Annotated in this window: 57 protein-coding genes and 1 riboswitch (1 of these 58 running past the window's edge); of the genes, 33 read left to right on the top strand and 24 right to left on the bottom strand. The window is 61.8% G+C overall.

What is annotated here, in order from left to right:
- Nucleotides 1–744 carry the 3' portion of a M23 family metallopeptidase gene (locus FBT96_RS09100; RefSeq protein ID WP_169583337.1) on the top strand. The gene continues 420 nt to the left of window position 1, outside the view, so only the last 744 of its 1,164 coding nucleotides appear in the window; its start codon lies beyond the left edge, outside the window; its stop codon occupies nt 742–744.
- Nucleotides 741–1,217: a DUF411 domain-containing protein gene (locus FBT96_RS09095; RefSeq protein ID WP_125327810.1), complete on the top strand. Its 477-nt coding sequence runs from the start codon at nt 741–743 to the stop codon at nt 1,215–1,217. The genes FBT96_RS09100 and FBT96_RS09095 overlap by 4 nt, the downstream gene beginning before the upstream one ends.
- Before the next feature lie 60 nt (nt 1,218–1,277).
- Here the strand turns inward: FBT96_RS09095 and FBT96_RS09090 are convergent, their stop codons facing one another.
- From FBT96_RS09090 to FBT96_RS09080, 3 genes are all read right to left on the bottom strand, one after another.
- On the bottom strand, nt 1,278–1,787 hold the full coding sequence (locus FBT96_RS09090) for a TlpA family protein disulfide reductase (RefSeq protein WP_136906028.1): 510 nt from the start codon (nt 1,785–1,787) through the stop codon (nt 1,278–1,280).
- Between the two features lie 71 nt (nt 1,788–1,858).
- Nucleotides 1,859–3,334 (bottom strand): multicopper oxidase family protein, encoded by a 1,476-nt coding sequence (locus tag FBT96_RS09085; RefSeq protein ID WP_136905974.1) that lies wholly within the window; start codon nt 3,332–3,334, stop codon nt 1,859–1,861.
- A gap of 62 nt (nt 3,335–3,396) precedes the next feature.
- Entirely contained in the window at nt 3,397–3,753 is a 357-nt protein-coding gene (locus FBT96_RS09080) for a hypothetical protein (RefSeq protein WP_136905973.1), read from the bottom strand.
- A gap of 182 nt (nt 3,754–3,935) precedes the next feature.
- On the opposite strand from FBT96_RS09080, the gene FBT96_RS09075 reads away from it, so the two are divergent.
- On the top strand, nt 3,936–4,547 hold the full coding sequence (locus FBT96_RS09075; RefSeq protein ID WP_136905972.1) for a membrane lipoprotein lipid attachment site-containing protein: 612 nt from the start codon (nt 3,936–3,938) through the stop codon (nt 4,545–4,547).
- 94 nt (nt 4,548–4,641) lie between these two features.
- A complete protein-coding gene (locus FBT96_RS09070) occupies nt 4,642–5,109 on the top strand; it encodes a DUF411 domain-containing protein (RefSeq protein WP_136905971.1) in 468 nt (155 codons plus the stop codon).
- Nucleotides 5,110–5,178: 69 nt separating this feature from the next.
- Here the strand turns inward: FBT96_RS09070 and FBT96_RS09065 are convergent, their stop codons facing one another.
- From FBT96_RS09065 to FBT96_RS09020, 11 genes are all read right to left on the bottom strand, one after another.
- Nucleotides 5,179–5,796, bottom strand: a complete 618-nt coding sequence (locus FBT96_RS09065) for a hypothetical protein (RefSeq protein ID WP_136905970.1) — start codon at nt 5,794–5,796, stop codon at nt 5,179–5,181.
- Complete coding sequence (locus FBT96_RS09060) at nt 5,793–6,515, bottom strand: DsbA family protein (protein WP_169583335.1); 723 nt, start codon at nt 6,513–6,515, stop codon at nt 5,793–5,795. Before FBT96_RS09060 ends, FBT96_RS09065 begins: the two co-directional genes overlap by 4 nt.
- A gap of 112 nt (nt 6,516–6,627) precedes the next feature.
- Entirely contained in the window at nt 6,628–7,104 is a 477-nt protein-coding gene (locus tag FBT96_RS09055) for a c-type cytochrome (protein ID WP_136905968.1), read from the bottom strand.
- On the bottom strand, nt 7,101–9,056 hold the full coding sequence (gene mrdA, locus FBT96_RS09050; RefSeq protein WP_136905967.1) for a penicillin-binding protein 2: 1,956 nt from the start codon (nt 9,054–9,056) through the stop codon (nt 7,101–7,103). Before mrdA ends, FBT96_RS09055 begins: the two co-directional genes overlap by 4 nt.
- A complete protein-coding gene (locus FBT96_RS09045; RefSeq protein ID WP_249306398.1) occupies nt 9,043–9,786 on the bottom strand; it encodes a ferric reductase-like transmembrane domain-containing protein in 744 nt (247 codons plus the stop codon). Before FBT96_RS09045 ends, mrdA begins: the two co-directional genes overlap by 14 nt.
- Nucleotides 9,783–10,274: a hypothetical protein gene (locus tag FBT96_RS09040; protein ID WP_136905966.1), complete on the bottom strand. Its 492-nt coding sequence runs from the start codon at nt 10,272–10,274 to the stop codon at nt 9,783–9,785. Before FBT96_RS09040 ends, FBT96_RS09045 begins: the two co-directional genes overlap by 4 nt.
- On the bottom strand, nt 10,264–10,692 hold the full coding sequence (locus FBT96_RS09035; RefSeq protein WP_136905965.1) for a hypothetical protein: 429 nt from the start codon (nt 10,690–10,692) through the stop codon (nt 10,264–10,266). The genes FBT96_RS09040 and FBT96_RS09035 overlap by 11 nt, the downstream gene beginning before the upstream one ends.
- Complete coding sequence (locus FBT96_RS09030) at nt 10,682–11,665, bottom strand: c-type cytochrome (RefSeq protein WP_212635373.1); 984 nt, start codon at nt 11,663–11,665, stop codon at nt 10,682–10,684. The genes FBT96_RS09035 and FBT96_RS09030 overlap by 11 nt, the downstream gene beginning before the upstream one ends.
- 2 nt (nt 11,666–11,667) lie before the next feature.
- Entirely contained in the window at nt 11,668–12,348 is a 681-nt protein-coding gene (locus tag FBT96_RS09025) for a cytochrome c (protein ID WP_136905964.1), read from the bottom strand.
- Between the two features lie 131 nt (nt 12,349–12,479).
- A complete protein-coding gene (locus tag FBT96_RS20655; RefSeq protein ID WP_169583333.1) occupies nt 12,480–12,854 on the bottom strand; it encodes a hypothetical protein in 375 nt (124 codons plus the stop codon).
- 4 nt (nt 12,855–12,858) lie between these two features.
- The gene (locus FBT96_RS09020) at nt 12,859–13,419 is read right to left on the bottom strand and encodes a L,D-transpeptidase (RefSeq protein WP_136905963.1); all 561 of its coding nucleotides are present in this window, start codon (nt 13,417–13,419) and stop codon (nt 12,859–12,861) included.
- A 523-nt stretch (nt 13,420–13,942) separates the two neighbouring features.
- Between FBT96_RS09020 and FBT96_RS09015 the strand changes: the two genes are divergently transcribed.
- The 3 genes from FBT96_RS09015 to FBT96_RS09005 are packed head-to-tail and all read left to right on the top strand — an operon-like array spanning nt 13,943 to nt 15,862.
- Nucleotides 13,943–14,506 carry a L,D-transpeptidase gene (locus tag FBT96_RS09015; RefSeq protein WP_136905962.1) on the top strand — a complete coding sequence of 188 codons (564 nt, stop codon included), beginning with the start codon at nt 13,943–13,945 and terminating at the stop codon, nt 14,504–14,506.
- Entirely contained in the window at nt 14,503–15,270 is a 768-nt protein-coding gene (locus tag FBT96_RS09010; RefSeq protein ID WP_136905961.1) for a DsbA family protein, read from the top strand. Before FBT96_RS09015 ends, FBT96_RS09010 begins: the two co-directional genes overlap by 4 nt.
- A gap of 4 nt (nt 15,271–15,274) precedes the next feature.
- The gene (locus FBT96_RS09005) at nt 15,275–15,862 is read left to right on the top strand and encodes a cobalamin biosynthesis protein CobQ (RefSeq protein ID WP_126976240.1); all 588 of its coding nucleotides are present in this window, start codon (nt 15,275–15,277) and stop codon (nt 15,860–15,862) included.
- A 128-nt stretch (nt 15,863–15,990) separates the two neighbouring features.
- On the opposite strand, the gene FBT96_RS09000 is transcribed toward FBT96_RS09005, so the two are convergent.
- The 3 genes from FBT96_RS09000 to FBT96_RS08990 form a co-directional block, all read right to left on the bottom strand.
- Nucleotides 15,991–18,090 carry a copper-translocating P-type ATPase gene (locus FBT96_RS09000; RefSeq protein ID WP_212635372.1) on the bottom strand — a complete coding sequence of 700 codons (2,100 nt, stop codon included), beginning with the start codon at nt 18,088–18,090 and terminating at the stop codon, nt 15,991–15,993.
- A gap of 77 nt (nt 18,091–18,167) precedes the next feature.
- Entirely contained in the window at nt 18,168–18,593 is a 426-nt protein-coding gene (copM, locus tag FBT96_RS08995; RefSeq protein WP_125327782.1) for a CopM family metallochaperone, read from the bottom strand.
- A gap of 29 nt (nt 18,594–18,622) precedes the next feature.
- Nucleotides 18,623–18,811 carry a heavy-metal-associated domain-containing protein gene (locus FBT96_RS08990; RefSeq protein WP_136905960.1) on the bottom strand — a complete coding sequence of 63 codons (189 nt, stop codon included), beginning with the start codon at nt 18,809–18,811 and terminating at the stop codon, nt 18,623–18,625.
- Between the two features lie 170 nt (nt 18,812–18,981).
- Between FBT96_RS08990 and FBT96_RS08985 the strand changes: the two genes are divergently transcribed.
- The 4 genes from FBT96_RS08985 to FBT96_RS08970 all read left to right on the top strand — a co-directional run bounded on the left by FBT96_RS08985 (nt 18,982) and on the right by FBT96_RS08970 (nt 23,161).
- On the top strand, nt 18,982–21,459 hold the full coding sequence (locus FBT96_RS08985) for a heavy metal translocating P-type ATPase (RefSeq protein ID WP_136905959.1): 2,478 nt from the start codon (nt 18,982–18,984) through the stop codon (nt 21,457–21,459).
- Nucleotides 21,460–21,471: 12 nt separating this feature from the next.
- Nucleotides 21,472–21,942 (top strand): Cu(I)-responsive transcriptional regulator, encoded by a 471-nt coding sequence (cueR, locus tag FBT96_RS08980; protein WP_136905958.1) that lies wholly within the window; start codon nt 21,472–21,474, stop codon nt 21,940–21,942.
- Nucleotides 21,943–21,959: 17 nt separating this feature from the next.
- A riboswitch (cobalamin riboswitch) is annotated at nt 21,960–22,175 on the top strand.
- A gap of 35 nt (nt 22,176–22,210) precedes the next feature.
- Nucleotides 22,211–22,387 (top strand): CbtB domain-containing protein, encoded by a 177-nt coding sequence (locus tag FBT96_RS08975; RefSeq protein WP_126976236.1) that lies wholly within the window; start codon nt 22,211–22,213, stop codon nt 22,385–22,387.
- A gap of 18 nt (nt 22,388–22,405) precedes the next feature.
- Nucleotides 22,406–23,161 carry a CbtA family protein gene (locus FBT96_RS08970; protein WP_126976235.1) on the top strand — a complete coding sequence of 252 codons (756 nt, stop codon included), beginning with the start codon at nt 22,406–22,408 and terminating at the stop codon, nt 23,159–23,161.
- Nucleotides 23,162–23,296: 135 nt separating this feature from the next.
- Here FBT96_RS08970 and FBT96_RS08965 read toward each other — a convergent pair whose 3' ends face one another.
- Nucleotides 23,297–24,364: a hypothetical protein gene (locus tag FBT96_RS08965; protein WP_136905957.1), complete on the bottom strand. Its 1,068-nt coding sequence runs from the start codon at nt 24,362–24,364 to the stop codon at nt 23,297–23,299.
- A gap of 226 nt (nt 24,365–24,590) precedes the next feature.
- Here FBT96_RS08965 and FBT96_RS08960 point away from each other — a divergent pair, with 226 nt between their 5' ends.
- The 9 genes from FBT96_RS08960 to FBT96_RS08920 all read left to right on the top strand — a co-directional run bounded on the left by FBT96_RS08960 (nt 24,591) and on the right by FBT96_RS08920 (nt 37,244).
- The gene (locus tag FBT96_RS08960) at nt 24,591–25,484 is read left to right on the top strand and encodes a recombinase family protein (protein WP_136905956.1); all 894 of its coding nucleotides are present in this window, start codon (nt 24,591–24,593) and stop codon (nt 25,482–25,484) included.
- Between the two features lie 319 nt (nt 25,485–25,803).
- On the top strand, nt 25,804–26,988 hold the full coding sequence (repA, locus tag FBT96_RS08955; protein WP_249306396.1) for a plasmid partitioning protein RepA: 1,185 nt from the start codon (nt 25,804–25,806) through the stop codon (nt 26,986–26,988).
- Nucleotides 26,973–27,944 (top strand): plasmid partitioning protein RepB, encoded by a 972-nt coding sequence (gene repB / locus FBT96_RS08950; RefSeq protein ID WP_136905954.1) that lies wholly within the window; start codon nt 26,973–26,975, stop codon nt 27,942–27,944. Before repA ends, repB begins: the two co-directional genes overlap by 16 nt.
- Nucleotides 27,945–28,184: 240 nt before the next feature.
- On the top strand, nt 28,185–29,240 hold the full coding sequence (repC, locus tag FBT96_RS08945) for a plasmid replication protein RepC (protein WP_136906025.1): 1,056 nt from the start codon (nt 28,185–28,187) through the stop codon (nt 29,238–29,240).
- 138 nt (nt 29,241–29,378) lie between these two features.
- Nucleotides 29,379–31,643, top strand: a complete 2,265-nt coding sequence (locus tag FBT96_RS08940; protein WP_136905953.1) for a hypothetical protein — start codon at nt 29,379–29,381, stop codon at nt 31,641–31,643.
- A 165-nt stretch (nt 31,644–31,808) separates the two neighbouring features.
- Entirely contained in the window at nt 31,809–33,011 is a 1,203-nt protein-coding gene (locus tag FBT96_RS08935; RefSeq protein WP_212635371.1) for a Fic family protein, read from the top strand.
- A gap of 138 nt (nt 33,012–33,149) precedes the next feature.
- Nucleotides 33,150–34,349 carry a DUF932 domain-containing protein gene (locus FBT96_RS08930; RefSeq protein ID WP_136905952.1) on the top strand — a complete coding sequence of 400 codons (1,200 nt, stop codon included), beginning with the start codon at nt 33,150–33,152 and terminating at the stop codon, nt 34,347–34,349.
- Nucleotides 34,350–34,500: 151 nt separating this feature from the next.
- Nucleotides 34,501–35,007 (top strand): JAB domain-containing protein, encoded by a 507-nt coding sequence (locus FBT96_RS08925; protein WP_394347665.1) that lies wholly within the window; start codon nt 34,501–34,503, stop codon nt 35,005–35,007.
- Nucleotides 35,008–35,105: 98 nt separating this feature from the next.
- On the top strand, nt 35,106–37,244 hold the full coding sequence (locus FBT96_RS08920; RefSeq protein ID WP_136905951.1) for a ParB/RepB/Spo0J family partition protein: 2,139 nt from the start codon (nt 35,106–35,108) through the stop codon (nt 37,242–37,244).
- A gap of 63 nt (nt 37,245–37,307) precedes the next feature.
- On the opposite strand, the gene FBT96_RS08915 is transcribed toward FBT96_RS08920, so the two are convergent.
- Nucleotides 37,308–37,535: a hypothetical protein gene (locus tag FBT96_RS08915; RefSeq protein WP_136905950.1), complete on the bottom strand. Its 228-nt coding sequence runs from the start codon at nt 37,533–37,535 to the stop codon at nt 37,308–37,310.
- Between the two features lie 673 nt (nt 37,536–38,208).
- On the opposite strand from FBT96_RS08915, the gene FBT96_RS08910 reads away from it, so the two are divergent.
- The 3 genes from FBT96_RS08910 (at nt 38,209) to FBT96_RS08895 (ending at nt 45,183) form a co-directional block, all read left to right on the top strand.
- Complete coding sequence (locus FBT96_RS08910; RefSeq protein ID WP_136905949.1) at nt 38,209–40,878, top strand: PD-(D/E)XK nuclease family protein; 2,670 nt, start codon at nt 38,209–38,211, stop codon at nt 40,876–40,878.
- Entirely contained in the window at nt 40,875–44,030 is a 3,156-nt protein-coding gene (locus FBT96_RS08905) for a UvrD-helicase domain-containing protein (RefSeq protein ID WP_136905948.1), read from the top strand. Before FBT96_RS08910 ends, FBT96_RS08905 begins: the two co-directional genes overlap by 4 nt.
- Nucleotides 44,031–44,859: 829 nt before the next feature.
- Entirely contained in the window at nt 44,860–45,183 is a 324-nt protein-coding gene (locus tag FBT96_RS08895) for a DUF736 domain-containing protein (protein WP_136905947.1), read from the top strand.
- A gap of 87 nt (nt 45,184–45,270) precedes the next feature.
- Here FBT96_RS08895 and FBT96_RS08890 read toward each other — a convergent pair whose 3' ends face one another.
- Together FBT96_RS08890 and FBT96_RS08885 are read right to left on the bottom strand one after the other, a co-directional pair.
- Nucleotides 45,271–46,308 (bottom strand): nucleotidyl transferase AbiEii/AbiGii toxin family protein, encoded by a 1,038-nt coding sequence (locus FBT96_RS08890; protein WP_136905946.1) that lies wholly within the window; start codon nt 46,306–46,308, stop codon nt 45,271–45,273.
- On the bottom strand, nt 46,301–46,930 hold the full coding sequence (locus FBT96_RS08885; RefSeq protein WP_212635370.1) for a DUF6088 family protein: 630 nt from the start codon (nt 46,928–46,930) through the stop codon (nt 46,301–46,303). Before FBT96_RS08885 ends, FBT96_RS08890 begins: the two co-directional genes overlap by 8 nt.
- 623 nt (nt 46,931–47,553) lie before the next feature.
- Between FBT96_RS08885 and FBT96_RS08880 the strand changes: the two genes are divergently transcribed.
- The 8 genes from FBT96_RS08880 (at nt 47,554) to FBT96_RS08845 (ending at nt 51,776) form a co-directional block, all read left to right on the top strand.
- A complete protein-coding gene (locus tag FBT96_RS08880; RefSeq protein WP_136905945.1) occupies nt 47,554–47,718 on the top strand; it encodes a hypothetical protein in 165 nt (54 codons plus the stop codon).
- A 185-nt stretch (nt 47,719–47,903) separates the two neighbouring features.
- Nucleotides 47,904–48,398 carry a DUF6878 family protein gene (locus tag FBT96_RS08875; RefSeq protein ID WP_136905944.1) on the top strand — a complete coding sequence of 165 codons (495 nt, stop codon included), beginning with the start codon at nt 47,904–47,906 and terminating at the stop codon, nt 48,396–48,398.
- Nucleotides 48,399–48,407: 9 nt separating this feature from the next.
- On the top strand, nt 48,408–48,785 hold the full coding sequence (locus FBT96_RS08870; RefSeq protein WP_136905943.1) for a DUF6915 family protein: 378 nt from the start codon (nt 48,408–48,410) through the stop codon (nt 48,783–48,785).
- A 1-nt stretch (nt 48,786) separates the two neighbouring features.
- The gene (locus FBT96_RS08865; protein WP_136905942.1) at nt 48,787–49,071 is read left to right on the top strand and encodes a hypothetical protein; all 285 of its coding nucleotides are present in this window, start codon (nt 48,787–48,789) and stop codon (nt 49,069–49,071) included.
- Nucleotides 49,064–49,501: a hypothetical protein gene (locus FBT96_RS08860; protein WP_136905941.1), complete on the top strand. Its 438-nt coding sequence runs from the start codon at nt 49,064–49,066 to the stop codon at nt 49,499–49,501. Before FBT96_RS08865 ends, FBT96_RS08860 begins: the two co-directional genes overlap by 8 nt.
- The gene (locus FBT96_RS08855; protein WP_136905940.1) at nt 49,498–50,376 is read left to right on the top strand and encodes a DUF7007 domain-containing protein; all 879 of its coding nucleotides are present in this window, start codon (nt 49,498–49,500) and stop codon (nt 50,374–50,376) included. The genes FBT96_RS08860 and FBT96_RS08855 overlap by 4 nt, the downstream gene beginning before the upstream one ends.
- Nucleotides 50,377–50,501: 125 nt before the next feature.
- Nucleotides 50,502–51,065: a hypothetical protein gene (locus FBT96_RS08850; protein WP_136905939.1), complete on the top strand. Its 564-nt coding sequence runs from the start codon at nt 50,502–50,504 to the stop codon at nt 51,063–51,065.
- A gap of 66 nt (nt 51,066–51,131) precedes the next feature.
- Entirely contained in the window at nt 51,132–51,776 is a 645-nt protein-coding gene (locus FBT96_RS08845; protein WP_136905938.1) for an antitoxin of toxin-antitoxin stability system, read from the top strand.
- A gap of 45 nt (nt 51,777–51,821) precedes the next feature.
- Here the strand turns inward: FBT96_RS08845 and FBT96_RS08840 are convergent, their stop codons facing one another.
- Nucleotides 51,822–52,112 (bottom strand): hypothetical protein, encoded by a 291-nt coding sequence (locus FBT96_RS08840; protein WP_136905937.1) that lies wholly within the window; start codon nt 52,110–52,112, stop codon nt 51,822–51,824.
- Between the two features lie 166 nt (nt 52,113–52,278).
- Here FBT96_RS08840 and FBT96_RS08835 point away from each other — a divergent pair, with 166 nt between their 5' ends.
- Together FBT96_RS08835 and FBT96_RS08825 are read left to right on the top strand one after the other, a co-directional pair.
- On the top strand, nt 52,279–52,701 hold the full coding sequence (locus FBT96_RS08835; protein ID WP_136905936.1) for an antirestriction protein: 423 nt from the start codon (nt 52,279–52,281) through the stop codon (nt 52,699–52,701).
- Nucleotides 52,702–53,475: 774 nt separating this feature from the next.
- On the top strand, nt 53,476–53,799 hold the full coding sequence (locus FBT96_RS08825) for a DUF736 domain-containing protein (RefSeq protein ID WP_136905935.1): 324 nt from the start codon (nt 53,476–53,478) through the stop codon (nt 53,797–53,799).
- A gap of 139 nt (nt 53,800–53,938) precedes the next feature.
- On the opposite strand, the gene FBT96_RS21625 is transcribed toward FBT96_RS08825, so the two are convergent.
- Nucleotides 53,939–54,322 (bottom strand): HNH endonuclease, encoded by a 384-nt coding sequence (locus FBT96_RS21625; RefSeq protein ID WP_136905934.1) that lies wholly within the window; start codon nt 54,320–54,322, stop codon nt 53,939–53,941.
- 99 nt (nt 54,323–54,421) lie between these two features.
- Nucleotides 54,422–54,785 (bottom strand): methyltransferase domain-containing protein (locus tag FBT96_RS20650; RefSeq protein ID WP_212635369.1); only part of this gene is annotated, 364 nt, incomplete at its 5' end.

Raw genomic sequence — 54,785 nt, 5'->3', positions numbered from 1 at the left:
GCGCGAAATGCACCGGAACGCTTCGCAGTTGACCTTACTGCACTTCTTGCGGGCCAGGTCGATTTCAGGCGCGACCTCAAAGGTGGAGAGACCTTCGCGCTGGTCTGGCAGGAAGATCAGCTTCCCGATGGCACCATCGCGGGAGAGCCGCGCCTGAGTTACGCTCGGCTGGAGCTTACTGATCGCGTCCTCGAACTCGTTGCGACCGAAGCCGCCGGCCCGGTCATCGTCTTTGAAGATGGCGAAGCCGTGCAGCGTTCAGCGGCACCCATCCTTGGTGCACGACTGTCGTCCGTCTTTGGGCGCCGGGACCATCCCGTGTTGGGTGGGGTTCGCATGCATACCGGGATTGATTACGCGGCACCCGTGGGAACCGAAGTCTCGGCGACCGGCGCCGGGCGGGTGACCTTTGCGGGTACGATCCGTGGCTACGGCACCACGATCGACATCGATCACGGCGGTGGGGTGGTCACGCGATATGCACATCTGTCCGAAATTGCCGAAGAAGTTCGCGTGGGGTCGCGGGTCAAGGCGGGAGACAAGATTGGCGCGGTCGGCGCGACAGGGCTCGTGAGCGGCCCCAACCTTCACTACGAAGTTCGTGTCGACGGCAGACCGGTCGATCCTAAAGACCAGGACGCCTTGCCGGAACAGGAGATTGCTTCGGCAGATGATCTTAATGCGCTCGCCACTTGGCGCAGCGAAACTGGCTTCATTTCAGGAACTGACGGAGAACGCGGATGACTGAATTTCGTATCGGCCGCCGCGAGGTCATCCTTGCAGCAACAGCCTTTGCCGTAACCCCTGCCGCCAAAGCTCAGGCAGAGGAAGAACCGCCAATCCATGTCGTCAAGGGGCGTGGCTGCGAGTGCTGTGAAGCATGGGTCGACTATCTGCGGGAGCAAGGCTTCACGGTTACGGATGAGGTGTCGATGGGAACGTTGCTGATCCGCTTCAAGATGGACCAGGGCATTCCAGCAAAGGCATTTTCCTGCCACACGGGGACCGTTGACGGCTATGCTCTCGAAGGCCATGTCCCGGCTGCCGATATCCGCAGGCTGCTCGACGAGCGTCCTGATGCAGTTGGTCTTGCCGTGCCCGGCATGCCTTACGGCTCCCCCGGCATGGGATCAGAAGACAGTCGGGACGCCTATGACGTCCTGCTGGTTGGCCGGGATGGAAGTCTCGAAATCTTCACCAGCTATCAGGCAGCCTGATCTGTCCATTTCCGAACTCAACGGGCTAGGCAGGGATTTAATCAAGGGAATGGCGACCGATCAAAGCAGATCCGATATCTGACGGACAGCCTCGTCGCTTCCCCAGTCGAAGGGGCCCTGAAGCCGCCCGATTTCACGCGTTTCGCGGTCGATCAGAAGCGTCGTTGGCAGTCCGATGAAGGCGAGTGCCAGTTGAACCCGCAACGGTTCCGCCCAGTAAAGCGGCAGGTTTACAAGTCCGACTTCATCATAGAAACGTCGGCCCCTTTCGATCCCGCCTTCGTCGATGCAAAGGGGTAGTACGGCAAAATCCGGGCCTCCAAGCAGCCCTTCCAAACGGTCGAGTGCTGGCATCTCTTCCCGGCATGGCGGGCACCAAGTCGCCCAGATGTTCAGAAGGATCACACGCCCGGCAAAGTCCCCAAGAACCCTGGTGGTTCCTGCTTCATCCTGGATAGGCGGGGAAAGCAGAGGCTGCGGGTCCTTTCGCAGCCGGAAAGGCGGCCGCGCCTGGGCGGGCCCCGCAATGAAGCCCGCTACAAGACCGACAAGGAGAGGTCGACGACCCATCTGAACAGGCATTTGGCTTTTCCCTTCGCGGAAGGTCGGACCCGCAGGCAATCTGCGGGCCCGGATCGTCGTCAGGCCGAAACCGCGAACTCAGTCATCATGCCTGTCGAGAGATGCGGCATGTGATGGCAATGCAGCATCCACCGCGCTGCTTCACCCGCATCCACCGCGACCGTCACCATCCCCATCGAAGGCACATGAACGGTATCGCGCACTGCGCCTGCAATCCGGTTCTGGCCCACGCCGACCACCTGGAAAGCGTGGCCATGCAGATGCATGGGATGCGCCATCATTGACATGTTGTGGAACATGATCTCGACACGCTCGCCGGTTTTCGCGGTCACCGGGGAATGTTTGCCCCAGGTCTGCCCGTTGATGGTCCATACGTAGGGCATCATCGAGCCGCCCAGCATCAACATCGGCTGGGACGATGCCGCGCGCTCCGGCAGTGGGGTGACGGCGCGCAGGGCCGCTTCCTGCGTCAGATCGGAGCTGAAGGCAGGATGGTCGGCATCGGACATGTCGGCGATCTTCGTCACCGTGGCCCCTGGCGTCGCAAGGACGAGACCCGTCCGTTCTCTTGCACCCTCGCGCAAGGCGAGGACCGGGAAGGCCCCGCCTTCGGCAGGAACATCAAGCTCGATGTCCAGCCGCTGGCCCATCGCGATTCCGAAACGGCTGCCAGGAAGAGGCTGCACCGGCTCGCCGTCCACGGCGACCAGCCGCCCGGTCAAGGCGCCGGTGTCGATCCAGAACACCGTCGCGGCGGCCGCGTTGATCACCCGAACAAGGACTTTGCTGCCCTTGTCCACCTGGACGACTTCGGGGTCGTCCAGTGTCCGGTCATTGGCAAGGTAGGCATCAAAGTTGTAGTCGTTCAGGTCCATCGCCATGCCGTCCATGCCCGGCATGGCCATCATGTCCCCCTGACCCATTGCGCCCATGTCCATGCCAGAGTGGTCCATTCCTCCTTGCGCCATCTGGCCATGGTCCATGCCGGCCATTGACGCGCCACCCGTAATCTGTGCCAGCACCTCCGCAGGCGGCTTGAACGAAAAGTCGTGCAGGAACAGCGTCACGCCCTGCCGATCGGCCGCAACATCCTCGGGTCGCCGCACGACCAGGGGGGCGGCGAGCAGCAGCATCTCGTGCGCGGGGATATGGGCATGCATCCAGTGCGTGCCCGGGCGCGCGGCAAAGTCATAGGCGCGGCTTTCGCCGGGTTGCAGCGTGGCCATGGGCATGTCCGGCACGCCGTCTTGCGCGTTCGGCGGGATCTGTCCGTGCCAGTGGATGATGGTCGGCTCGGTCAGGGTATTCGTCAGATCGACGGCAAATGCCTGACCCGGGTCGAGGACCAATCCAGACCGGCCGTTGCCGTCCACCAGCCCCCAGACGGTGGCGGCCCTGCCCCGGACATCGAGCGTCCGGGTCGTCGCCGTCAGCGACATACGGGCTGATTGGGCTCGAGCGCGGGCAGGCAGGATAAGTGAGGCGGCAGTAGCCGCAGAAGCGGCCAGAAAGCCGCGGCGAGAGAGCGTGATCATGCGAATTCTCCTGTATCGCAACGTGAAAAGACTGAAGGTCCCGACAAAGCGGAACCATAGTGTCAGATCAACGTGCGTTTCGGAGGTGGGCCGGGTGGCGGGAGCGCCAGCGATGCGGCCAGCAGGTCATTGTTCAGTCTGATTTCAACCGAACGCGCGATGACGACGACGCCCGGGCTTGGTGCGGGAAGAGCCGCGGCTGCAAAAAGACAATGTTGCTGGCAAAGCAGACGTTGTGCATCGTCAATCGGGCTGCCGCTGGATGACATATGCGCGACATGGCCAGCCATCGCCATCATCTGCTCATGGTCTGCCTGAGTCTGTTGCCGACCATCGGCGGAGGCAAGCATCGGCAGGATCGCCGCCAGAAGATAGGCGGCGAGGATCAATGCACGCATAGGAAACGTCGAATGGGTCATGCTCTCGCTTGTATCAGCGTGGTCTGGTCCCGTCATCTGACAGTTTGGTGTCTGGACCACATGGCCATAGCATCGACTGCAGCAGAATTGCCGCGTTTTCCCTCGTCTTGACTTGATAGCGCAGAGTTTACTGGCAACTGAACGAAGGTCGCGAAAACGTCATTCATCTGACGGGACACGCCATGAAACGATTGTTCTTCGCCCTTTTCGCAACTCTGTTTCTGTCCGCCTGCGGCGCCGAACCGATTTGGGCGCCTGATGAGGCCGTGGCCGAGGCGCGCTATGAACATGTCGGCCCGACCTCGGTCACGCTCTATACCGTCCTGTCGACCCGCAGCGGCACCGGTGCGCATGCCGGGCTTTTGATCAATGGCTCAGAGCGTGTCCTCTTCGATCCGGCGGGAACCTGGCGACATCCGAAGCTTCCGGAGCGCAACGATGTCCATTTCGGGATCACGCCGAAGATGGTCGACTTCTACATCGACTACCATGCCCGCGAAACTTACGACGTTGTTGAGCAGACGATCATGGTTTCGCCAGAAGTTGCGGACCTGATCATGGCGCGTGCCAAAGCGTACGGCGCGGTGCCCAAGGCGAACTGCACAATTGCAATATCGCGCGTACTTGACGGCGTTCCCGGCTTCGAAAGCCTGCCAATGACCTGGTTTCCGAAACGGATGATGGAAGGTTTCGCAGATTTGCAGGGCGTTCAGACCCGCCGGGTTACGGACGATGACGCAGATGAGAATCATGGCGTCCTTCTGGTGCAGGCCGGGGACGCGCGTCTTCGGTAGTTTCTTGGTGATCAGGCCTATTGGGAGCCATACTACGCTCGCCACGCCCGGCCTTTGGCAGTATTTTGCGGTGACACATAGACTGGGGCTTTTGATGAACCTTGCGCGCCGTACTCTTCTTCTTACCGGATCGACCATCCTTGCCATGAGCGCTGTGCCTTTGCTGGCCGAAGGGGACGAGCGGATCCATGTGGTAAAGGACCCTGGCTGCCCCTGTTGCAACGCTTGGATCGGCCACCTGCGCGAAAACGGCTTTAACGTCAGCTTTGAAGAGCGCAGTGTCGAAGACCTCGCGACCTACAAGCGGGAGCGCGGCATCCCGGAGAACCTGTCGTCCTGCCACACGGCGACCATCGGCGACTACACCATCGAAGGGCACGTTCCAGCAGCGGATATCCGCAGGCTGATGGCCGAACGCCCCTTGGCGGTAGGACTTTCCGTTCCGGGCATGCCATTCGGCTCACCGGGAATGGGTCCAGAGACAGAGCGTCAGGCATATGACGTGGTCCTGGTCGGTCAGGACGGAAGCAGTACGGTCTTCACCAGCTATCCGGCGGCGTGAGATCCCCACCCGGTGCGCGCCGCGCGAGACACCACAGGATCATCTTGGCAAGCCGACCTCGGATTCTTGCTAGGCTTCCAGAAGCTCATCCCGCGGCCCCGCCCCGTCAAGCGGTCTGATCGCGACATCCAACCTGCGCGCCGCATGGTAGGCTGACGCGGCCAAAGGATCGGGCTCTTTGCCGTAGGCGAGCCGGTAGCGTGTGATGAAACCTTCCATGCGGTCATCACCATTCCAGCCCTCCGCAAGGAGTGCTTGCACCAGAACGATGCTCGCACGGCTGTACTTGCTCGCCGCGTCGTCGTCGGCAGGCTTCGGTCCAAGGACGATGACGACATCAGCCGCCTCGTCTGGTGAGCCAGTCAACTCCTGGACCAGTCTGGTGGCTTCGGCCGGAAGCGGAAGAACATGCACGTCAACGCCGCCCAGATGCCCGTCGGAGGTTTCGTTTGGGTGCCCGTCCCGCTCGTCGGCAGCCAGCAGGAATCCTCGGACAGCCTCGGCAAGGTCTTGCTCAACATTCTCTCCGACGACGAGAATTGCTGCGGTGAACGAATGCGCTGCCGCAATTCCAGACAGAGCGGTCCATAGTACCGCCGCGAGGGCCGGGACGGCCGGGATCGTCCTGCGAGCAGGGAAGGCGGTGCAACGGGAGCATTCCAAAGCGACTCGTTTCGAACCACTCATTCTGATGCCCGAACAGAAGCCACGATTTCGGAAAGCTGGGCCTTTTCAACAAAACCGGGGACCAGCTGATCGCCTACGACAAAGGACGGCGTCCCGTTGAAACCGAGCGCCTCGGCCAGACGCATCGAGGTTGCGATGTGCTCGTCGATCTCAGGCGCCTGCATGTCTGTTTTGAGCCTGTCCAAGTCCAGGCCGATTTCGCCGGCGACACGCAGCACCGTGTCGGCTTCTACCTTGCCACGCATGCCCATCAGAGCATTGTGGAGCTCAGCATATTTGCCCTGCTTTCGGGATGCGAGCGCGGCGCGTGCGGCAAAGGCAGATCCCTCGCTGAGGATTGGCCATTCGCGCATCACCAACCGGATGTTGCCGTCTTCGGCCAGAAGAGCGTCGACTTCCGGCATGGCGCGCTTGCAGTAGGGGCAGTTGTAGTCAAAGAACTCGACCACCGTGATATCGCCCTCCAGATTGCCTAGAACCGGTGCGTTGGGGTCACGTTCCAATGTGTCGCGCTCGTTGGCCAATACTGCGGTTGCGGCGGCTGCCTGTGCTTCCGCCTGCCGTTCTTCGAGGGCCTGGAGCGCTTCGAGGATCAGTTCGGGGTTTTCGCGCAGGGCCTCGGCCACGAGAGCCTTGATGCGTTCATCCGAGACCTCCTCCGCGAAGGACGGCATAGCGACCTGGAAACAGAAGACACTGGCAAGCAGCAGGGATTTCATTCGCATCAGGCGGACCTTTCATTTCGTACATTCTTTGAGGGTTGATGCTTCCTCAAGTAACTCGAGGGGCAAGTCCAAACTTGGACCGATAGCCTATTGTTCGGGCCAGGCGTCATGGAGCGAGGGCCTCGGTGGCGCTGCGCTCTACTTGCGTGGCGCGGATGCCGTCGGGCCAAGTCGATTTGATGTAATCGAGAACAGCTTCGATATCCTCGTCCGTCAGACGGTCGCCGAAAGCCGGCATGCCGGAGGTGAAGGCAACGCCCATTTCGTCAAGGACCGCCTGCCCGCCGCGTTTGATGTAGTCGCGCAGCATGATGTCGCCGTGATGCCAGGTGTGGCCGCTCGCGTCATGCGGCGGGGCGGGATAGGTCCCGTCCTCATTCGCCGACCGCCAGTCGGGATGTCCTTCCAGATCGGCGCCGTGGCACGACGCGCATTCCGCCTCATAGATGGCGCGACCTTGTTCGAGATCGGGGCTATTGTGGAAGAATGCGTTTGCTTGCGGCGCAAACAGCAGAAAGATTGCCGCGCGCGCAACAACCGCAGCGCCTCGCAACTTGCCATTTCTTGGCTTGGTGGCCTTCATGTCCGGCTCACGGTGATCGGTGTCACCCCATCCGGCGGGAGAATCCGTTCGGACAGTTGAGCCAGATCCTCCCGAATTCGGGCCCGCTGAGCAGTAGGATAGGCATCTTCGGGCGGCAGGCCGCCGTGTTGGGCAAAGAGCATGATGTCGCGCGCGATCGGTGCCGCCGCCGTTGAGCCGCCGCCGCCATGCTCCACAACAACGGTCACGGCAAATCGAGGCGCATCAAAGGGTGCGAAGGCCACGAACAGCCCATGGTCCCGCCTGTTCCATGGGAGTTCGTCCTGCGATCGGACACCGGCTGCGCGCTCAGCCGCCGTGATCGAAAACACCTGGCTCGTTCCGGTCTTCCCGGCCATCGCCTTGGTCACATCCGCGATCCGCGAGGCATAGGCCGTGCCGCGCTCGTGGTTCGAGACCTCAAACATCCCTTGTCGTACGATCGCCAGCGCTTCTGCCGATAGACCAAGGGAGGCAGGCGCAGGCTCACCCGGGCTGGCCCCACCGAGCGGGCGCACGAGACGCGGGAGGACTGCCGTTCCTGAGGCCAAGCGCGCGGTCATCGTGGCAAGCTGAATTGGCGAGGTCAACGTGAAGCCCTGGCCAATGGACGCGTTGATCGTGTCGCCAATCAACCAATCCTGACCGTAGCGCTCTTGCTTCCAGGCGCGCGAGGGATTGTTGCCGTGAACCATTCCCGACAGCGGAAGGTCGTATTTCTGGCCTAGTCCGAGACGGTCGTTCATCGCAAAGATGCCGTCGATCCCGATCCGTTGCGCGACTTCGTAGAAGTAGACGTCGCAGGACTGCCGCAACGCACCGACCATGTCGACCCGCCCATGGCCGCCGCTTTTCCAGCAATGGAACCTGCGTCCGGAAATTTCGACATAGCCATTGCAGGTCACGGTTTCTGTCGGGTCCATGACTCCGCTCTCCAGAGCCGCGAGCGCATTCGACATCTTGATCGTGGATCCCGGCGGATAGGCCCCTTGAACGGTCTTGTCGGCAAGCGGGCGAAACTCGCTGTCGCGCAGACCGCTGTAGTCCTTGCTCGAGATCCCCCGCACGAAGAGGTTCGGGTCAAATGCAGGCGCAGACGTGCAGCCAAGAAGATCACCGTTTGTCACATCCATTACGATTGCTGCCGCGCTTTGTCCTTCGAGGCGCACACGCATGAAGTTCTGCAAATGATGATCCAGTGTGATCTGCATGTCCGAGCCGGGGGTCGGCGGATCAAGTGCCAGCTCGCGCATGGTCCTGCCGCCGGCGTTGACCTCCACCCGCTGAGCTCCCGGCTCACCGCGCAACGCACGCTCGTGGATCCGCTCAAGCGCCGTCTTGCCGATCTGGTAGTCCGGCGAGCGCAAAAGCGGATCGGGTTCCCCGTCCTTGGCTGTGAGATCGCTGTCGCTGACGGGTCCCACATAGCCGACCTGATGGGCAAAGTCCGGCCCGAAGGGATAGACCCGGGACAGGACCATCTCCGGGTGGACACCCGGAAGAGCCGGGGTGTTCAAGGCGATGATTGACAACTCTTCCCAGGTGACCCTGTCCTTAACGGTCACCGGGACAAAGCCCCGAACGCGGTCAAGTTGCTCCCGAATCCGGTCGATATCCTCGCTCGTCAGACCAAGAAGCCGCTGCAGTTTCGCAAGGACGTCATTGACGTCCCGGGCCTCCTCCTTCACGAGCGTGATCCGGTAGGTGTGTTCGTTGTCCGCGACGATCTTGCCTGCGCGGTCGAAGATGCGGCCCCGGTCGGGGCGCACCAACCGCAAATTGATTCGGTTTTCCTCGGCCAGGAGGTAATACTCCTCAGCATCGCGTACGCCCAGTTGCCACATCCGGAAACCAAGCACACCGACCACCGAGGTCATCACGCCGCCCAGCATCAGCGACCGACGCGTCGTTACCCGTGAGGCCCGGGCAAGATCCCGTTCAGATCGGCGCATGCTTGGCCCCCTCGTCCTGAGACTCCGGCATGCGTCTGCCGCCAATGGTTTTCAGGTAAGCGGCAAGTCGCAGTCCTAGGACCAAGACCACCAGTCCGACGAACCAATACTGCAGGGGGTTCGGCTCGGGCGTCGCCCGGTGAAAGCTGAGGAAGTGCATGAACAGGAAGTAGGCGACATGCGCTACAGACAGCCACCAGAGCGGCAGGACACCCATCTGCAGGAATTTCCAGCCGGAAACGCCCAGGCGGCGCATCGCGACATCGCTTGAGGTTGTGGCCAGGAGGACCGCCAGGAGCAAGGCGGCGATCCCGATCGCATTGGCCAGACCAAAGCCATGCTGAAACATCACATAGCTGAGGAGTTCGGGATGCCATTCGAAGCCGAAGAGCCGCATCAGGTCCCATTCGACCCAGCCAACAAGGATGATTGCAGCATGCGCAAGCGCCAGAAGGCAGCCGTAGATGCCCGACTCGCGGCGGTAGGGCAGCACCAACACTGCGGGTCTGAGGAGCCGGGCCAGAGGACCCAGACCCATCGAAAGCGCAACCAGCACCAGCGAGGCGTCGGCAAGTGCCCGGTTCCAGCGGTGCATCGGACTCCACTCGCCATGGATAGCCGCAAAGATCAGAACGATGCCAGCAGAGAGGAGGGCCATCAGCCCGTGCCGCAAAAGTACATTCCGGCTCAGCCGTCGGAACATTGGGTCATGGACCGTGACTGTCTTCATTTCACGTCACCCCGATCAAGGCCCCGCGGTCCCTGCACCTCCCTGTTGGCAGTGCGGACAGCGCGAAACCGGCGCCATGTTGCCAACGCGGCGATACCCATGATGACGAGCCCGGCGGTCGCAAGCCACGGCCGGAGCGGGTCAAACCAGGCAAGAAGCGCAGGTCCACCGAAGACCAGCATGAGCAACTTGTTGCAGGTTGGGCAGGCGATTCCGAGAAAGCTGGCAAGCCCACCCGTCCCGGAAGCGCGCAAGTTGCACTGAGGGACCCACATCGCCGCTGTCACACCTCCGAGGAAGGCCGTCAGAACGGTCGCGACGAACTCCCAAGGCCCGACTGGAGTCATCCGGACAAAAAGGGGGTTCGCCCATACGGCAGTGACCGTGCCGAGGACCACAAACAGGGTGGTGCCAACAGCCAGGCCGCGCAGGTTGCGGCGAAGGCTGTCATCATTCAGAAAAGTTGCCGGACTTGGGTTATCGCGCATCAAACTCGACCTCTGCAAACTCTTCACCAAAGCCCACGCTGACGACCCAACGACCGGCCATCGGCAGCTTCACGTCGGCGCGCCAGACGCCTGCCTCGACCAGCTGAAGCGGCGGCGCTATGCCGTCCATGTGCATGTCGACCATCGCAAAGTTCACATCTGGCCGCATGCCGGCAGCTGCGCCGGCGTCGGTATCGGGCATGAACTGGATTTCGAGGCGAACGTCACGACCACCGAGCGCATCGACCTGGACGTCCATCCGTCCGTCCGAAAGCGCTTCGGACACTTTGGCTGTCACCGATGGATCAGCGGAGGTCGTGTCGCGCGGATCGAGGGTCCAGGCGGTTGTCCAGATGAAGACGCCGACGAAGACGGCAACGCCCAAAGCCAGAATGACGGCAAGCGCTCTAGTTCCCATTTCCCATATCCATCTGTGAATGATCCATTCCAGCCATCGGGGTCTCGACCGGCGTCGGTGCGGGCGCAGGAATGTCGCCCGTGCCTTCGGGGTCGAGGAGATAGGTGGCAATGGCCTCGCGGTCGGCAGCGCTCAGAAACGACGTACCCTCTGCCACGACCTCGGCCATGCTGCCGCCGAAAGCATCACCGTTAGGCAGAATCCCGGACTGAAGCGCGTAAGCCAGGTTCGCAACGCCCCAACCTTTTGCGAGGAGAACGTCACTCAGAATTGGCGGTGCTTTGCTGCCCCCTGGAAGGCTGTCGTTCCCGGCAAAGCGGGCGCCGTCATCAAGGCCCCCTGCCAGGGTTCGGCCCGTGTGGCAGGCGGCGCAATGTGCAGCCCCCTCGACCAGTTGCCGTCCGCGGTTCCATGGGGAGGACGTGCCCATAAGTGCGTCCGTCTTGGGCGTATCAAGGTAGGCCGCGCGCCAGAACTTCAATCCCGATCTGAAATTGAAGGGCAGGCCGACGTCGTGGGGTGGGGCTGCATCGCCAACAGCCGGGACGGTGCGGAACGCCTCCCAGAGGTCGGCAATGTCCTGATCGGTAAAGCCGGCATAGAAGGAGTAGGTGAAAACCGGGTAGTAGGGCTCGCCGTCGGGCGACACCCCTTGGCGCACCGCCTTGGCGAAATCCTGCACAGTCCAGCGCCCGATCCCGGCCTCCCGATGTGGTGTGATGTTCGGTGGCACAAAGGTGCCGAAAGGTGTGTCAAGAGGTGCACCTCCCGCGAGCGCCAGTCCTTTGGCGGCCGAGTTGGTATGGCAGGACACGCAGCCACTTGCGCGCGCGAGATAGGCCCCACGTTCGGCATCGCCGGGAGGAAAGCTCGCGGGCTCGACCTCCCCGATCGGCCAAAGTGCCAACACACCGGCACCTATACCTGCCACAATGGCTGGGAAGACAAAGGAAAGCCGGATCAAACCTCGCATGGTCAGTTCCGGCCCGCTCGAAACTGCGCATGACAGGAAGAGCAGGTCGCGCTGATCCGGTTGAAGAGGTCGTCCGCCGCCAGTGTCGTCAGATCAAGCTCCAAAACTGTCGGGTCCGATGTCCCTCGTGCCACCGCGATCTCTTCCGGAGCCGCTCCGTATCCCATCAATTCCGCGATCGTGAAGCCTTGCGCCGGTTGCGGTGTTCCGGTCATGCCCATGGCCGAGTGATCCATGCCAGCCATCTCGCCATCTGGCGAACTCGCAGGCTCGAGACCGTTCGGGGCTGCTTCGGCCAAGGCGTCAGCATAGGCCTTCAGTTCTTCGGAGAGAGCCGCGAACTCCTGCCAATTGGCCCAGATTTCCGGCTTGGCATAGGTGACGCCTTCAAGGCTGTTTTCAGGGAAGAGCGACAGCATCGTCCCGCCCGCATGACTTGCAATGACGCTGGCGCCTTCAGACACAATAAAGGTGTCGTAGGGCACGGTGCCCTGCATCATCGGTGCCAATTCCGCGATGGTGTCGCGCATTGCCGTCATTCCGTTCATTCGGTCCAGGACGACGCCCGTCGCCCCCGTATGTGCCAGTGCCACTGCCGCGACGGCGGAAGCGGCAAGCGCGATCGCGCCCGTCCATTGAGATTTCATCGGCCTGACTGCCCTTGGTTTCTTGTTGTTGATCATTGGCTGCGCCCTGCCGGTCAGGCGGGCCACGCCTTGGGACGAATTCTGGAGTCAGGCTGAGAAAGGGTCGAACCTGAGCCAGTCTTTCAAACCGGCTCTTCTGGTCATCGAACAATCGTTCGGCCTGACTGTCAGGTCACTGTTCGCGGGGGAGGAAGTGTGATGGCCGGACCGCCAAAACGGCGTTGCGACTGCTCAGCGCCGGGCTGAAGCACAGCCGGAACGACCGTGGGCTGTATCGATGACAGAGCATCTGGCAAAACGAACGCCGTGCAAATCACGCCGGGGTGGCAGGCAGGCGTTGCGGAAGATTGCTGGTCGGGTGTATCGGCAGCCTCGACGGTGAGGTCGGAATGATGCTCGTTGCCAGACGCTGCTTCTGCAGACTGTCCCAACACCAAGCCCATGACCAGAGCGACAGTCAGAAGCCACATCGACACGAAGCGCGAGAACCTGCGGACAAGCAGGTTTTGCGGGAGGGCCAAAGGGGTTGCTGTCGATTTCATCTGTTCAGATCAGCTTGACTTTCGTTCCGACCGGCGTGCGATCGAACACCTCTTCGATGTGCTCATTGTAAAGCCCGATACAGCCGTTCGACGAGCGGCGACCGATCTTGCGCGTGTCGTGGGTACCATGAATCCGGTAGTACTGCCACGATAGATACAGGGCGCGGGTGCCGAGCGGATTGGTCGGATTGCCTCCTGGCACAAAGGCTGGCCATTCCGGGTTGCGCTCCCGCATCGAGGGCGTCGGAGCCCAGCTCGGGTTTTCCCGCTTCTCGACGACCTCGGTATATCCCCGCCGGGTCAATTCATCCGACAGCGGAACCGAAGTGGGGTAGAGAAACATCTGACCATCGCTCGTCCAGTGCTGGAGAACCTTGGCTGTGGTGTCAGAGATGATAACCCCCACCCCAAGCGAGTCGAAGTGGTCCTGCCACTCATGGGTACGGAACGCCGAGATGTTGTTTCGGACGGGCCCTTGGTTATCCTCGGTTGCGAAGGCTGCCCGGCCCGTCAAGAAAGGCGCGGCAAGGGCTCCGGCAACGAAAAGTCGTCGACTGAATCGCATGGTCTGCTCCTCCTTTTTTTAACCTCTGCCGGGTTCCAACGTGGGAAGGTCAAATCGCTTCCCGTCTCACAGGGGTAACAAAGAGGTGAAGCCGTGACGCTTTCGCCGATTTTGTTTGGAAATTCTCTGCTCACTTCGATGTGAACACCTCTCCCATACACCAAGAGCGCTATTCTGCTCCCATGCGTAAGCTCGCGAACATTCTGTGTGGTCTGTGCTTGCTCGTCGCCCTTCTCTGGGCGGCGCTTCCTGATCACTCATCCCACGGCGCGCATGTCGATCATGCTCAAACCGCAGCTGTGGACCAGGAGGCCCTTTGCAGCGACGGCTCAGGCCATGCCTCCTGCCAGCTTGTTGCAACTGCCACCTTGTCATTTTTCGAGGTGGCACCGTCTGCCAAGTCAGCGCAGTTCGTGATCACGCCGGTCTCGGCTTCGAGCCGAGCCTTTGCCCCCCAACGTCCTCCTCCGCGAACCTTCTTCTGAGCAAACCCTCGTCCTTAACGTTCCCCTCAGGAGTTCGCATGATTTTCCGTCGATCCTTTCTCACCGGCGCAGCCGCCGCAGCCCTGTCGATGCCAACCGTCCTTCGTGCCCATACCGAAGAAACCTTTGTCCTGGCCGACGAATTTCAACCTCGCGAGGTCCGAGTCCGAGAGCAACATGCCCCCGGTCAGATCCTCGTCTTCCCGCGAAGCTTCTTTCTCTATTATGTTTTCGATTCCGAGCGGGCCGTCAGGTACGGTGTCGGCGTCGGCAAGGCCGGTCTGGCATTCAAGGGTTCGGCAATCATCGAACGTAAGGCCGAATGGCCGTCATGGCGCCCGACAAACGACATGATCCGCCGGAATCCCGATCGGTATGCCCAATTTGCTGATGGGGTGCCGGGGGGACCTGGAAACCCTCTAGGCGCTCGAGCCCTCTACCTTTACCGCGACGGGCGCGACACCTACTACCGGATTCACGGCACGACAGAGCCCTGGTCGATTGGACAATCTGTGTCGAACGGCTGCATCAGGATGCTGAACGACCATGTGATCCAACTCTACGAGCAGGTACCCGTCGGAACGCCGGTGACAGTCCTGTGACGATCCGCCGTCGCGATCTCTTTGTAGTGGGGGGCATCATTGCCGTGATCTATGGACTGCGGGCCTTGCCTTGGGACCGGCTTGGCGGACGCGAGCTCTCCTATGTCGACATCGAGGATGTGCCGCCATTTCGTCGACTGGAGCTGGCCGGTCAGACCTCCACGGCAAACATCGCCCTTGTCGGTCTCGATGGGCCACTACCTGATGCGGGAGCACGCAGGGCGCGCATGGAGACCCTGCGCACTGACCCATGCCCAGCCCTGTTCGGAAATAACTCCCCGGATGCTGTGGTTCCGATCGCCTACTTCAGTGAGTTTCGTTGCCCCTTCTGCCGTGCACTCGAGCGGGATCTTGAGACCCTGCTGGCCGAAGATCCGGCTGCGTACCGGCTCGTGCAACACGAACTTCCAATCTTCGGGCCGCCGTCTGAACTGGCCGCCCGGGCATCTGTTGCCGCCGCACGTCAGGGCAAGCAACAGGAGCTTCGCCGCCGCTTCATGCGGACACCGATGGTTGCCGAAGAGGCCTCGGTGCGGCGTGTGGCGGAAACCCTTGATCTGGATGTCGAGCGGCTCTTGATTGACATGTCCTCCGCTGCGGTTCAGGTCGAGCTCGAACGAACACGCGCACTTGCCGATCTCTTCGGGTTCATCGGCACCCCAGGTCTGGTGATCGGCCGGACCGTGCTCACCGGTGCGGTTCCTCTCTCCCTCCTCCGAGAGATTGCGCAAGAGGAGAAGGCCGAACCAGTTCCGGTCTGTTGATACGATGAACACACCAACCCATATGCTGATCGGGGCTGCCGTCTTTGCGCGTCCCATCGTGCCGGCCACTCTGGTAGCGGCCATGCTGGGCGGCCTCGCCCCTGATGTCCCGATGTTTGCATTGGTCCTATTTTCGACACGCCTGGTCGGAATTCCGCAGCATGAAGTCTTCGGAGACCTCTTCTACTCGGACTCATGGCAGGCCATCTTTGCCGTTGATCACAGTTTTTTCGTCTGGGGCCTGCTTCTTGCTCTTGGACACTGGCGACGTCACCTCATTCTTACCGCCTTTGCAGGAGCCGGCCTTTTGCATGCGGCCACCGACTTCGTCACCCATCATGACGATGCCCGCCGCCAATTCTGGCCCGTGTCGGACTGGGTATTCCGCAGTCCGGTCAGCTACTGGGACCCGAACTATTACGGCGGTATCATCGGCGTGGTGGAACTTGGGCTGGTTCTGTTCGCCACTGTCTTTCTCTGCTGGCGGCACCAAAAACTCTGGCAGCGCGTCGTGATCGTCATTTTGGCTGCTGTGTTCGTCGTACCCGTGATTGTCACAGGTGGCTTCCACGGACTTCACGGCATGGGCTGAAAGAGCGCAACGCAACCTGCTCCAGGTTCCCGCTCGGCATGGCTTGAATGGCCATTCTGGATTGATCGCGCCGCCCCTCGCAGCTTACCGAAAAGCCCGCTTGGTCGTCCTAAGCGCTCAATGTTTCCTTAGCTCGATCTGTATCGCCGCAACAGTTGCGCGTTGATGGCAACAATGATCGTGGAGGCCGACATGAATACGGCACCGACTGCAGGCGTCATCAGGAAGCCGGTGCCGAAAGTGATGCCAGCCGCCATTGGAATGGCAAAGGCGTTGTATCCTGTCGCCCAGATCAGGTTCTGAACCATCTTCGAATAGGTCGCTCGTGACAAACCAAGAATGGCCTCGACGTCCCGTGGGTCAGAACGCACCAAGACCACGTCAGCGGATTCCACGGCGACATCCGTTCCCGCACCAATTGCAATCCCAAGATCGGCTTCGACGAGCGCTGGCGCGTCGTTCACCCCGTCTCCGACCATGGCGACTTTCAAACCCCGGGCGCGAAGTTCTTTCACGCGGGCCGCTTTCTGATCCGGGAGCACCTGTGCGAAATATTCATCGAGGCCGAGTTCTGCGGCGACCGACTTCGCGACACCCTCTGCGTCTCCTGTCATCATGATTGACCTGACGCCCTTTGCCTTGAGACGCGCTACGACATCACGCGATTCCGTGCGCACGATGTCTGCCAAAGCAAGCAACGCATAGGGCTGGCCGCCGACCTCCAGCACCACGACGGTCTTGCCGGCCGCCTCCAGCAGGGCGAGTCGGGGGTCGGTTACAGGTCTGTCCTGCCGCAGGAGATGACTGGGGCTGACAATCGCGATTTCCTGCCCTTCAACGCGCGCCGTTACGCCAGCACCAGTGATGCTCTGCAATCCTTCCGGGGCCGGAAATCCGATGCCACGGGTTTTCGCGGCGGCGACGACTCCCATGGCGATCGGATGCTGCGACTGGCTTTCAACCGATGCCGCAAGGCGCAAGGCGGTTGTCTCGTCGCCATCTTGCAGCAAAACCAGATCGCTGACGCCGAACCTGCCCTCGGTCAGTGTGCCTGTCTTGTCAAAGACCACGGCATTCAGATCCCGCGCACGCTCGAAGGCCGCACGGTCGCGAATCAGCAGTCCGTTGCGCGCTGCCAGCGATGTCGAGACGGCCACGACGAGCGGCACGGCAAGGCCAAGCGCATGCGGGCAGGCGATGACCATGACCGTCACCATCCGCTCAAGCGCAAAAGTGGCCCCCGCCCCGACCGCATACCAGTAGCCGAACGATCCGAGGCCGACGGTGATGGCAATCCAAGTCAGGACAGTCGCTGCGCGCGAAGCCAGATCCTGTGTGCGCGAGCGGCTGTCCTGCGCCACTTTCACCATGGCGATGACCTGTGACAGGTAGGTCGCCTCGCCCGTCGCCTTCACCTCGATGGTAACAGCACCTTCGCCATTTACCGCACCGCCGATGACAACCTCGCCCGCAGACCGCGTGACAGGTTTCGATTCCCCGGTCAGCATGGCCTCGTTGAAGGATGATGTGCCTTCGATGATCGTTCCATCGACCGGCACTTTGGCGCCGGGGCGGATCACGACCCGGTCGCCGGCAATCAAGGCCGCGACGGGCACGTCCTCCGTTCCACCGTCCGCAGTAACGCGCAGTGCGGTATCGGGCAGCAGGCGGACCAGTTCCTCCAAAGCGCGAGAAGCGCCGAGGACGGACCGCATTTCAAGCCAATGGCCCAAAAGCATGATCGTGACGAGCGTGGCCAGTTCCCAATAGAACGGCTCTCCGCCGGGCAGTCCCAGCGTGACGGCAGCCGAGTAGAAATAGGCTGTAGAAATGGCAAGCGCGACCAGCGTCATCATGCCCGGACGACCACTGCGAATTTCCGGAAGTGCCCCTTTCAGGAAGGGCCAGCCGCCCCAGAAATAGATGATCGAAGAGAGGGCCAGCGCGACCCACTCTTCGCCAGCAAACAGGGGTGCCATCCCTTGCCCCGTAAAGTCCCGCACCATCGGCGACAGCACCAAGACTGGGACGGTCAACATGAGGCATACCCAGAACCGGCGGCGGAAATCGGCCACCATGTCGCCGTGTCCTGCGTGGTCACTACCCCCCTGTGGCGCATGCCCCATCGCGGTGTGATCAACGGCGGGCCTAGCACCATGGCCCATCCCGGAATGGTCCATTCCGGCCATCGGCGGGTGGGTGTCCGGTTTCTGCGCGTTGCTGGCCATCAAACCGAACTCCTTTGCGTCCCGGATTGCACGCGGCGCGGCCGATCCCGACCGCGCCGCCCAAGGTCATCCCGGGCTTACATGCCCTTGGTGGCGAGAAAGGCCTTGAGCGTGGCGATCTCGGATTCTTGCGCCGCAATGATCGCTTCGGCCAGCTTGCGCATTTCGGGGTCCTTGCCGAATTCAAGCTGAATCTTCGCCATGTCGATGGCGGCCTGGTGGTGCGGGATCATGCCCCGGGCGAAATCGATATCCGGGTCGCCGGTATAGGGGACCATCATGTCGGCCATCATCTTGTCCATCGCGGCAGCGCTGGCGACGGTAGCCGGGTCATTGGCGAGTTCCGGGGGTATCAGGGTCGCATGGCTCATCATGCCCATATCCCCCATGCCCATGCCGCCCATGTTGGAGTGGTCCATGCCCTCCATGGTTTGCTGGGCAAATGCGATCCCGCCGACAACAGCAACAGCCGCAATAGACAGCGCTAGAGTACGTTTGTTCATTCAGATTTTCCTTCGATGGTTATGTTTTGTCAGGCAGGCGCGTAGCCTACCTCGCTCAGCGCAGCGACCAATCGGTCGCGAGAAGCCGCTGATTTCACTTCGACCTTGTGCGAGGCCGGATCTGCGCTCACCTCAGCGGTGGGGTCCACCGCCTGGATCGCCTTGGTCACACTGCGTGCGCAGCCGCCGCAGGTCATGTTCTCGATATGGAACTGCATGAGTGTCTCCTTTTGGACAATCGCCTCATGCAACTCGATATGGGCCTTCCCACCGTTGTAAGGTCAAGGGAACAAATCCGTGAACAGACAAATTGAAATCAGGGCTTGACCTTACCATCATGGGAAGCCTTATCTCAGTCAGCGGAGTAACTCGCCACTGGAGTGCCGCGATGAACATACAAGTCCCTCAGAACGCCACGGCAGACCTCGGCCGGATCGTGATCGACGTCGAGGGCATGACCTGCGCATCATGTGTCGGGCGCGTTGAGCGCGCACTGCAGGCGGTCTCCGGGGTAAAAACCGCAGCCGTCAACCTCGCGACGGAACGGGCAGAAATCATCGGGCCAGACCTCGACCGGTCGGCGCTTGTTAAGGCAATCGAGGACGCGGGATATGATGTTCCAACGCGTCCGATTGATATCGTCATTGAGGGTATGACCTGCGCCTCCTGCGTCGCGCGGGTAGAGCGGGCCTTGAAAACGGTACCCGGTGTGACCGCAGCCAATGTCAATCTGGCCACGGAACGCGCAACGGTCACCGGAACGGCGGACCTTGCCTCCCTCATCGGCGCAATCGCGGATGCGGGTTACGAGGCACGGGCAGCAGCCGAAACCGCCATCATGTCAGAAGAGTCCGCCGCGAAGAAAACGGCCGAGGAAGCCGCATTGAGGCGCGATGTGCTTTTTGCTGCGGCTCTGACTCTGCCGGTTTTTGTCCTCGAGATGGGATCGCATCTGTTCATGTGGGTCCACATGGCGGTGATGAACAGCATTGGCATGCAGAACAGCTGGTACATTCAGTTCGCCTTGACGACCGTGGTCCTCCTTGGCCCTGGCCTCAGGTTTTACCGCAAGGGGTTTCCGGCCTTGGCGCGTCTGGCGCCTGATATGAACAGCCTAGTCGCGGTCGGAACGTTGGCTGCCTTCGGCTATTCCCTGGTGGCAACCTTTGCCCCCGGAATCCTTCCCCCAGGCACCCAGAATGTCTATTTCGAGGCGGCGGCAGTCATCGTCACATTGATCCTCCTTGGTCGTCTGCTTGAAGCTCGCGCAAAAGGCCGGACCTCAGAGGCGATCAAGCGGCTGGTCGGACTTCAGGCCAAGACTGCGCGTGTCCTTCGCAATGGCGGCTTGGTCGAAGTGCCGGTCGCCGAAGTCCGCCCGGGCGATGTCGTCGAGGTCCGCCCCGGCGAGCGGGTGCCGGTCGACGGAGAGGTCACGACGGGCGCAAGCTGGATCGACGAAAGCATGATCTCTGGCGAGCCCGTGCCGGTCGAGAAGGCACCGGGCAGCACCGTGACCGGCGGCACAGTAAACCAGACCGGCGCCTTCAGTTTCCGGGCGACGGCGGTGGGCGAGGCTACGATGTTGGCTCAGATCATCCGCATGGTCGAAGCCGCGCAAGGCGGCAAGCTGCCGATCCAGGCGTTGGTCGACCGCGTGACGATGTGGTTCGTTCCCGTCGTCATGGCGCTTGCCGTCCTGACTTTCGCCGTCTGGCTGATCTTCGGGCCTGATCCGGCCCTGACCTTTGGCCTGGTCAACGCCGTCGCCGTCCTCATCATTGCCTGCCCCTGCGCCATGGGTTTGGCCACACCAACGTCGATCATGGTCGGCACCGGGCGTGGTGCCGAAATGGGCGTGCTCTTCCGCAAGGGCGAGGCCCTCCAAGCCTTGCAGAGCGTCAAGGTGGTCGCGTTCGACAAGACCGGTACCCTGACCGAGGGCAAGCCGCGCCTGACCGACATGGCGCTGGCGCCGGGCTTCGACCGGGCCGCAGTGCTGGCAGTGGTGGCGGCTGTCGAAGCGAAGTCCGAGCATCCGATCGCCCGCGCCATCGTCGCCGCGGCCGAAGCCGAGGGCCTGATCCTTCCCGAGGTCACTGCCTTCGATTCCGTCACCGGTTTCGGTGTGACGGCGGCGGCGGGCGGACAGCGAGTCGACGTCGGCGCCGACCGCTACATGGTCAAGCTCGGCCTCGATGTCTCGGGCTTCGGCGATACCGCGACCCGGCTCGGCGACGAGGGCAAGTCACCGCTCTATGCCGCCATCGACGGCAAGCTTGCTGCAATCATCGCCGTTGCGGATCCGATCAAGGAAACCACGCCGCAGGCGATCCAGGCATTGCACCTGCTGGGGCTGAAGGTTGCCATGATCACCGGCGACAATAGCCGCACGGCGAACGCCATCGCCCGCCAGCTTGGCATCGACGAAGTTGTGGCCGAGGTGCTGCCCGACGGCAAGGTCGCTGCTGTGAAACGTCTGAAGGCGCAAGGCCCGCTTGCCTATGTTGGCGACGGGATCAACGATGCGCCCGCCCTGGCTGAAGCGGATGTGGGCCTTGCCGTCGGCACCGGCACCGACATCGCCATCGAGGCGGCGGACGTCGTACTGATGTCGGGCAGGCTGACTGCGGTCTCGGATGCCATCGCGCTGTCCAAGGCCACGATGCGAAACATTCGCCAGAACCTGTTCTGGGCCTTCATCTACAATGCCCTGCTGATCCCGGTTGCGGCAGGCGCGCTGTGGCCCGCCTTCGGTCTTCTGCTGTCGCCGATCTTCGCCGCCGCTGCGATGGCGCTGTCGTCAGTCTTCGTTCTTGGCAATGCGCTACGGCTGCGGCGCTTTGCACCTTCAAGCGCCGTGTAAGGAGGCCCTGAGATGAACATCGGTGAAGCTTCAAAATCTTCGGGCGTTTCTGCCAAAATGATCCGCTACTATGAGTCAATCGGACTCATTCCGGCAGCAGGAAGGACGGTTGCAGGATATCGCGTCTATACGATGACCGATGTTCAGCTTCTGCGCTTCATCCGAAGGGCGCGGGATCTGGGCTTCTCCGTCGAGAAGATCGAGGAGTTGCTGGCGCTCTGGCAGGATCGTGCACGGCAGAGCGCTGATGTGAAACAGATTGCGCTTGAGCAGATCGCCGGTCTTGAAGTTCGAATTCGTGAAATGCAGGCAATGATGGACACGCTTCGCCATCTGGCGGATGCGTGCTGCGGCGATCACCGCCCGGACTGTCCGATCCTAGCAGACCTCGTGAATGGCCCCGATCAAGGCAGTAATGGGGGCCAGGATGAACGAACTCCCGCGTCCCGCTCCGAAAAGGCTGCCGGGCTTCAAGCGCATTGACTTTCTACGGCCTGCGCATGATCGTGATCTTGTTTGGTGTTCATGGGATGCAGAGTCCCCGAACTCAATCGGGAATGAGGAAGGGTGGACCCAATAGCGGCACCCGACGCCTCAGCCGCCCCCGCGACTGTATGCGGTAGTGGCCCTTCGACACGCCACTGGGCAACTGCCCGGGAAGGCGAAGGGTTGCAGTGACCGTGAGCCAGGAGACCGGCCAGACAGGAGGCTTAACCCAAATCCCGTCGGGTGTGACGGGCGGAGAAACATCATGTCTGCCACCACTCTTTCCACCGCGTCCGTACAGCACGCAGGACTGGTTCGGCCCATCCTGACCAGTGCTGTCCTTGGTACGTTTCTCATCTTTGCGGCAGGTTTTGCCTCTTCAGATGCGCTGCATGCCGCAACACATGATACCCGCCACGCCACTGGCTTTCCCTGCCACTGACAGATCGAGTTAGCTGACATGACGAGGTCCCTGCTGTCCGGCGGGGTGATTGCGGGTGCTATTACAGGTCTCGCGGTTGCCTTTCTGCAGTTTTTTCTGATCCAGCCACTCATCATCGAAGCCGAGCGATACGAGACCGGCGAACTTGTCCTGATGGGGGTGGCGCAAGATGACCCCTCGGGATCGAGTGGCGATCCTGTCCTGCCTGCGCACGATGCCGACGACGCTGACGAAGAGGTTGGTATCGTCGTGCGAAACGGCCTGACGGTCCTGACTTTGGTCTTGACCTGGTCAGGCTTTGGCCTGGTCGCGGGAGCTGCTCTTGCAACACACCGTGCCCTGTGGGGTCCACACAGCATTTCTGCACCCGCGCTCGCCCTTTCCGGCTTCGCTGCTTTCGCCCTGTCACCCAGCTTGGGACTGCCACCGGAGTTGCCAGGCATGCTGGCCGCTGATCTGTCGGACAGGCAAATGTGGTGGGTCATGTCGGCGGCGGCGACGGTGGCGGGGCTTTTCCTCGCCAGTGGGGTCAAGTCCTGGCCTGGGCGTCTCGCAGGGCTTGCCTTGATGGTGGCCCCCCACCTTCTCGGGGCACCGCAGCCACCTGCTTCCGTCCCGGTCATTCCTCCGGATTTGGCCGCGCTCTACAGTGCCCGGGTACTCGGCCTGAGCCTGATCGGTTGGCTTGCTCTCGCATCCCTTCTCTTCAGATTGATGCCGGAAGACGGGCGGGAGCAACCTACTGCTGTCGCAGAAGCTGTTGATACCCGTTGACAGAGCAGTCGGAACGACGCATGCGCTCCATTCTTGCGGTGATCCGATCATCGTCCTTCACATCCTGAACCGCACGATGCATGTCGAGGAGAACTTTTTTCCGGACGGCTGACACCCCACGCCTGTGAAGGGCTGTCAATTCGCAGCGCGCCACATCCGATACCGCCCCTGCCCCGTCACCTCGCGGATTAGACCCCGCTTCTCCATCCAGGCGAGGTTGCGCTGGACGGCGGCGCGGCTGGCGCCGGTCAGCACCTCAGCCATTGGGGCGGATACAAGAGGCCATTCGGTCAGCACGGCGCGCAAGGCTGGGGGTGTTCTGCCCGACAGCGTGGCCATCTCGGTTTCGGACCGCGCTGACCAAGCCTCGATGTCGTCGAGGTGCCGCATCGCGGTCCGGCTTGCCGACTCCATCCCGTCGAGCCATCGCACCAGTCGGTCAGCGGCTGTACCACCGGCGCGCAGCCCCCCTGCCCCGCCCATGGCGAGAGGGACAAATATCGCTCCCCTGCCCTCGCTGGTCGCAATCCGCGCGGCCGTTACAGCCGCTTCCACACGGTCTCCGTGCTGCCCGAGACCCGCCAAACTCCAAAGGTGGAACCCCATGCAGGCGCGGCTGATCGGGTGGAGATCAGCAGCTTGCGCCATCACGTCCAGCCAACCCCCCGCACGATCCGCGAAGGACTCCGCCTCATTCGCCAAGTTTTCAGGGTCACGGCGATCCACAAAAGCGGCCAGGTCCACCTCCGGCCTTGGCCCTCCCGTCAGGCGTCGCACCGCCCATCCGACGCGTGCCAAGGCGGCCGTGTCGTCTTGAACTCCAGACAGGCGCAGGGCGATCCAGAGCGCCAGTCGATCCGGCCCGATGCGGTCGCCTGCGAACCAGCTTAGGTCGGCCGCTTCGATCAGGGCGAGCCTGTGGCGCCAGCCCTCCGGCCCCCTCCGCAATCGCTCGTCCAGCCCACCGAGCCGACCTGCGACACGGGCGAGCCCCGCGGCATTGTCCGCCTCGGCTTTGCGCCAGTCATAAACGATCGCTGTCTCGCGGTGTTCGGCCCTGGGGCCTGGCGGCGGATCGTCTGGCACGTCTTCGATTGGACCGGGCAGGAACCACAAATCGTCTTCCGATCTTTCCTCGGCCTCTTCCACCCCGGTCAGAGGGTCATCAAAACTATCATGTAGAGCAGATGCTTGAGGCTTCATATGTGCAAAATACGCGCGTTTTGCACATTACCCAAGGGTTTTCTCGGGGTGCGTCTGCACTCCTTATATAGCACGCGCGCGCGACTGCCTGCGAGATCTCTCTGATCGCGCGCAGCCTCAGGAAATCAAGGGCATTTCGCTGACCTCGGCCATAGAGAGCGCCCTTGCATCCGTTTACAAACGGTCGTTTATTGGTGATATCGGAAACTGCAAACGGCCTGTTTTGATGCCCCTGATCGGCTACGCGCGCGTCTCGACCGAAGATCAGACCTCCCTGCCCCAGTCGCAGGCCCTGAAATCCGCGGGCTGCGCAGAGATCCATGAAGAGCAAGCCTCGGGCGGAAATCGTGCCCGGCCGGTGCTGGCGCGGGTGCTGGCGCGGATCGGCAAGGACGACACGCTGGTGGTGGTGCGCATCGACCGTCTGGCGCGGTCGCTCTCCCACCTCCTCGAGGTGATCGAACGGCTAGAGGCAAAAGGTGCCTTCTTCCGCTCGCTCATGGACCCGATCGACACGTCGTCTCCGCAGGGTAAGTTCACTTTGCAGGTCTTGGGCGCAGCGGCCGAGTTCGAGCGCGCCCTGATCCGGGAACGCACCAAGGCGGGACTGGCCAGCGCAAGAACCAAAGGCAGGGTAGGCGGCAATCCGGGTTTGCGCGCCCGTGATCCGGCGGCGTTGCGAAAGGTGCGGCTAGCGCGACAGGACGGCTACCTCAAGCGCCTGAACGAGACGGCGCAGGACTGGGTGCCCCATGTCCGCCGCCTGCGGCCCGACTTGGCCTGGGAAGACGTGGTGCGCATCGTCAACGGCCCCCTGCCCCGCGAACGACAGTGGACACAAAGCCGCTTGCTACGTGCCGTGAATGCCTATGTCCGCGACGGCTTCCTGCCCGAGACGGTCCTGGACCGCGCCGGCCGCCGTGAAACCGACGACCGGCTGCCCGCCATCGTCGCCGCCATCAAGGGCGCGGATCCCGCTATCACGCTTCAGGCGATCTGCACCCGGCTGGAAGCGATGCGTGAGCGAACACCCCGTGGGCGAACAAGCTGGCAACCGTCTTCAGTGAAGATGCTGATTGAACGGGCCGAGAAGCTAGGGCTGCTTTCAACACTCAGGTAATCTGGGCGTCCTGTCGATCGGCCAGTCCACGACGGTATGAACTCCGAAATGGCGGCCCTCACGCGGCGAGCGAAGGTGAAGAACTGGATAGTTCACGTGCAGGATCTTCTTCAGATCACCCAGAAGGAAGCGCACCGCCCCGTTGACGCTCGATAGCGCTGTGCATAACTTTTTCCACCATATCTAGATTCTTCTTGATGGACTCACTCGTTCATGTCATTTCGGTTCTGACGACAAAGCGCGTCAGATCGGCTTAATGCCGTCAAAATCATAAAGAGCCCTAACAAGGGCCTGAGGGCAGTGAATGACTGAACGAGGCATGAATCTCAATCGCGGGGTCGGCACAGCCGACATCGGTGCGTTTGCGGACAGCTTGGCAGAATCGCTGAACCGGCAAATGCGGGCTGCCTTTCAACCGGAAGAGCGCAAGTCTCTGCGGCGCTTCAGCTCGACGGAGGTCGCTGAACTTCTGCGCGTCAGCCCGTCGAATCTGCGGAACCGCCACAAGGATGGAAGCTTTCCCGAGGTCTTCACGGACGGACGTGGGCACCGCTACTATTCTGCCGAAGAGATCGACACCCTGCGCGACATACTTGCCCGGACAGGAAAGAATGCAGACGCATACTTGCCGGGCCGCCGGGACGGCGACCGGCTGCAAGTCATCTCCGTTGTGAATTTCAAGGGCGGCAGTTCAAAGACCACTGCTACGATCCACCTGGCTCAAAGGTTTGCCCTGCGCGGCTATCGAGTGCTGGCGCTGGACTTTGACCCACAGGCCAGCCTGACCACCTTCTTCGGCATCAGACCCGAGCTCGAATTTTCTGACAGCGGCACGGTCTATGACGCCCTGCGCTACGAGGGCAAAGTTCCGCTCTCATCGGTCATTCAGAAGACCTATTTCCACAACCTCGACATGGTGCCTGCGGGCTTGCTGCTGTCGGAATACGAAACCGAAACAGCAAATGCTTTGGCGCGTCGCGTGCAGCCGATCTTTGCAGAACGTCTGGCTTTGGCGCTGGACGAAGTCGGCGCGGATTATGATCTGGTTCTAATCGACTGCCCGCCGCAGCTTGGGTTCCTCACTCTGACAGCACTTGCGGCCTCGACGGGGCTTTTGGTGACCGTGGTCCCGGGGATGCTAGATATTGCCTCAATGAGCCAGTTCCTGAAACTTGCCTCCGAGACCGTGCAAACGGTTGAAGAGGCGATCGGGCGAAAAGTGGCTTGGGATTTTGTCAAGTTCCTGATCACACGCTACGAACCCTCCGATGGTCCGCAGACGCAAATGGCTGGGTATCTACGTTCGATCCTGGCGGGCCAGGTCATGACGGAACCTATGCTGAAGTCCACGGCCATTTCGGACGCCGGAATGACGCAGCAGACGATCTATGAAGTTGATCCGGGCCAGTTGATCCGCAAAACGATCGACCGAGCCCTGAGCAGCGTGAACAACGTCGCGGATGAGCTTGAACAGACGATTCAAATGGCATGGGGTCGACGCTGATGGGCCGAAACATCTTCAACCAACCTGCTGTGGACGTGCCCCCCTCCCCTGTCCCGGCGAAACCGACAAAACTTGGCGGTTCCGTCGGCGGGCTGAGGGAGTCCCTTCGAGAGATCACTGCCAACTCCATCCGAGATATTGACCCTGAGCAGATCGAGGTCGATGGCTTGCGGGACCGGATGGCCTTCGAAGATGATGGCATCGACTTGCTAGCCGAGAGCATCCGCAAGCACGGCCAGCAGGTTCCGATCATGGTTCGGCCCTCTGATCAGCCGGATCGCTACCGCGTCGTCTACGGGCGCAGGCGACTTGCCGCGATCAGAAAGGTTGGCGGACCAGTCAAGGCTATAGTCCGCACCTTGGACGACGACGCCTCGCTGATCGCCCAAGGACAAGAGAACAACCTCCGGCTCGATCCGTCGTTCATTGAGAAGGCCCTGTTCATCAAAGAGATGCAGGAAGCTGGGTATAAGCCAGGCGTCATCCAGGACGCACTTGGATTGACCAGGCAAGGCATCTCCAATCACCGGGTAGTGATCGAACAACTCCCCGAAGAGTTGATCCGACTGATCGGCCCGGCTCATGGAACCGGACGGCGTCAGTGGAGTGATCTTGCTGCGTTGGCCTCGAAGGTGGCTCTCACCGAGGTTGCGCGAACCGCCTTGGCCGCCCTGCCCCAAGACGCTACCGGCATCGACAGATTCCAGACTGTGTACAATGCCTGTCAGCGGTCTGCAAAGAGTTCAATAAACCTCTCGGCGACGGGGCGCAGTTCCACGGTAAAGGACGAGGGTGGCAACGTTGTTGCGACCCTCTCCGTCGACGCCAAGTCCATCGGGATTAAAGTCGCCCGCAAGGACAATCCAGAATTCGGCCTTTGGCTGGAGGAACGTGCCGAAGCAACGCTTCGTGACCTCTTCCAGAAATGGCGGGATGAGCGAAGGCAGGAAGACTGACCCCTGCCCTTAAACATGTAACGCGAGCAGAAGGAGAGTAGCGAAGGCCAAAAAGAAAAGAGCCCCCCAAGGTTTCCCTCGGAGAGCCCATCATCGATATGCACCTATGATGTAGCAACCTCCCACATACTGGTCAAGAGTCACCGATTCGGTGGACATGATTTTTGTTGCCTTCTGCGCGAGAAATCGTGGGGGGTGCCGGGAAAGCTATGGGCCGACGTGGCCGTCGTTCAAAAAAACATGGCATTCACTCAGGTTTCCGCAAGTTCCTCCGGCGCCAGAAAGCGCGGCCAGCAAGAGAATTGTACGCCTCCCGACATCTGGACGGTCTTTCGAGCTCTGCGCGACGCACGGAGTGCCTTCGGACTAAAGCCGGGGCACATCCAGACCTTGCAAGCTCTCCTTAGCTTCCTCCGGCCAGGGCAAGGTGACACTGTGTTTGCTTCAAACTTGGAAATCTGCCGACGGATCGGGGGCGTGGACGAACGGACTCTCCGTCGCCATATCGACCGTTTCGTAGACCTTGGAATGATCGCGCGCCATGACAGCCCGAACCGCAAGCGTTATCGCGTCAGCTCGCGTAATGGTCAGGTCATCAGCTTTGGCCTTTCGCTTTCGCCTCTGTTGAGGCGTGCTGGTGAATTCCTCAATGCAGCCGCAGAACTGGAAGAGGCCCGCCGCGATCAGGTCTTTCTGCGTAAGCAAATTCTCGTCGGTCTGGCTCATATCGACCGTATCGAACCTGGAAGCGCCTTTGCAGAAAGCACTCGCAGAACGATTCGGCGAAAGCTGGCGGTGGCCGAATATCGTTGCCTGCTGGATCAGATCACAGGCCATCTCGGTCAAATGTCCACCGTGGTGGACGTTATGATTACAACAAAACTGCCCGCCAATGACGGTCAAATTGTCCGGCACCTTTCTAAGTCAGAAAAAGATAGAAAGGAATCTGAAAGCGCTGAGAACGATCTACTACCCAGCGTCCAGATGCTAACCGCCGTTTGCCAAGAAGCTACGGCGTTCGCCCCAGCGGCGTTGCGAACGTGGGACGACATCGAAAGACATGCACAGAACCTCGCTCCGATGATGGGCATTCAGCCGGGAACGTTCCACGAAGCAAGCAGGCGTGTGGGTTCTAAGAGAACCGCCGCTGCTGTTTTCATTCTACTCCAACTAGGAACCCGGATTCGAAACTACGCCGCCTATTTCCACAGTGTCACCCTTGGAAAGAAGATGGCTACGTTTAGACCAGCCACGATCCTGGAAAGGCTCTCAACATTTACAAGCGTCCATGTTTGATGTCCACCGCGGTGGACATGGGGAAGAAATTGAACTCGGGCATGTTGACGGGCAACGAACATTACACAATTCAACCTGCTCTCCACCTTCACGCGGACTTTCGATAGCTGGGCCGCCCCAGAAATCGAAGGATGAAAAATGAAATCAACGTCTTCTGCACTCACGCCGCGCAAGATCGCCGAGTTTTGCAAGAGCCGGTTCACGACGATCTTCACCGAAGGTGAGGTGCGCTTGCTCTACGGCTGCTTGGTCGACCTGCTCGAACGAGCCGAATATCCACCCTATCGGGGCAGTGGGCTCGACCTGCAGTCGCTGTCTGCCATGCTCGACATCGATGTCGAGCGGCTCCGCGCCCATCGGGTGCACTTGCAGCCGATCTTCGATGCAGTGGCACGGGAAGTTTCGAATGTGGCCTTGCGACCGGCTCGTTCGGCGAGCCGCTCAATGCGTTCCAAGGTCACCGCGCCTTCCGCGAACCGTGCCGACGTTCCCACGACCAGCACCGAGAAGGTTCGCAAGAAGCCCGGCGTCCGGCCACGAGCGATCGTCGAGTTTCCCGAGCCACTGGACACGACATTGAAGGACCCCGCGACCTTTGGCGAAGCCCTTCAATTGCATGCCCGCCGTCATGACGAAACCATCTACCACCTCTACAACGCGGTGGTGAGACCTGAGGATGGCGTCAATCGCAGCACGCTCATCAGCTGGGGGCGCGGTAAGAAGGTCCCGCGCGCTGCGATCAGTCTGGAAATCTTGGGACGCATCGAACGGCGCTATCGTCTGTCGCCGGGCTACTTCACGGGCCTGTCTGGTACTCCTGATCGAGCGCCCGGCGATTTTGATCTGGCAGATATCTCGCCGTCTGAGCGCCGACGTCTGGCGTGGCACCTGCCCGAAGATTTCAACCGACGGCCAAGCCAGGAGAAGGCAGAAATCCTGAACTGGGTCCGCACGGTGATCATCAGCGGGTCCACGGATTATCGCAGGTATCAAGCGGCTGCCATTCGCCAGCGCTATGCGGTTCGCTTCAGCTGTGCCTCGGGGCCGGTTCGCAAGTCTTCACCCGCGAGGACACCGGACGAGTCCGGCATCGTCATCGCGCCCAAACACCTGAACGACGAGATGGCCGACCTTCTTCGTTTCAAAACGTCGACCTTCGCCGCCTTCGGCATGCAACGGAATGGGGTGTGGGGGACGGAAACCGCCTCCCAGAAGGTGGAGCATTTCGGGCTGTGGTTCGGGGCGTTCGTGGCCCCACCCGATAGCGAGGTGCAGGGCCTCGGCGTCGAACCGAAGCTTCTGACTTTCGCCATGATGATCTTTCCGCAGGTCTGGGATTGGTACCTTCACTGGCGGGAGCGCCGGCGGGGCTTCTACACGAAATGGGAGATCGACCTGCTATCAATTGCTGCCGCGATCTGTCGGGAAGAGACCGGTTGGCTGCGCCAATCACCTCGCATGGGCAGCAGCCTTCGTCCGATTGAGGGCTTGGTATCCGAGGCCGACATCAACGCGGTGCAATCGGATTGGCCTGCCGCCTGCGATCGCATGTACAAACATGCCCGTCGACGGATCAAAGAGATCGACCGTGTTGCCCGGGTTCATCGAGACCCCTTCGAGCCCATCCTGCCGGTGCTCGAAGCGCCAAGTCCTGTCGGCGAGTACCGCAAGATCACCGAAGAGATCCTAAAGCGGATGCCAGATGAACGGCACAATGCCCGCGCGTCCGCGGAGGCCGTCCGCGCGTTCCTGATGCTGCGCATCGGTCTTCACACGGGGCTGCGGCAGAAGAACTTGCGCGAACTGATGCTGTGCCAGCCTGGGACCTTGCCGACCTCAGAGCGCAAGCTGGAGGACACGAAGCGTGGAGAGTTACGTTGGAGCAGCCGCGACCAAGGGTGGGAGATCCTGATCCCGTCGGTCGCTTTCAAGAATGCCAATTCCTCGTTCTTCGGTTCCAAGCCATTTCGCCTGATCCTTCCAGACCTTGGGCGACTTTACGAACTGATCGAAGCTTGGATCGAGCGCCATCGCGCGCGCCTGATCGGCGAGGCCTTTGATCCGGGAACGTTCTTCGTCAAGACGGCGAAAATGACCAGCACCAATGCGGCTTACTGCCAGAACACGTTCTACGAGGCATGGCGGACGGCGATACAGCGCTACGGGATCTATAACCCATGGACCAAGCGCGGGGTGATTGAAGGCCTGTTGCCGCACGGTCCCCATAATGTTCGCGATGTCCTGGCTACCCACATCCTCAAGCGCACCGGGTCCTATGAGCAGGCGAGTTATGCCATTCAGGATACACCCGACATGGTTGCACAGCACTACGGTCGGTTCCTGCCGCAGGACAAATCCGAGATTGCGGCAAGGATACTGAATCAGGTCTGGGAAGCGGCCTGATCTGATAAGGCGGTGTGGATCCGGACATGTCCTGACCCACACCCCAAAGCCGAGAGTGGCACGGCTTAGTGGCATGCGATAGTGGCAGATGTCCGCTTTATCCTAGCTTTTTCTAAAGCTACAGAATATGTTGTGCGTCACACTTAGTGGCATTCTGGAGCCTGCTTGACGTACATCGTGTCCCCATCACGGATAGAGCCTGCCCGGCTCGAAGATGACATCCCGCTTGACCTGGTCGAGACGGCAAACCGGCTGATTCAGTCGTCGCGCGGTTTGGGCCGGAACTTGCCTGCCCGTACCCTGGCCGATTTGGCCGCGATGGTGCGGATGATGAACAGCTACTACTCCAACCGTATCGAAGGAAACAACACCCGCCCGCGCGACATTGAACGGGCACTCGCCGGTGACTTTGACGCCGATCCAGGGCGTCGTGCGCTGCAGCAAGAACATGCGGCCCATGTCCACCTGCAAGAAGAGATCGACCGCCGGGCGGTCGAGGGCACGCTCGCAGATCCGAGTGATCCGTCGTTCATCAAATGGCTTCACGAAGCCTTCTATGAAGGCGCCACTGAAGAGATGCTGACGCTGCGCCATGGGGGCCAAGTGGTCCGGATCGTTCCCGGGGAATGGCGGCAGGGCGACGTAGAGGTTGGCGCCCATGTTCCGCCTCCGTTTGACACCGTTCCCTCGTTCATGGCGCATTACCACACCCGGTTTCGGCTGGATTGGCTGCATGGTCAGGTCACGCGCACACTTGCCGTGGCGACTGCACATCATCGCTTCAACTTCATTCATCCGTTCTACGATGGGAATGGGCGTGTAAGTCGGCTGATGTCGCATGCAATGTCGCATCATGCGGGCATCGGGGCAGGGGGGCTCTGGTCCGTTTCGCGCGGGCTGGCCCGAGGTCTACAGGATGGTCTGCCGGGTCGCGATGAATACCGTGAGATGATGCAACTCGCCGACCGTGTCCGTCAGGGCGACCGTGACGGGCGCGGGAACTTGTCGTTGGCTGCGCTTGTGACTTTCACTAAGTGGTTCCTCGCGGTTTGTGAGGATCAGGTCACATTCATGGCGGGCATGTTCGACTTCGACCGAATAGGCGAAAGGCTTACGCGCTATGCTGCGCTTTCAGGTTTGGGCGAGAGGGCAGGGGAGTTGCTGCGCATCGTCCTATTGCGCGGCGAAGTTGACCGTGGGGATGTTGCCGCCTTGCTGGGCGTCGCACCCCGCACGGCCCGCGCCACCATGAAATCACTTCTTGATGACGGCATCATCGGGTCCGAGACCCCACGCAGCGCCCTGATGCTGCGCTTTCCCAGCAAGACGCATGACGTCCTGTTCCCACGCCTCTTCGACCTGACTTAAAGGCCCGTGACGAGGGCCTGGCATTCCTGTCGGTGTTTGTGCCTGACGTCAGTTCAGAGAGTTCGAGGAAGGAAGGTTATCCGGTGATGGGCCAGGGCCGGGAGAGAGGCTTCCGGCGCCCGTCACGGAGAGACTGCTATGAACAATGTGGAAATTCTGGACCCCGTGCGGACGATGAGGTCGAGCGGTTACAAGGTTGATGTGAGCCGGGGTGAGAGGAACGGGCGGGTGTCGTCCGAATGGTTCAACCGGCCCGATGACGAGCGGTATCTGTCGCTCGACGATCTTTGGGCATCTGTGAAGGCTCGGTCCGAACGCAGCCGCAGCCGGGTGGTGCAGACGGCGGATATCCGGGTCGAGGCCGCGCGCGACAACCCCGAGCGGTTACAGCTGATGCTGCCGAAAGCGCACGAACCGGTCGCGCCCACGCATTGGGCCTTCGGACAGCTTGCCAGCATCGTCGGTGCCCCGGCGTCATACCTGCGGCAACTGCCCGCGCCGCTGGCGGGCATCAACCTGCAATACGGCCTGACCAACCACCGCGCTGAGCAGGTGAAAACCTTCGAGACGGACGACGGCCGCACGGAACTGCGCGCGGTGACTGGTCCCGATTATGGTCGCATCCATGACCACGAGCTGGTCGAAGCGGTGCAGCGCATCGCGGGCAATGGCACTGGCGACACGCGCTGGAAGGTGCCGGGTGTGCTCGACTGGTCGACCGGGGTCTACAACCCCGATGTCGAGATCAGCCGCGACACGACCACGCTTTATGCCTCGGACCGCGATGTGTTTCTGTTCTTGGTCGACGATCGCAACCCGATCGAGGCGGGCAAGCTGGCGGACGGCTCTCCCGATCTCTACTTCCGGGGCTTCTACTGCTGGAATTCCGAGGTAGGGGCCAAGACCCTTGGCATGGCAAGCTTCTACCTGCGGGCGGTCTGCCAGAACCGGAACCTGTGGGGCGTCGAAGACTTCCAGGAGATCACCATCCGCCACTCGAAATACGCCGCCTCCAGATTTGCCCATGAAGCAGCCCCTGCGCTGACGCGGTTCGCCAACTCCTCGCCGCAGGGCTTTGTGAATGGCATCAAGGCCGCGCGTCAACAGATCGTGGCGCGGACGGATGAGGACCGGGATGATTTCCTGAAGAAGCGGGGCTTCTCGAAGGCCGAATCCGGCAAGATTATCGAGAAGGTGCTGATGGAAGAGGGCCGACCTCCCGAGAGTATTTTTGATTTTATTCAAGGGATTACGAGACTTGCACGCGATAAAACGCAGCAGGATGCGCGTCTCGACATGGAAAGCCGGGCCAAGAAGCTGCTCGATCGCGTCAGCTGAGGTGAGGTGAGGTGAGGTGAGGAGCGGGGCAGGGGGCTCGGATATCGCCTGCCCCCTGTCACCAGAACGTCCCCTTTTTCCCCTTCCCAGCCAAATTCGCCGCATCAGCTCGTTGCCATTCGGCCGATGCTGGTTGGGCTCAACGCATGAGATCCATATGTCCCGATTTTCAGAACACCCCACTGCCTTCCTAAACCGCTGCTCTGGTGGCTTCGAGCTGACCGCGCGGGAACAGGCCACGATCTTCGCCGCCCGTGAAATCCTGGCCCGCCATATCAACTGCAACCCTGTCCTTTCGTCGTGGCAGGCCGTGATGGACTATTGCGCCTTGTCGGTGCTCGGTGAAGTCGAGCGGTTTCACGTCCTGTACCTGGACCGCAAGAACCGGCTCATTTCCGACGAACGCCTTGGCGTGGGCACCGTCGATCATGTGCCGGTCTATCCGCGCGAAGTCGTCCGGCGCGGCTTGGATCTCAATGCTTCGGCCCTGATCCTGGTCCACAATCATCCGTCCGGCGACCCAGAACCATCGGAGGCGGACATAGCTATGACGAAGGAGGTTGAGAAGGCTTGTGGCGTGCTTGGGTTGACCCTGCACGACCACATCATCGTCGGCGCGGGCCGGGAAGTCAGTTTGCGCGGGCGTGGTCATCTCTGAAGCCTGGCCGTGGGAGAGAGGCAGGGGAGGGCAGGGGGTTTTCGACAGGTTGGAAGTCGAGAGAGCGGCTCTCGGCGCCTGTCGCGGAGATTGGTCCGATGACCAACATGCGGAAAATCACCCTCGCATCCTCGCGGGATATCCCCTTCCAAAATCTGGTCTTGAGCCAGTCTAACGTCCGGCGCGTGAAGGCCGGCATCTCGGTCGATGAACTGGCCGAATCCATCGCGCGCCGCGGCTTGATCCAGAGCCTGCACGTGCGCCCGGTGATCGGCGATGACGGGGCAGAGACCGGCAAGTTCGAAGTGCCTGCTGGTGGGCGGCGCTTCCGGGCACTGGAACTGCTGGTGAAGCAAAAGCGCCTTGCCAAGACCGCGCCGGTGCCTTGCATCGTCAGCGCGGCCGATGACGGCGTGCTGATCGACGAGGTCTCGCTGGCCGAGAACATCGAGCGCGCACCGTTGCATCCGCTGGACCAGTTCCGTGCCTTCCAGGCCATGCGCGAGAAGGGCATGACCGAAGAGGCCATCGCGGCGGCCTTCTTTGTCGATGTGAAGGTGGTCAAGCAGCGCTTGCGCCTCGTCACGGTCGCGCCCACGCTGCTGGAGGTCTATGCCGAAGATGGCATGACCCTGGAACAGTTGATGGCCTTCACGATTTCGGGCGATCACGCTCGGCAGGCGCAGGTCTGGGAAGCCGTCAAGAACTCCTGGTCCAAGGAGCCCTACCAGATCCGTCGCATGCTGACGGAAACCGCAGTGCGTGCGTCGGACAAGCGCGCCCGCTTCCTGGGGCTCAACGCTTATGAGGCCGCGGGTGGCTACGTCCTGCGTGACCTCTTCCAGCAAGATGATGGCGGTTGGCTGCAGGACCCGGTCCTGTTGGAACGGCTGGTCAGCGAGAAGCTGAAGGCTGAAGTCGAGGCCATCGCTGCCGAGGGTTGGAAGTGGATCGAGGTCGCCGTGGGCTTCCCCTACGGTCACACGATGGGCCTGCGCGAGCTTTTGGGCACCACGGTCGATCTGACTGATGAAGAGCGAGCCACCCGCGAAGCACTGCGCGATGAATATGACCGTCTGGAGGCTGAGTATGCCGAGGCCGATGATCTGCCCGAAGAAGTCGATGCGCGACTTGGCGAGATCGAGCGGCTTCTCGGCGCCTTCGACAGCCGCCCGATGGCCTTCGATCCCGACCAGGTCGGCAGGGCAGGGGCCTTCGTCAGCATCGACATCGACGGCACCTTGTTGATCGAGCGCGGCTTCGTTCGTCCCGAGGATGAACTGCGCGAAGTCCCTGCGGGTGCCGCGACGGAAGACGGTCCCCAGGAAAACACGCCAATGAATGCGGATCACGGCGCAAGCCATTCCACAGTGATCAACATGGGCGGTGAGACCCGGCCGACCGAGGACGAAGAGGACGAAAGCGACGCGATCAAGCCGCTGCCCGAACGGCTCGTTATCGAGCTGACGGCGCATCGCACGCTGGCGCTGCGGGACGCTGTGGCCAACAACCCGCGCATTGCGATGACGGCACTCCTGCACAAGCTTGCCATCGACTGCTTCGTCGCCCGTGCCTCCGGAGCTGCCATCGAAGCGACCGTGCGCGAAATCCATCTGCCGGCACAGTCCGCCGATCTCTCCGACAGCTTCCCGGCGCAGAACATCGACGCGCGCCACGCTGCCTGGCGTTTAGACATGCCCTTGGGGCAGGGGGATGAAGTGGTCTGGGACTGGCTCCACGCCCTGGACGAGGCCAGCCGGCAGGCGCTCCTCGCCCATTGCCTCAGCTTCGGGGTGAACGCGCTCTACGAGCGTCCGAACCCCTACAGCGGCATGGGGATCAGCCAGCCCGGCCTTGACCGTCGTCTCCGCGAAGCAGACCGCCTGGCACGCGCCACCCGGCTCGATCTGGTCGAGGCGGGCTGGAAGCCTACCGTTGCCAACTACCTCGGTCGCGTCACCAAGAGCCGCATCCTAGAGGCGGTGCGTGAAGGGGCAGGGTCGCAGGCCGTTGAGTTGATCGCTCACCTGAAGAAGGGCGACATGGCACGCGAAGCGGAGCGCCTCCTCGATGGCTCTGGCTGGCTGCCGGAACCGCTGCGCCTCGATGATCTGGACGTTGGCCCGAAAGCCGTGGCTGAGGACGTCAGCATCGAATTGCCCGCCTTTCTCGCCGAGGATGACGAGGTCCAGCCCGACGACGAAGAGGAGCGCCAGCACCTGATCGCCGCTGAATGACCTTTAACGGGGCGGCTTCGGTCGCCCCGTTTTTTCATGTGGGGGCAAGGAAAGGCAATGATTTCAGGCAAGCCGCTCGGAATAGCGCTTCTTCACAGCTCGATTGATGAATTGATTCAGCCCATCCCCCGCCCGTGCAAGCACGATCATGCGGTCGAGATTGGCCTGTCCGGCCGACAGCGAGGTGTAGCGATAGATCGCGCCGTCCTTGAATGCGACATCCATATGCGTCGATCCGATCACGTAAGCCCGGATTCCAGAATCCTGATCCCAATCACGATATGGAGTCATTGCGCGCCTCACATTACAAGATGTAGCCTGAGCATAGGGGGTGTTCGTGTTTCGTTCAAGCGCAGGTGCGGCTGGTCGGCCCCGGGTTTCGACGCACCTTTGCCAATAGATCATTGAAGCGGCAGGAATCGGGGAGGGGGACGTGGCCGCTGGCCATGCCGCTAGATCATCATCGAGTTGCGCGAGCTGAAGTGGCGTCTCAGCGTTGATCGAGGTGCACCTTGGCCCAATCGCGGCGCTCCGTCGAATCTTTTCCTTTGTCTGCCATCATGCTGGCAGCCCTGACCCAGGTGGAGCGGTGCGAGCCGCGAGGCAATAGGGCAGGGGGAAGGCGCAAGCTAGACTGACCGGTAGCCCGAGCTGGTTTCATCGCCGGTGGTGCCTGAGACATACCGGGCGGGTGCGGCGCAGATGCTCACAATCCTCCCCGCCGGATATGCGGCTAAGAGAGCGGACCTGAACAGCGGGTTCGGAGCGGCGAACCGGCATCAACGGTTCTGGCTGCTGAAGGCTTTCAAGGTGACTTAGCTTAGGATGCACGACTTTTAGGAGGCACGATATTTTTTGACTGGGCTGACGAAAAACATGCTTTTAGCGATGCCAGCGTCCAGGAGACTTTTCTTATCTTGCCAAACGCAGTGTGATCCGACCATCACGGGGTAGGGGGGAGCATATGGATATTGTCTTCGGGCTTTTTGCCGACGGAGGAGCTTTCCCCGACCATGGCGGGGGCAAGACCGGGGCGCTTGGCGCGCCAGTGGTCGGCCCACAAGGCTTGCTCGACATCCTCGAGACTATCTTGGGGCTCTCGGAACCGCGAGCTGCGTTCGTGGTGCGTATAGCTGCCTGGCAAGCGGCGCTCGCTGCGGCGGGACCTGACCGCTTCTGGTCGGCATCGCTTGCGGTCGATGGTTGGAGCAGCGCGCGGACGCTGCTCGGGTGGCGCGACATGCTGATCGAGGCAGGCTGGTCTGCACATGACGACTGGCCACAGGGTCGCATCGCGGATCTTGCCGCAGCAGAACTGCTCGCGAACGCCATGCCCCCGGGTCTTGCTGACCGGCTCCGCCGGGTCCTGCCGCGGATCAGTCCCGCCATAGCCCGCACAATCCGACGGGTTCGCCTTATAGATCCAGGCGACCTGCATGCTTCCGGCTGGCGGACCCTGTTTGATTCGCTGGCAGTTGCCGGCGTAGCGGTCGAAGCCATTGCAACAACGCCAGCAGCGCCTGCTGATACAGCACTTGGCCATATGCAACGTTGGATGGGCGGCAGCGGTGCCGCTGCCACAGCGCCGGACGGATCGATTACCCTGGCAACCGCTGTAAGCGGCTTGCTCGCAACTGAGATAGTCGGTCATTGGACTCGCGCCACTTCATGCCATAACGGCACGATGGCAATCGTCGCGCAGGACGGAGATACTCAGATCCTCGACCATGGCCTCGCGGCGGCACGACAACCACGTGCGGGTCGAAGCCGCAGTTCGCCCCATCGGGGCACACTTCAGCTCCTGCTTCTCGGCTTCAAGATCGCTTGGGCGCCATTTGATCCGCATGCGCTTATGGAGCTGCTTCTATTCCCGAACGCTCCAATTTCGAGCCATACCGCTCGCCTTCTCGCCGACGCCCTCGAAGCGGCTCCCGGCCGCGGCAGCGCAGGATGGACTGAGACTTGGGCCGCGATCGAGGCGCGGGAATATGCCGCTGCCGAGGACAGCAAGACGACCGCCGCCGCAGCCCAGCGTTTGGCCCGTTGGCGAGCTTGGGCAGAGCCTTCGATCTGGGATCCGGTAAGGGGCATGCCTGTAGGGGAAGCGACCGCGATTTGCGATCGCACGATCGCCTGGGCGGTGACCCGCCATGCCAACGGTGGCGATCCCCTCTATCTCGCCACCGCAAGCCTTGCGGCCGATGTCCGAGCTGCGCTCGTGTCGCTGGAACGCCCCCTCCTTCCTCGCACGCTGGTTGAGCGCGTCATCGACCAAGCGCTCGATACAGGTCAACCCAATCCAGCTGTGGTTGCCGAAGCCGCAACTTGGCGGGCCGTGTCACATCCAGGTGCAATCTGGGGCCCTGTCGATGATGTGCTCTGGTGGAATTTCACGACGACGCGCGAGGGTGCAGGGCGGATGCCGTGGACCATTGCAGAGCGGACGTTGCTCGCCGAGCACGGTTGTATCCTGGATGATCCAGGGCTTGGGGGCCGGGCATTGAGCGCGGCTTGGGACCGCGCCATTCTGCACTGCCGTAGGCGACTGCTCTTTGTCAGCGCCGGCCTTGAGGTCCATGACGAGGCCAGTCGGCATCCCGTTGCCCATCGTCTCTCAGCAGCACTCCAGTACTCAGCCGACCATATCCGTCTTGAAGCCGCACTTGGCGCCGGACAACTGGTACTCGCCGGTGAGACGATTAATCGGGTCGCAGTCGACCCTGGCACCCTGCCATCGGCCCGCGCCCAGTGGACAACACCCGCTGGCTTCGCCGCCAAGCTCGAGGGACGGGTCGAATCCGCGACCTCGTTCGAACATCTGTTCTCCTGCCACCTGATGTGGGCGCTGCGTCATGTCGCACGCCTCCGCCAAGGCCGGGCACAGGCGATTCCTGACGAGAATCGGCTCATTGGCAATCTCGCACATGCCTTGGCGCGCGAGATTTTCACCGCAGGCCCGCCACCGGTGCCGCAGGTGGCTGCCGCGCGTACAATGGAGCTTCTGGAGGGGGCGATCGACCGCATCGCGGCACCTTTGCGCCATCCCTCTTTTGCGAGTGATCTGGCTTTCGCCCGACGCAGGCTTCCCTCGGCTATGGCCGCACTCGCCGAAAGCCTCGCGGCAAACGATTTGACTGTCGATTCCACCGAACACCAGATCAGCGCGACGTTCGAGCAGGCGCTGTCGGTGCGTGGTGCGATCGACCTCGTTGCGCGAGACCTTCAGGGCGAAGCGGTGATCGTCGATCTCAAATGGACCCGCAGTGCCAAGAGCCGGATCGATGAGCTCAAGACTGGCCAAGCAGTGCAGCTCGCGACCTACGGGGCCAGCCTCACGGGCACCGAGCCTTACCGGGCAGGCTATTATATGTTGAACCAGCGGCAATTTCTGAGCCTCGCGAATGCAGGACTGGTTGGACGCGGTATTGAAGGCTCGCGCACGCTGCCCGCGACTTGGGACGCGATCACCGAAAGCTGGGTGGGGTGGCGCGATATGGCCATCTCCGGTGTCCTGGTTGCCGCCGGCGTCGAGGGCGCCGAGGCGCTGATGCCGCCTGCTGCTACCCTGGTGCGCGAGGTCCACTGTGATCGCTGCGAGTATCAGACCCTTTGCCGGGTAAAGGGGCTTGGATGAGCATGACATACGGCCGCGTCGACTCAATCATCGCATCGGCGGGAACCGGCAAGACGTTCACGCTGGTCAAAGATATAACAGCGGCGATAGAAGCGGGTCTATCGCCGGACCGTCTTCTCGCGACCACCTTTACCAAGAAAGCCGCGGCCGAGCTTTCCGGGCGTATCCGCACCGCTCTCATCCGCGCGGGCCGAGGCGACCAGGCCGCAGCCCTCCTATCGGCACGTATTGGGACGGTTAACAGCGTCTGCGGCTCACTGATCAGCGAATTTGCCTTCGAGCTCGGCCGGTCGCCGACCGCCGATGTGATCGAGGAAACTCGCCAAAGCGTCATGTTCGCGCGCGCAACGGGCGATGTGATCAGCACCTGGATCGATGAGATGGCCCCGCTCGCGGAAAGGCTCAGCATAGCCGACCGCGACAGGAGCAGCCCGCGTGGCCAGGTTAAGGGATGGCAGGACACGGCGCGCCGTATCGTCGATGCAGCCCGGTCCAATGGCATCGACCGAGAGGGATTGGTCCGGTCCGCCGCACGGTCGACGACAAGCCTGCTCGCGCTGTTGCCGGCGGCAACGCCCGGGGAGACCTCCGAGGGGCTTGATGCAACGCTGGCGGCGGCGGTTCGAACCTGCGCTGCGGCGCTGACACCAGAGCGCCGCGCCGGGCTTAAGAAGGGTACGGTCGACAATGACCTGCCGCGGATCGAAGCCGCACTCACGTTCCTTGATCGTGGCGACCTTTTGCCTTGGGTCGAATGGGCGCGGCTGAGCAAGCTCGGCGCCACCAAAGCAGACAAACCGCTTTTCGAGGGTGTGATTGCCGCGGCCGCGGCACATTTCCGCCATCCCCGGCTGCGCTCCGACCTCGCTGATTTCATCCGGCTCCAGTTCGGGTGTGCGGCAGACTGCCTTGATGCCTATGCTGACTTCAAGAAGGCGCATGGCCTCATCGATTTCGTGGATCAGGAGATGCTCGCGCTACAGATCCTGCGAGATCCGGCCAACGAGACACGACTGCGCGAATTGATTGGCGGCGTGTTTGTTGATGAGGTCCAGGACTCGAGCCCAATCCAGATAGCGATCTTCTCCGAACTCGCGCGGATCGCACCGAAGTCGGTGTGGGTGGGCGATCCGAAGCAATCCATCTACGGGTTTCGCGATGCCGATCCCGAGTTGACGCGCGCGGCGACGACCCAGATCACGGCCGATACAGGCGGTGGTGTCCGCTATTTGCGCCAGTCTTGGCGGTCCCGGCCATCACTCTGCCTTGCGGTCAACGCCGCCTTCCTGGCGAATTTCAGTCGTGTGGGCATGGCTGAGGAAGAGATCGCGTTCTCCGACGACTGGACGAGACAGGACGCGCCCGATATGCCGCCGGCCTTTGCGGCCTGGTCGATCGAGGGCAAAAACAAGGATGTCCGGGCGGACTTGCTTGCTGGGCAGATTGCTGGCCTTTTGGCGCAGGGGGCCTCTTGGCCAATCGTGCCGCGCGACGGCGGGACGCGTCCACTGCGGGGCGGTGATGTCGCAATCCTTTGCCGTAGCAACCCGCAGGTCGCAGAGTTTGCCCGAGCGTTGAGCGTCCGCGGAGTCCGGGTGGCCGTTGCACGTCAGGGACTGCTCGACCAGCCCGAGATCGAGCTCGCCCTGGCCGCGCTCCGCTGGGTCGCAGACCCAAGCGACAGCCTTGCTTCTGTGGAGATCGCACGTTTTACCGTCGATGATGAATCCTGGCTGACGGCTGCTTTCGAAGCCGATGCCGAGCAGGCTATCGCCGACTGCATTCCGTTTTCGGATGCTCTGCGCGCGATCCGTGACAGCGTCTTCCAACTCACCCCGGCTGAGGCGCTCGACGCCGTCCTGCATGTCGAAGGGTTGCCCGACCTGATTGGACGCTGGGGCGATATAGAGCAGCGGCTCCATAATCTCGAGGCCCTCCGGAAACTTGCCGAAACCTATCAGGACGAGTGCCGTGCCGATCGGCAGGCCGCGACCCTGACGGGACTTTGTCGATGGCTCACCGAACAGGGGGACGCGCAACAACCCCAGAGCCTGCACCCGGATGCGGTACAGATCCTGACCTATCATGGGGCCAAAGGTCTCGAATGGCCAGTGACCGTCCTGACCGAACTCGAAGCCGATACGAAGGGGTCACCCTTCCGGCTTGCGGCAGAGAACGAGACCGCACCCGATTGGCGTGCACCGCTCGACGGACGTGTCCTCCATTATTGGCCCTGGCCCTACGGTGACCAGGCAAAAGATGTCGGTCTCGATGCACTAACCGACACCTGCCCGGAAGGGATACGCGCGCTTGCGGCCGAACGGCTCGAGCGCACCAGGCTTCTCTACGTCGGCATGACCCGCGCGCGGGACTACCAGATTCTTGCGCTGACCGGTCGTCCCAGGCTTTGGCTCGACGAGTTGTGCGGCGCCGATGGCCAACCTCATTTGCTTCCCACAGAAGCCGAGCTTAGGATCGGCGGCCAGAAGTTCCCTGCCCGTGGAGCCGCGCCCATCCCCCCCATCAATGAGATGGCACCACAGCTTAGATATGGCCGGGCGACCTGGCCGGCAGTCGATCATCTGCCACTTCGCCTCAATCCAAGCGCTATGCGGTACGAGGGAGCGCTGAAGATCTCGGAGCGGCACCGGCTTGGGGATCGGATTCCGCTGATAGGCAACCCAGACATGATTGCGCTCGGCGAGGCGTGTCACCGCTTCTTCGCCCACGACAACTCAGAAGATCATGGTGCGATCCGCCTCGAACGCGCCGCTTGGCTGCTGGACCGCTGGGGTGTTCCCGAACTCGCACCCGCCGACCTCGTATCTACCTCGGATCGCCTTCATCAGTTTCTGGGCGCGCGTTTTCCGGGCTCCAGGATCATGCGGGAATGGCCAGTCCATGCGCTCATGGACCGTCAGGTCATTGCGGGCCGTCTCGACCTGCTGGTGGACACGATCGAAGGCTTCGTCATCATAGATCACAAGAGTTTTCCGAGCGCCGTTGACCTCGACGAGGAGCGCCTGCGCGCCTTCGCCGGTCAGGCATCGCTATACGCCCGCGCACTTCACGGCGTATCGGGCAGGACGTGCACGGCCTTCTGGGTGCATCAACCCATTGTGGGAACGATGACTCAGATCTCGCTTGAGTGAGGACAGACTAGCAAAACGATTGGTCAGACCATTCGGTAAAGCAGTTGAATGTCCGCATCTTCCGCATAGCCGACGATGCCCCTCGGAAAATGCTGCGGCGGACAGGCGCGACCGTTTCGGAGAGGCAGAATGCGATGCGCACCCCGGCACGACCGTCAGGAATGGGCCGTCAGCTCCAGCTTTCGGACGTGCTTTGCCAGGCGCTCATCGACGCAACGGCTGGTCGGGTAGGTTGATCAGGGGGCCGGTCCTGCGCCCTGATGGTCACAGAGTTGGTAGGATTTTGAGGAGACCTCATCCCGGATCGGTCTGCTTTTTTGCCAGTTACGGCTTTTCGTTCGAATCCTGGCCTTTGTCTGCCATCACGCTGTCAGCCCGGAAGCCGGTAGAGCAGCGGGAGCCTTGAAACCGCAGGTCAGGGGGAGGCGCAAGCTGGCCAGACTTCTGGCGGAGGTGGCTTCATCGCCGGTGGTGCCTGACATGTCTTTCCTGACGGGCCTTCAGTGTCGCCTTGATTTCCGTGGTGTGTCTGTCCCAGCCCGCGTCCAACGGCCTCTGGTGATGGGCTGATCTGCCCGAAGGACGTCTTCGCCTCGACCGCTTCGGCGCAACAGCGTCGTCACAACTTTCTTCCCCTGTCGGCAGAGCCGCCATTCCTCGCGAGGCAAGAAAGTTCCTCCTGTGCTGTCCAGCCCCCGACCCACCCCAGCACGCAAGCGTGCAGGGGACCCCGGGATGCGGGGGTGCGCCAGCGGTCGCCTCCGGGCTGTCGATCGCCATCGAGGCCGCAAGGACGCGGGCCCGAAACAGAGCAAAACGGAGAAAGAACATGGCGACCATCGGCACCTTCAAGAAGACCGGCACCGAATACACCGGTGAAATCTTCACCCTCAGCCTGCAGGCCAAGGGTGTGCGCCTCGTCCCCGACCTGCGGGCCTCGGGCGAGAACGCCCCCTCCCACCGGGTTCTGGTCGGCCGCGCCGAGATCGGCGCCGCCTGGACGAAGAAATCGAACGAGGGCCGCGAATACCTGGGCTTGAAGCTGGACGATCCGAGCTTCGCAGCCCCGATCTACGCCAACCTCTTCGATGACGAAGACGGCGAGGGCCACTCCCTCATCTGGTCCCGCCCCAACACCCGCCGCGGCGACTGATCGTGCACAAGCAAAGGCCCCGGTCGAAAGACCGGGGCCGAAGGCGTTCTTGCTTTAGAGATTAACGGCTGCCACGCCGCATTGACTTCAGCCGTTCACTAAGTCTTGGAGTTGCCCGATCCTCGCAATGATTTCGTCGAAAGCCGGTGGCTTTGCGTCGAACATCATCGGGGCCATGGCTCGATAGTCGGCTCGCAGATCCTTGATGCGTGCCTCGCTCGGCAGAAGGCGCAGGGTGCCCGGGCGGGCAGTTTCATAGCTCGCCCATGCCGAACGGAAAAACACAGCCTTGTGCTTGGCCACCTGCACCAAGAGTTCGTAGTCGCTGCAGGCTGCCTTGCTATCGTCGGTGTCGAGCAGCATCGCGAGATCGTAGAAATGCCGTGAGAAGTACTGCGGCGTTGGCGATTCCGGTGGGCGATGAGCTTCTGCATGGAGCGCCGTCGCCTTCTCCCAGAAGGTACGCCGTGCCGAAAGCACGCGGACTGTGGTATCTGCATCCTCAAAAAAGGCCGGGTAGTCCTCGGCCGCGTAGGGTCGGATGACCTTTTCCTCGGTTGGCCAAGGATCACCGCGTGCCCCGAGCTCTAGTTTCACGCGAGGGGTGATGTAGGACATGCCTGCATATTCGGTGGTCGCAAATGCTGCCGGGTAGTGAAAGTTCACCGTTTGGGCGTCGTTGGGGTCTATGTCCAACGCCCACCCACCTTCGCTTGGTTCGCCCAGTTCCTTGGCGAATGCTGACTGCAAGGCTGGGAGCAGCTGGTTGGCGATGTGAGTCTCGACGTCGCGTACCAGATCGTCGATCAGCTTGGCGGCCTTGTTCTTTCCGAGACCTTCTTGCTCTGGGTCGCGATCCCCGGCGTAGCCAAGCTCGGCACGATCAAAAGAAAGGTCGATGTCTTCGGAAAACCGCCGGATCGCGTTGAAGGCTTTCGAAAGCGAAGTTCCACCTTTGAATACCAGCGAAGCTGTCGGGCCTTTCGGCAAGGTAAAAATGCGCCGCAGGGTCCAGCAGACCCAGAAGTCCTTTTCGATGATAGTGTTCGCCACGCCCCGACCGGCACCGGTTTCCCCGAAGAGGGCGGCGCGGTCCGCGGCGGAAAGGCGTGCGACCTTATCCAATGCGGTCGCCCGTCCCGAGATCGGCAATCGACAGCAAGGTGGAGCGCATCCAGGCGGGCGCTTGGGCGGCGCTTTTGGCGAGGGTCCTCTTGTCGCTCTCCGTCAGGCTTTGAGCCGCGATCCGAAGTACATCTGCGGCGCGGGATACGCCCACATGGCGTAGCGCCTGAACTACGGTTCCTGCCGGGCTGCCAGGCGCGATAAGATGCTTGGGCGAGGCATGGCGGAGATCGACCACGCGCTTACCCAGAACCACGCGCCGGGATGGTCCATCCGTCAGCCAGGAGCTTTGCGCAGCGACTTGCGTTGAGAGGCCCAGTGTGTTTGCGGCGCGCGCGCCATCTATCTGCAAGTGCGATCCAGTTTCCCGGGCTAGGGCCTGCGCCACAGCATCAGGTGCAGGGGTAAGGGCCCCGAGCATAGGGTGCAACTTGGGGAAGTCGTAGAGCCCGCGCGCAAGTCGCCGGAGATGTCCTGCCTTGGCCAGACGTGACAGAGCCTGGTCAACTGCAGCACGTGCGGCCATGTCGAGGAAGTCGCGCGGCGTGAACACGCTGCCGCGTCCGCTTGCGCGGACACGCTTCATGACCCGATCGGGAACGGAGGCGGACGTCGTCATCATGCGTCAGAAAATAGGCTATGTTTTTCTGACAATCAAGTGTGGAGATTTCAAGATAGGTTTCGCATTGATCGACTGCAGAACTTCGGCAAGGAAGACGATGGCACACCCCGGCAGAGCCGGGACCGGGCTCTGGTCGTCCGACTGGAGCCTGCTGGGCAGTCTCCCCCCATTCGGGCAACGATCCCTAGTGCGACGGCTGATCCAGCCGGAAGAACGCCGATGGTGTGAGGATCGGCGCGTTGCGGCCTCGTGCCAGAGGTCGGGTCGGGCGCGTGGCCCGCCTCATATACATGGGCAGCATTGGAATTCGTGAGACCCCGGTCTGGAACACGACGATCAATTGGGACCAACTTGGCGGCACGGCTGGCGAGCGGTTGGCATCCCGTGAAGGGGCAGGGCGCCTGTCCAGGGTCAAAACCCCATCCCCCGCTTCCATTCGCTGTCCTTGGTCTGATCCGTCTCTTTGACACTCAACCCCAGAGGGGTCGGCTACGCGAGCGTGCCGCCCTCGCGGATTCGGACGAGCCGAACGCACGAGGGTGATTGCAGATCCGGTCAAACACTTCGGGCGCCTGTCGCGCGGGGGATGGTCCTCCGCCCCCAAGAAGACAGGAGCCAACCCCATGTCCTACAAGGATGCCACCGCTTTCGCCGCCTCTCTCGCTGCCACGCTCATGGTCTCGATCGTCGTGTTCCAGGCCGGGGACGGCACCCACGCAGCGATGCCGTCCGATGAATACGATGGCGACGAAGCCCTCGTCGCCCTGGAAATCGACCCCTGGCAGTGAGGCGCGCAAGCGCCTCACCCCCCCAATCCGGGAGCGCTTACCAGCGCGCCCGTCCGGGGACACGGAACCGAACCTAAGGGTTCGGCAAGGGAGAGGTCGAGGAGGGAGCGGGCAGGGCGAGCCCGCTGAGACAGAGAGAGCGGCGGCGTGCTCACCTGTAACCCGCTCTCCCCGGAGATCCTGAAATGACCATCCATCTTCCCGGCCGCGCTGCGCCGACCCCTGAACTCTCGTCCGAACTGTCCCGCATTCTGGCCGAGCAGGCCGAGCGTGACGCTGCCGAGGCGGCGCTTCACGCCCGAAACAAGGAGGTGCTGTTCGATGGGCTGCGCCATGTTGGCATCGCCCATGTCCTGGTCAGCTTCGACGGCTCGGGCGACAGCGGGCAGATCGAAAGCATCGAGGCCCAAAATGATGCCGATCAGAGCGTCACGCTGCCCGCCGCTCAGATCACCTTTGCTGGCATCGACTGGCAGAGCGGGGCACCCACCGAGCGCATTCTGCGCCTCGAAAGCGCCGTCGAAGAGCTTGTCTACGACCTCCTCTCCGATACCCATTCCGGCTGGCAGGACAATGACGGCGCCTATGGCGAATTCTGTATCGATGCCCGCGCCCGGACCATCCATCTCGAGTTCAACGAGCGGTTCACCTCGTCCGAACTCTTCACCCATGATTTCTGAGGGGCGGCGATGGCACATCCTTATCACCACGCGCTGTCTTCAGTGAAGAAATGGGGCGGGACGGTCGAGGACTATCTCGCCTGCCATGAATTCTTCGATGCCTCGAAGCTCATCCTGGCGGACTTTAGGCATCGCGCCCTCCGTCATCATGCCGAGGGGATTTTCCTGCTGGAGCAGATCCATGGGAAAACCCTCACTCTGTTGTCGGGCCGGGTGATCCCGACCCGCTGGGTCGGCGAGCAGCATGTCCGCGAGGATCTGGGTTTCATCCCCAGCTTTGCCGATTGGGCGCGGTCGATCCGGGCCGAGCCCTGGATGGGCCGCACCCAGAAGATCGAAGCCGAGGTCGATCCGTATCTGGCGAGCCCCGTGCGGGAGGTCAGCTGACATGAGCCGGGTATATCAGAACCTCGGTCTTCCACCCGAAGCCTCTCCCCTCACGGTCGTCCGCACGGCGATCCGCCGGCTGCATCCCGACACGCTCGCGGTCCGCAGTTGGCGCGAGGCGCGCAAGCGCTATTACCGCGACCTCTTGCAGGCCCATGCCGCGGCGCAGGCGCCGCCAAAATCCCCCAGCCCGCAGAAGCGGGCTGATCTTCCCCCAATCGCCACCCAACCTGACCCGGCCGTGTGGCCCGGGTTTCTCATTCTAGAAGGAGCCCATCGTGGCTGACTATTTCACCCAATTCTCCTGCGTCCTGGACGTGGGCACGGCCAACAAGGCGATCGCGGCGCTCGATCTCTTCCTGCGCTTGCGCAAGGAAGACGAAGCCTCGGACGATCCGGAATTCTCGGGCTTTGCGCTGGCGCTGCAGGATGGCCCGGGCAGTTCGGTGCTCTGGTTCCATGACGATGGGGAGGGCGACGTCGAAGGCGTCATCCGCTTCGTGCTGCGCCTCGCGGAAGACCTCGATCTCACCGGCCTCTGGGGTTTTGACTATGCCAACACCTGTTCCCGGCCCCGACTGGAGGCGTTCGGCGGCGGCGCCCATGTCATTGACCTCGGTGCGCGCAAAAGTATTGGCTGGATCAGCACCCATGAATGGCTGACTGCTGCGCTGAACGGCGAAGACATCGAAGCGGTGGAGGCGCTCGTCGCATGAACACAGTTGTTCCGACTTGCGCGCCCGCCTCTTTCCCCATCCCGGAATTCGGCCGCAGTGCCGAGGGCCTGATCGTCGCCCGGGTCGGCGATGCCGCCTATGCCATGCTCCCCAAAGCTGATGGCCGACATTTCCTCGGCAGCATTTGGCGTCTCTCCAAACCCCTGTCGGACTGGAAGCGGTCCGACTTCTACGGCCATGGCGGCGATGTTGCTGACGAGGCTGCTTTCCGCGCCCTCGTTCAGGAACAGGCCGAGCATCAAGGCGAGAAGGCCACCCTCGGTCGGCAGGAGTTCCGCGCCAATGCCAACACGCCCTGGGGACCATCGCAGGGCGCGGTCCGCTACAGCGAAGGCGTGGTCTTCCACTCGACCTCCGGTCATGGTGGGTTCCACCTGTCCGCGGACCGCAATGCTCAAGTCCATCGCCTGCTGCGCGACGCTGGTGGCTGGTACGAGGAAGATGCCGCGTGGGCCGCTGTAGCGACCGCTTGGCCGGATCTCTTCACGGGGCTTGAACGGCGCCAAGCCGAAGAGACCCTGCGCCACAACTGGCCAGATGCCTGGGAGGCGATCAAGGGCCGGGCGCTGCGTCCTGGTGAATCCCGCACGCGTGATGGCGAAGCCTTTGCCCGCGATCACGCGAAAGACTGGGTCGTGATCTCGGCGATCTATTCCGACCAGCATCGCGGTTTCACCGAGGTGATCGCCACGTGCGGCGGGCGGCGCGATCCACAATCTGAAGAGCGCCGCTTCCTTGTCCCCTCTGGGGACTACAAAGTTGGCGCCTTCGGTTTCGTCATCGATGAAGCACGGCACGCCGTCTGTGACGGACCGTCGAGTTTTATTGGTTGGCGGGGCAGGGCAGGCGGCTGATCCCCAAGTGGCGGGTGCATGGCTTCTCGGTCGGGCACTCGCCAGAGGGAGAGATGGGCGGGTGGTTCCGTGACGGGTTTCAGGGTGGGAGAGAGTCTCCTGCCGCCCGTTGCGGAGTGATCCCGATGACTGCACCTATCTCCCAAACCGCCTTCCGTGGTCCCGGCGACAACTTGATCGGCGGGGTTCTTGCCCATCTGCGCCTTGCGGACCGCTTGCCCCTGCGGGTCAGCTGCCAATGTCGAGCGCATTGGGACGATCCGGCGCTCGATCAGCTGTGCTTCGAGCGCGAAGTCGATCTCGGCACCTGCGGTGACCTCGCGGTTGCCATGATCGTAGCTCGCACCGCACTAACTTCCGGTCTGATCGCCGCAGGCAGCGATCCGGCCCTGCGTCTGGCGCCGCAGTTCATCACCATTCTCGATGCCGACCACTGCCTGGTGCTGGCAGGTGACGTGCAGGCAGGCCTGATCAGCTGGTGCGCTCCGGTCGACAGCGATGCCGAGGCGCGGCGCGTGGTGACCGACGCCTGCGGGCTTCGAGCCGAGGCCCGCGCGGCGACCGACGTCGACGATCCCGCGTCGGCTGCTGCGCTCCTCACCCGCGCCCGCTCGCTGGAAGGCCGACTGGTCGAGCCGTTCTGGCGCGACCTTGCAGCCGCTGCAGTCGATCACGCCCTGGTGGCCTGATCTTCGCCCCTTCCGGAAACCCACCCCCCGCCATTCTGCTGGGCCATGCAACAGAGGGACCCGCTGATGCCCGAAGTGATCTCAACGACTGTCTATCGCCTCAATGAACTTCCCGACGGCGCCAAGGACAGAGCCCGCGCCTGGTATCGCGAGGGCGGTTTTGACCATGACTGGTATGATGCTGTCTACGAGGACTTCCAGCGCATCGCGGAAATCCTCGGCATCCGCCTGAAGACCCGGGCCACTCGCCTTATCGGCGGTCGCACCCGCGAGGATCCCTGCATCTGGTTCAGCGGCTTCTGGTCGCAAGGCGATGGTGCGGCTTGGGAGGGCGTCTATTCTTACCGAAAATCCGCCGCAGCCGGACTTCGCGCTTATGCGCCGAAGGACAAGACCCTGCACCGGATCGCGGAGACCTTGCAGGCGGCGCAGCAGCGGAATTTATACCAGCTGCGCGCCGAGGTCACGCATCGCGGCAACTACTACCATGCCTTCACCATGGCGGTCTCTGTGTCCCGGGACAGTGCGGCCGCGGTCGAGGGCATCGGCGATGCCGCGTCCATTGTCACCGATGCGCTGCGCGACCTCGCCAATTGGCTATATCGCCAGCTTGAGCAGGAATACGACTACCTGACATCGGACGAGGCCGTGGACGAGACGCTGATCGCCAATGGCTATACCTTCACGGAGGAAGGGCGGCGGTTCGGATAGCTGCCCCGAAATCCGTCCATTCCCGTCCCGGGCCCCGGTTGTCCCTCAGCGGTTGCTGTCGATCCAGCGCGACAGCAACTGCCGGTCCCGAAAGCATTCGTCCGGCACGGCGCGGCGTTTGATCCGCGCAAGCCGTTCGGCAAAGGCGACCTGCTTGGAGGTTGGATGGCTGGTGTCCGCAGGCTTCAACTTCGCCTGCGACTCAATCCAGGCGCTGAGCGAGCGGCGGTCTTGCTGAACTTCCCAAGGCAACAGGCTCTGGTTGCGGAGCGCCAGAGACCGCGCATAGGCGATCTGGCGTTCAGTGGCGGGCAAAGCAAACGTGGCAGCGTCCATGATGGATCTCCCATGTGGATCGTCTCTCCAATATAGAACATATAGAGAACAAAATCAACTCCCCGACCGCAGGAGAGGGAGAGTTGGGCCGGAAATCGGCGTGTTCGGGTGGGTCGAGAGAGCCGCCGGGGCGCGCAATTCACCCCCTGATTCGGAGGATTTCCAAATGACCGAAGCTGCAACCGCCCTGAAACCTGCCACCCTCGTACCCGAGGCGCGCCGGATGGCGTTCTTGCCCGCGCTCTTTAGCCCCGCCCTGATGCTGATCGGCGAGCGGGCCGTCTATCAGTTCATGTCCTGGCTGGCCCCCGACGATTACAATGGCGGGCTCTGGAGTTTCCACGAGCGAGGTGGGCAGCCCTTGTTCCTTTCGCCCGACGCCGACAATCGGTTCCGCATCTACTGCGAGACGAACGGCTACATGGGCGAGCTTTCGGCCGAGGCCGCGGGGATCATCGCCACCCTCTTCGCGCTATCCCATCTCTCGTTCCGATATGAGGCCGACCAACTGTCCGAAGCCTACATGCGGCTCTACGAGTTCGCGGGCGACCATCCCGAGGCAGGCGAGATCTTTAAGGCGATCGACTGACGCGGGCACCCCGCAAGCCGACTGGAAATTCCTGACCCTTTAGCACCCTCCTGCGGTTTCGTCGGGGGGTGTTTGCATTTGGCTGGCCTAGTTTGGCACGGACGGCATTCGCCGTTCGTCGACCGCTGCTGCGTGAGGATTTCAGCGGCTGGATGGCCCCGGGTTTCGACAGGACTTTGCCAAGTGATCATTGTTGCGGCAGGTATTGGGGCGGTGAGCGAGGGCAAGGGCCTCACCGTCAGATCATCATCGAGTTGTGCGGGTTATGATGGAGTCTCAGCCAAGATCGACCAGCATCTTGGCCCAATCGCTGCCCTCGTTCGAAAATCGTCCTTTGTCTTCCATCTTTCTGGCTGACCTGAACCAAGTGGAGTGGCGGGCGCCGCGAGGCCGCAGGTCAGGGGGAGGTGCAAGCTGGCCTGACTGGTCGCTGAGGTGGTTTTATCGCCGGTGGTGCCTGTCTTGTCTTACCTGATGGTCCTTCAGGGTCGCCTTGATCTCCGTGGATTGTCTGTCCCAGCCCGCGTCCAACGGCCTCTGTTGATGGGCTGATCTGCCCAAAGGTCGTCTTCGCCTCGACCGCTTCGGCGCAACAGCGTCGTCACAACTTTCTTCCCCTGCCGGCAGAGCCGTCATTCCTCGCGGGACAAGAAAGTTCCTCCTGTGCTGTCTGGCCCCCGCGAGGGGGGTGCGCCACCGGTCGCCTTCGGGCTGTCGATCGCCATCGAGGCCGCAAGGACGCGGGCCCGAAACAGAGCAAAACGGAGAAAGAACATGGCGACCATCGGTACCTTCAAGAAGACCGGCAGCGAATACACCGGCGAAATCTTCACCCTCAGCCTGCAGGCCAAGGGCGTGCGCCTCGTCCCCGACCTGAGGGCCTCGGGCGAGAACGCTCCGTCCCACCGGGTCCTGGTCGGCCGCGCCGAGATCGGCGCCGCCTGGACGAAGAAATCGAACGAGGGCCGCGAATACCTGGGCCTGAAGCTGGACGATCCGAGCTTCGCCGCCCCGATCTACGCCAACCTCTTCGATGACGAAGACGGTGAGGGCTCGAGCCTCATCTGGTCCCGCCCCAACACCCGCCGCGGAGACTGATCGTGCAAAAGCAAAGGCCCCGGTCGAAAGACCGGGGCCGATGTCATTTCGACCGAAGAGGACTATGCAGTGTTCGCGGTTCGCCCAAAAAGCAGCGATACGTTGAGCAGGCACCGAACTCACGGCGGCCACAAAAGTCTCACTTCCTGCGTGCCGAGAACCCGACTCCTGCTCCACCGTAATTGCACCGCGCGCACTCGGGGCGAAGATTTGCAATGCAGTCCGATCCACCTTCTGTCAGGGCAATTATATGCCCTTTTGTGAATGGGTTGCGCTGACCATTCGGGCGTTCGACTTCGTCCCAAGGCCGATTGCAGCCGGGACAATGTGTGAAGGTTGCGGCAAGGGAAAGCCACTCAGCTTCGGTATGGGATCCGGGCGCTTCGGCTTTGCGCTTCCTGTAGGCCGCTGCTGCCCGCCGATGACAAGCAGCGCAATTGCCGCGTGGGCGTCGTTCGAGAGAGCCACATACGGAACCGTCCGGCAGTATCCTGGGGCAAGGCGTCGAAGAAATCGAAGTCATTAGAACTCCAAGGAAGTGCTTCGCTGTCTATCTAGAAAAGCATCCATCGCTAGCGAAGATATTTTCACATGATATCAGCGCATTGCACAAGATATGGGATCAATTGGAACGTTCAAAAACAAAACCGCGCCAATCGTAACCGCTACGTCCAAGAGCATCCTTGGCCTCAAAACGGTGCAAACATCTGAACCCTGCAGCATCAGCTGCGGCTAATACGTCGTGGTCGGCATGATCGAAGAAAATGCCGGGCGGCTCATCTGGCATCGGTGTTCGCAGATTGATCGCAAGTTTGCCTGCAGGGACTAGCACTTGGGCGAACGTCGTGAGGCTTTTTTTCAAGTCCATGGGCTCAACCAACATCAGCACTGCGGAACAAAGGATTAGGTCGAAGCGCTCTGTTTTCTCGACGATACGCTCCAAGTCGGGAAGGCGATCATCGATCCAAATGACACCCTTACTGTTT

The sequence above is a fragment of the Rhodobacter capsulatus genome, assembly GCF_005144475.1.
Lineage (GTDB): Bacteria > Pseudomonadota > Alphaproteobacteria > Rhodobacterales > Rhodobacteraceae > Rhodobacter > Rhodobacter capsulatus_C.
The sequence above is the reverse complement of the archived record's forward strand: the minus strand, read 5'-3'. Positions and strand labels throughout refer to the sequence as shown.

Excerpts from the sequence above, each read along its gene's own strand:
- FBT96_RS09095 (WP_125327810.1), top strand. The coding sequence starts at position 741 with ATGACTGAATTTCGTATCGGCCGCCGCGAGGTCATCCTTGCAGCAACA.
- FBT96_RS09090 (WP_136906028.1), bottom strand. The coding sequence starts at position 1,787 with ATGGGTCGTCGACCTCTCCTTGTCGGTCTTGTAGCGGGCTTCATTGCG.
- FBT96_RS09085 (WP_136905974.1), bottom strand. The coding sequence starts at position 3,334 with ATGATCACGCTCTCTCGCCGCGGCTTTCTGGCCGCTTCTGCGGCTACT.
- FBT96_RS09080 (WP_136905973.1), bottom strand. The coding sequence starts at position 3,753 with ATGACCCATTCGACGTTTCCTATGCGTGCATTGATCCTCGCCGCCTAT.
- FBT96_RS09075 (WP_136905972.1), top strand. The coding sequence starts at position 3,936 with ATGAAACGATTGTTCTTCGCCCTTTTCGCAACTCTGTTTCTGTCCGCC.
- FBT96_RS09070 (WP_136905971.1), top strand. The coding sequence starts at position 4,642 with ATGAACCTTGCGCGCCGTACTCTTCTTCTTACCGGATCGACCATCCTT.
- FBT96_RS09065 (WP_136905970.1), bottom strand. The coding sequence starts at position 5,796 with ATGAGTGGTTCGAAACGAGTCGCTTTGGAATGCTCCCGTTGCACCGCC.
- FBT96_RS09060 (WP_169583335.1), bottom strand. The coding sequence starts at position 6,515 with ATGAAATCCCTGCTGCTTGCCAGTGTCTTCTGTTTCCAGGTCGCTATG.
- FBT96_RS09055 (WP_136905968.1), bottom strand. The coding sequence starts at position 7,104 with ATGAAGGCCACCAAGCCAAGAAATGGCAAGTTGCGAGGCGCTGCGGTT.
- mrdA (WP_136905967.1), bottom strand. The coding sequence starts at position 9,056 with ATGCGCCGATCTGAACGGGATCTTGCCCGGGCCTCACGGGTAACGACG.
- FBT96_RS09045 (WP_249306398.1), bottom strand. The coding sequence starts at position 9,786 with ATGAAGACAGTCACGGTCCATGACCCAATGTTCCGACGGCTGAGCCGG.
- FBT96_RS09040 (WP_136905966.1), bottom strand. The coding sequence starts at position 10,274 with ATGCGCGATAACCCAAGTCCGGCAACTTTTCTGAATGATGACAGCCTT.
- FBT96_RS09035 (WP_136905965.1), bottom strand. The coding sequence starts at position 10,692 with ATGGGAACTAGAGCGCTTGCCGTCATTCTGGCTTTGGGCGTTGCCGTC.
- FBT96_RS09030 (WP_212635373.1), bottom strand. The coding sequence starts at position 11,665 with ATGCGAGGTTTGATCCGGCTTTCCTTTGTCTTCCCAGCCATTGTGGCA.
- FBT96_RS09025 (WP_136905964.1), bottom strand. The coding sequence starts at position 12,348 with ATGATCAACAACAAGAAACCAAGGGCAGTCAGGCCGATGAAATCTCAA.
- FBT96_RS20655 (WP_169583333.1), bottom strand. The coding sequence starts at position 12,854 with ATGAAATCGACAGCAACCCCTTTGGCCCTCCCGCAAAACCTGCTTGTC.
- FBT96_RS09020 (WP_136905963.1), bottom strand. The coding sequence starts at position 13,419 with ATGCGATTCAGTCGACGACTTTTCGTTGCCGGAGCCCTTGCCGCGCCT.
- FBT96_RS09015 (WP_136905962.1), top strand. The coding sequence starts at position 13,943 with ATGATTTTCCGTCGATCCTTTCTCACCGGCGCAGCCGCCGCAGCCCTG.
- FBT96_RS09005 (WP_126976240.1), top strand. The coding sequence starts at position 15,275 with ATGAACACACCAACCCATATGCTGATCGGGGCTGCCGTCTTTGCGCGT.
- FBT96_RS09000 (WP_212635372.1), bottom strand. The coding sequence starts at position 18,090 with ATGGCCAGCAACGCGCAGAAACCGGACACCCACCCGCCGATGGCCGGA.
- copM (WP_125327782.1), bottom strand. The coding sequence starts at position 18,593 with ATGAACAAACGTACTCTAGCGCTGTCTATTGCGGCTGTTGCTGTTGTC.
- FBT96_RS08990 (WP_136905960.1), bottom strand. The coding sequence starts at position 18,811 with ATGCAGTTCCATATCGAGAACATGACCTGCGGCGGCTGCGCACGCAGT.
- FBT96_RS08985 (WP_136905959.1), top strand. The coding sequence starts at position 18,982 with ATGAACATACAAGTCCCTCAGAACGCCACGGCAGACCTCGGCCGGATC.
- cueR (WP_136905958.1), top strand. The coding sequence starts at position 21,472 with ATGAACATCGGTGAAGCTTCAAAATCTTCGGGCGTTTCTGCCAAAATG.
- FBT96_RS08975 (WP_126976236.1), top strand. The coding sequence starts at position 22,211 with ATGTCTGCCACCACTCTTTCCACCGCGTCCGTACAGCACGCAGGACTG.
- FBT96_RS08970 (WP_126976235.1), top strand. The coding sequence starts at position 22,406 with ATGACGAGGTCCCTGCTGTCCGGCGGGGTGATTGCGGGTGCTATTACA.
- FBT96_RS08965 (WP_136905957.1), bottom strand. The coding sequence starts at position 24,364 with ATGAAGCCTCAAGCATCTGCTCTACATGATAGTTTTGATGACCCTCTG.
- FBT96_RS08960 (WP_136905956.1), top strand. The coding sequence starts at position 24,591 with ATGCCCCTGATCGGCTACGCGCGCGTCTCGACCGAAGATCAGACCTCC.
- repA (WP_249306396.1), top strand. The coding sequence starts at position 25,804 with ATGAATCTCAATCGCGGGGTCGGCACAGCCGACATCGGTGCGTTTGCG.
- repB (WP_136905954.1), top strand. The coding sequence starts at position 26,973 with ATGGGGTCGACGCTGATGGGCCGAAACATCTTCAACCAACCTGCTGTG.
- repC (WP_136906025.1), top strand. The coding sequence starts at position 28,185 with ATGGCATTCACTCAGGTTTCCGCAAGTTCCTCCGGCGCCAGAAAGCGC.
- FBT96_RS08940 (WP_136905953.1), top strand. The coding sequence starts at position 29,379 with ATGAAATCAACGTCTTCTGCACTCACGCCGCGCAAGATCGCCGAGTTT.
- FBT96_RS08930 (WP_136905952.1), top strand. The coding sequence starts at position 33,150 with ATGAACAATGTGGAAATTCTGGACCCCGTGCGGACGATGAGGTCGAGC.
- FBT96_RS08920 (WP_136905951.1), top strand. The coding sequence starts at position 35,106 with ATGACCAACATGCGGAAAATCACCCTCGCATCCTCGCGGGATATCCCC.
- FBT96_RS08915 (WP_136905950.1), bottom strand. The coding sequence starts at position 37,535 with ATGACTCCATATCGTGATTGGGATCAGGATTCTGGAATCCGGGCTTAC.
- FBT96_RS08910 (WP_136905949.1), top strand. The coding sequence starts at position 38,209 with ATGGATATTGTCTTCGGGCTTTTTGCCGACGGAGGAGCTTTCCCCGAC.
- FBT96_RS08905 (WP_136905948.1), top strand. The coding sequence starts at position 40,875 with ATGAGCATGACATACGGCCGCGTCGACTCAATCATCGCATCGGCGGGA.
- FBT96_RS08895 (WP_136905947.1), top strand. The coding sequence starts at position 44,860 with ATGGCGACCATCGGCACCTTCAAGAAGACCGGCACCGAATACACCGGT.
- FBT96_RS08885 (WP_212635370.1), bottom strand. The coding sequence starts at position 46,930 with ATGATGACGACGTCCGCCTCCGTTCCCGATCGGGTCATGAAGCGTGTC.
- FBT96_RS08880 (WP_136905945.1), top strand. The coding sequence starts at position 47,554 with ATGTCCTACAAGGATGCCACCGCTTTCGCCGCCTCTCTCGCTGCCACG.
- FBT96_RS08875 (WP_136905944.1), top strand. The coding sequence starts at position 47,904 with ATGACCATCCATCTTCCCGGCCGCGCTGCGCCGACCCCTGAACTCTCG.
- FBT96_RS08870 (WP_136905943.1), top strand. The coding sequence starts at position 48,408 with ATGGCACATCCTTATCACCACGCGCTGTCTTCAGTGAAGAAATGGGGC.
- FBT96_RS08865 (WP_136905942.1), top strand. The coding sequence starts at position 48,787 with ATGAGCCGGGTATATCAGAACCTCGGTCTTCCACCCGAAGCCTCTCCC.
- FBT96_RS08855 (WP_136905940.1), top strand. The coding sequence starts at position 49,498 with ATGAACACAGTTGTTCCGACTTGCGCGCCCGCCTCTTTCCCCATCCCG.
- FBT96_RS08850 (WP_136905939.1), top strand. The coding sequence starts at position 50,502 with ATGACTGCACCTATCTCCCAAACCGCCTTCCGTGGTCCCGGCGACAAC.
- FBT96_RS08845 (WP_136905938.1), top strand. The coding sequence starts at position 51,132 with ATGCCCGAAGTGATCTCAACGACTGTCTATCGCCTCAATGAACTTCCC.
- FBT96_RS08840 (WP_136905937.1), bottom strand. The coding sequence starts at position 52,112 with ATGGACGCTGCCACGTTTGCTTTGCCCGCCACTGAACGCCAGATCGCC.
- FBT96_RS08835 (WP_136905936.1), top strand. The coding sequence starts at position 52,279 with ATGACCGAAGCTGCAACCGCCCTGAAACCTGCCACCCTCGTACCCGAG.
- FBT96_RS08825 (WP_136905935.1), top strand. The coding sequence starts at position 53,476 with ATGGCGACCATCGGTACCTTCAAGAAGACCGGCAGCGAATACACCGGC.
- FBT96_RS21625 (WP_136905934.1), bottom strand. The coding sequence starts at position 54,322 with ATGACTTCGATTTCTTCGACGCCTTGCCCCAGGATACTGCCGGACGGT.